At 69.0% G+C, this 57513-nt stretch carries 46 protein-coding genes and 1 tRNA gene (1 of these 47 only partly in view); 32 read left to right on the top strand and 15 right to left on the bottom strand.

Annotation, left to right across the window (positions count from 1 at the left end):
• From murC to lpxC, 6 genes are all read left to right on the top strand, one after another.
• A protein-coding gene (gene murC / locus M503_RS0107625) for a UDP-N-acetylmuramate--L-alanine ligase (RefSeq protein WP_028919972.1) crosses the window boundary here: on the top strand, window positions 1-1068 show its 3' portion. 375 nt of this gene lie to the left of the window's left edge; 1068 of the gene's 1443 nt are visible here — the last part of the coding sequence; the start codon falls outside the window, past its left edge; the stop codon is at window positions 1066-1068.
• A complete protein-coding gene (locus M503_RS0107620) occupies window positions 1065-2021 on the top strand; it encodes a D-alanine--D-alanine ligase (protein ID WP_028919973.1) in 957 nt (318 codons plus the stop codon). The genes murC and M503_RS0107620 overlap by 4 nt, the downstream gene beginning before the upstream one ends.
• 175 nt (window positions 2022-2196) lie before the next feature.
• Complete coding sequence (locus M503_RS15935) at window positions 2197-2976, top strand: cell division protein FtsQ/DivIB (RefSeq protein WP_037060860.1); 780 nt, start codon at window positions 2197-2199, stop codon at window positions 2974-2976.
• Window positions 2973-4208: a cell division protein FtsA gene (gene ftsA / locus M503_RS0107610; RefSeq protein ID WP_024870180.1), complete on the top strand. Its 1236-nt coding sequence runs from the start codon at window positions 2973-2975 to the stop codon at window positions 4206-4208. Before M503_RS15935 ends, ftsA begins: the two co-directional genes overlap by 4 nt.
• Window positions 4209-4479: 271 nt before the next feature.
• On the top strand, window positions 4480-5736 hold the full coding sequence (gene ftsZ / locus M503_RS0107605; RefSeq protein ID WP_028919974.1) for a cell division protein FtsZ: 1257 nt from the start codon (window positions 4480-4482) through the stop codon (window positions 5734-5736).
• A gap of 282 nt (window positions 5737-6018) precedes the next feature.
• On the top strand, window positions 6019-6930 hold the full coding sequence (lpxC, locus tag M503_RS0107600; protein ID WP_028919975.1) for a UDP-3-O-acyl-N-acetylglucosamine deacetylase: 912 nt from the start codon (window positions 6019-6021) through the stop codon (window positions 6928-6930).
• Between the two features lie 315 nt (window positions 6931-7245).
• Here the strand turns inward: lpxC and M503_RS17075 are convergent, their stop codons facing one another.
• The gene (locus M503_RS17075; protein WP_081720978.1) at window positions 7246-7728 is read right to left on the bottom strand and encodes a DUF721 domain-containing protein; all 483 of its coding nucleotides are present in this window, start codon (window positions 7726-7728) and stop codon (window positions 7246-7248) included.
• 10 nt (window positions 7729-7738) lie between these two features.
• On the opposite strand from M503_RS17075, the gene M503_RS0107595 reads away from it, so the two are divergent.
• The 3 genes from M503_RS0107595 (at window position 7739) to M503_RS15930 (ending at window position 12807) form a co-directional block, all read left to right on the top strand.
• A complete protein-coding gene (locus tag M503_RS0107595) occupies window positions 7739-8683 on the top strand; it encodes a M23 family metallopeptidase (RefSeq protein WP_028919976.1) in 945 nt (314 codons plus the stop codon).
• A 213-nt stretch (window positions 8684-8896) separates the two neighbouring features.
• Window positions 8897-11647, top strand: a complete 2751-nt coding sequence (gene secA, locus M503_RS0107590) for a preprotein translocase subunit SecA (RefSeq protein ID WP_028919977.1) — start codon at window positions 8897-8899, stop codon at window positions 11645-11647.
• A gap of 158 nt (window positions 11648-11805) precedes the next feature.
• Window positions 11806-12807 carry a Nudix family hydrolase gene (locus M503_RS15930; RefSeq protein WP_051414378.1) on the top strand — a complete coding sequence of 334 codons (1002 nt, stop codon included), beginning with the start codon at window positions 11806-11808 and terminating at the stop codon, window positions 12805-12807.
• Between the two features lie 284 nt (window positions 12808-13091).
• Here M503_RS15930 and coaE read toward each other — a convergent pair whose 3' ends face one another.
• From coaE to M503_RS0107560, 5 genes are all read right to left on the bottom strand, one after another.
• Window positions 13092-13706: a dephospho-CoA kinase gene (gene coaE / locus M503_RS0107580; RefSeq protein ID WP_028919978.1), complete on the bottom strand. Its 615-nt coding sequence runs from the start codon at window positions 13704-13706 to the stop codon at window positions 13092-13094.
• A 159-nt stretch (window positions 13707-13865) separates the two neighbouring features.
• Complete coding sequence (locus M503_RS0107575; protein ID WP_028919979.1) at window positions 13866-14732, bottom strand: prepilin peptidase; 867 nt, start codon at window positions 14730-14732, stop codon at window positions 13866-13868.
• 12 nt (window positions 14733-14744) lie between these two features.
• The gene (locus M503_RS0107570; protein WP_028919980.1) at window positions 14745-15140 is read right to left on the bottom strand and encodes a type II toxin-antitoxin system VapC family toxin; all 396 of its coding nucleotides are present in this window, start codon (window positions 15138-15140) and stop codon (window positions 14745-14747) included.
• The gene (locus tag M503_RS15925; RefSeq protein ID WP_037062089.1) at window positions 15131-15403 is read right to left on the bottom strand and encodes a type II toxin-antitoxin system Phd/YefM family antitoxin; all 273 of its coding nucleotides are present in this window, start codon (window positions 15401-15403) and stop codon (window positions 15131-15133) included. The genes M503_RS0107570 and M503_RS15925 overlap by 10 nt, the downstream gene beginning before the upstream one ends.
• Before the next feature lie 49 nt (window positions 15404-15452).
• Entirely contained in the window at window positions 15453-16715 is a 1263-nt protein-coding gene (locus M503_RS0107560) for a type II secretion system F family protein (RefSeq protein WP_028919981.1), read from the bottom strand.
• Window positions 16716-17213: 498 nt separating this feature from the next.
• Between M503_RS0107560 and M503_RS0107555 the strand changes: the two genes are divergently transcribed.
• The 3 genes from M503_RS0107555 (at window position 17214) to M503_RS0107545 (ending at window position 21654) form a co-directional block, all read left to right on the top strand.
• Window positions 17214-17642: a pilin gene (locus M503_RS0107555; RefSeq protein WP_028919982.1), complete on the top strand. Its 429-nt coding sequence runs from the start codon at window positions 17214-17216 to the stop codon at window positions 17640-17642.
• A 110-nt stretch (window positions 17643-17752) separates the two neighbouring features.
• Complete coding sequence (locus M503_RS17370) at window positions 17753-19504, top strand: tetratricopeptide repeat protein (RefSeq protein ID WP_155951998.1); 1752 nt, start codon at window positions 17753-17755, stop codon at window positions 19502-19504.
• Between the two features lie 299 nt (window positions 19505-19803).
• Window positions 19804-21654, top strand: coding sequence for an LTA synthase family protein (locus M503_RS0107545; protein ID WP_028919984.1), 1851 nt, complete (start codon window positions 19804-19806; stop codon window positions 21652-21654).
• A 50-nt stretch (window positions 21655-21704) separates the two neighbouring features.
• Here M503_RS0107545 and M503_RS17365 read toward each other — a convergent pair whose 3' ends face one another.
• Window positions 21705-23246, bottom strand: a complete 1542-nt coding sequence (locus M503_RS17365; protein ID WP_155951997.1) for a hypothetical protein — start codon at window positions 23244-23246, stop codon at window positions 21705-21707.
• 141 nt (window positions 23247-23387) lie between these two features.
• On the bottom strand, window positions 23388-24089 hold the full coding sequence (locus tag M503_RS16820) for a hypothetical protein (RefSeq protein ID WP_051414377.1): 702 nt from the start codon (window positions 24087-24089) through the stop codon (window positions 23388-23390).
• A gap of 488 nt (window positions 24090-24577) precedes the next feature.
• On the opposite strand from M503_RS16820, the gene pilB reads away from it, so the two are divergent.
• The 12 genes from pilB (at window position 24578) to M503_RS0107470 (ending at window position 34617) form a co-directional block, all read left to right on the top strand.
• Window positions 24578-26308: a type IV-A pilus assembly ATPase PilB gene (gene pilB / locus M503_RS0107525; protein ID WP_028919987.1), complete on the top strand. Its 1731-nt coding sequence runs from the start codon at window positions 24578-24580 to the stop codon at window positions 26306-26308.
• Window positions 26309-26488: 180 nt separating this feature from the next.
• Window positions 26489-26899 (top strand): tol-pal system-associated acyl-CoA thioesterase, encoded by a 411-nt coding sequence (ybgC, locus tag M503_RS0107520; protein ID WP_051414374.1) that lies wholly within the window; start codon window positions 26489-26491, stop codon window positions 26897-26899.
• Between the two features lie 80 nt (window positions 26900-26979).
• Entirely contained in the window at window positions 26980-27756 is a 777-nt protein-coding gene (tolQ, locus tag M503_RS0107515) for a protein TolQ (RefSeq protein ID WP_028919989.1), read from the top strand.
• A 57-nt stretch (window positions 27757-27813) separates the two neighbouring features.
• On the top strand, window positions 27814-28257 hold the full coding sequence (tolR, locus tag M503_RS0107510; protein ID WP_028919990.1) for a protein TolR: 444 nt from the start codon (window positions 27814-27816) through the stop codon (window positions 28255-28257).
• Window positions 28258-28260: 3 nt separating this feature from the next.
• Window positions 28261-29256 carry a cell envelope integrity protein TolA gene (gene tolA, locus M503_RS0107505; RefSeq protein WP_028919991.1) on the top strand — a complete coding sequence of 332 codons (996 nt, stop codon included), beginning with the start codon at window positions 28261-28263 and terminating at the stop codon, window positions 29254-29256.
• Window positions 29257-29435: 179 nt separating this feature from the next.
• Entirely contained in the window at window positions 29436-30752 is a 1317-nt protein-coding gene (gene tolB / locus M503_RS0107500; RefSeq protein ID WP_028919992.1) for a Tol-Pal system beta propeller repeat protein TolB, read from the top strand.
• 77 nt (window positions 30753-30829) lie between these two features.
• The gene (gene pal, locus M503_RS0107495) at window positions 30830-31342 is read left to right on the top strand and encodes a peptidoglycan-associated lipoprotein Pal (protein ID WP_024870321.1); all 513 of its coding nucleotides are present in this window, start codon (window positions 30830-30832) and stop codon (window positions 31340-31342) included.
• A gap of 3 nt (window positions 31343-31345) precedes the next feature.
• The gene (gene ybgF / locus M503_RS0107490) at window positions 31346-32161 is read left to right on the top strand and encodes a tol-pal system protein YbgF (protein ID WP_231472341.1); all 816 of its coding nucleotides are present in this window, start codon (window positions 31346-31348) and stop codon (window positions 32159-32161) included.
• Window positions 32162-32177: 16 nt separating this feature from the next.
• Complete coding sequence (gene queE, locus M503_RS0107485) at window positions 32178-32837, top strand: 7-carboxy-7-deazaguanine synthase QueE (RefSeq protein ID WP_028919994.1); 660 nt, start codon at window positions 32178-32180, stop codon at window positions 32835-32837.
• A gap of 193 nt (window positions 32838-33030) precedes the next feature.
• Window positions 33031-33699, top strand: a complete 669-nt coding sequence (gene queC / locus M503_RS0107480; protein ID WP_028919995.1) for a 7-cyano-7-deazaguanine synthase QueC — start codon at window positions 33031-33033, stop codon at window positions 33697-33699.
• 221 nt (window positions 33700-33920) lie between these two features.
• Window positions 33921-33996, top strand: a tRNA-Lys gene (locus M503_RS0107475).
• Between the two features lie 114 nt (window positions 33997-34110).
• Complete coding sequence (locus M503_RS0107470) at window positions 34111-34617, top strand: hypothetical protein (RefSeq protein WP_028919996.1); 507 nt, start codon at window positions 34111-34113, stop codon at window positions 34615-34617.
• Window positions 34618-34623: 6 nt separating this feature from the next.
• Here the strand turns inward: M503_RS0107470 and M503_RS17360 are convergent, their stop codons facing one another.
• The gene (locus tag M503_RS17360; RefSeq protein ID WP_155951996.1) at window positions 34624-34836 is read right to left on the bottom strand and encodes a hypothetical protein; all 213 of its coding nucleotides are present in this window, start codon (window positions 34834-34836) and stop codon (window positions 34624-34626) included.
• Between the two features lie 272 nt (window positions 34837-35108).
• Here M503_RS17360 and M503_RS0107460 point away from each other — a divergent pair, with 272 nt between their 5' ends.
• Complete coding sequence (locus M503_RS0107460; protein WP_028919997.1) at window positions 35109-39680, top strand: DEAD/DEAH box helicase; 4572 nt, start codon at window positions 35109-35111, stop codon at window positions 39678-39680.
• A gap of 162 nt (window positions 39681-39842) precedes the next feature.
• On the opposite strand, the gene recQ is transcribed toward M503_RS0107460, so the two are convergent.
• The 4 genes from recQ to M503_RS0107440 all read right to left on the bottom strand — a co-directional run bounded on the left by recQ (window position 39843) and on the right by M503_RS0107440 (window position 47261).
• Window positions 39843-41699 (bottom strand): DNA helicase RecQ, encoded by a 1857-nt coding sequence (gene recQ, locus M503_RS0107455; RefSeq protein ID WP_081720975.1) that lies wholly within the window; start codon window positions 41697-41699, stop codon window positions 39843-39845.
• Window positions 41700-41816: 117 nt separating this feature from the next.
• A complete protein-coding gene (gene ybaL / locus M503_RS0107450) occupies window positions 41817-43520 on the bottom strand; it encodes a YbaL family putative K(+) efflux transporter (protein WP_028919999.1) in 1704 nt (567 codons plus the stop codon).
• A 140-nt stretch (window positions 43521-43660) separates the two neighbouring features.
• Window positions 43661-44710 (bottom strand): NAD(P)H-dependent flavin oxidoreductase, encoded by a 1050-nt coding sequence (locus M503_RS0107445; RefSeq protein WP_028920000.1) that lies wholly within the window; start codon window positions 44708-44710, stop codon window positions 43661-43663.
• A gap of 166 nt (window positions 44711-44876) precedes the next feature.
• Window positions 44877-47261: a TonB-dependent receptor plug domain-containing protein gene (locus M503_RS0107440; protein ID WP_028920001.1), complete on the bottom strand. Its 2385-nt coding sequence runs from the start codon at window positions 47259-47261 to the stop codon at window positions 44877-44879.
• A 364-nt stretch (window positions 47262-47625) separates the two neighbouring features.
• On the opposite strand from M503_RS0107440, the gene M503_RS0107435 reads away from it, so the two are divergent.
• Window positions 47626-49491: an ABC-F family ATP-binding cassette domain-containing protein gene (locus M503_RS0107435; RefSeq protein WP_028920002.1), complete on the top strand. Its 1866-nt coding sequence runs from the start codon at window positions 47626-47628 to the stop codon at window positions 49489-49491.
• A 535-nt stretch (window positions 49492-50026) separates the two neighbouring features.
• Here M503_RS0107435 and M503_RS0107430 read toward each other — a convergent pair.
• Window positions 50027-50920, bottom strand: coding sequence for a LysR family transcriptional regulator (locus tag M503_RS0107430; protein WP_028920003.1), 894 nt, complete (start codon window positions 50918-50920; stop codon window positions 50027-50029).
• Window positions 50921-51085: 165 nt separating this feature from the next.
• On the opposite strand from M503_RS0107430, the gene bla reads away from it, so the two are divergent.
• From bla to M503_RS0107415, 3 genes are all read left to right on the top strand, one after another.
• A complete protein-coding gene (gene bla, locus M503_RS0107425) occupies window positions 51086-52009 on the top strand; it encodes a class A beta-lactamase (RefSeq protein WP_028920004.1) in 924 nt (307 codons plus the stop codon).
• A 79-nt stretch (window positions 52010-52088) separates the two neighbouring features.
• On the top strand, window positions 52089-52388 hold the full coding sequence (locus M503_RS0107420) for an FmdB family zinc ribbon protein (RefSeq protein ID WP_028920005.1): 300 nt from the start codon (window positions 52089-52091) through the stop codon (window positions 52386-52388).
• A 53-nt stretch (window positions 52389-52441) separates the two neighbouring features.
• Window positions 52442-53095: a hypothetical protein gene (locus M503_RS0107415; protein WP_037060853.1), complete on the top strand. Its 654-nt coding sequence runs from the start codon at window positions 52442-52444 to the stop codon at window positions 53093-53095.
• Window positions 53096-53148: 53 nt separating this feature from the next.
• On the opposite strand, the gene M503_RS17940 is transcribed toward M503_RS0107415, so the two are convergent.
• Window positions 53149-53832 (bottom strand): DUF3011 domain-containing protein, encoded by a 684-nt coding sequence (locus M503_RS17940; RefSeq protein WP_428992221.1) that lies wholly within the window; start codon window positions 53830-53832, stop codon window positions 53149-53151.
• A 487-nt stretch (window positions 53833-54319) separates the two neighbouring features.
• Between M503_RS17940 and aspS the strand changes: the two genes are divergently transcribed.
• The 3 genes from aspS (at window position 54320) to M503_RS0107395 (ending at window position 57012) form a co-directional block, all read left to right on the top strand.
• The gene (gene aspS / locus M503_RS0107405) at window positions 54320-56077 is read left to right on the top strand and encodes an aspartate--tRNA ligase (RefSeq protein WP_028920008.1); all 1758 of its coding nucleotides are present in this window, start codon (window positions 54320-54322) and stop codon (window positions 56075-56077) included.
• A gap of 120 nt (window positions 56078-56197) precedes the next feature.
• Window positions 56198-56497: a hypothetical protein gene (locus M503_RS17355; RefSeq protein WP_028920009.1), complete on the top strand. Its 300-nt coding sequence runs from the start codon at window positions 56198-56200 to the stop codon at window positions 56495-56497.
• A 2-nt stretch (window positions 56498-56499) separates the two neighbouring features.
• Entirely contained in the window at window positions 56500-57012 is a 513-nt protein-coding gene (locus M503_RS0107395; protein WP_197017193.1) for a GNAT family N-acetyltransferase, read from the top strand.
• Window positions 57013-57513 lie beyond the last annotated feature (501 nt).

The raw sequence follows: 57513 nt of genomic DNA, 5'->3' as shown, positions 1-57513 counted from the left end.
AAGACCACCACCACCTCGCTGACCGCCGCGGTGCTCAGCGAGGGCGGGCTGGACCCGACCTTCGTGATCGGCGGGCAGCTGCTGGCGGCCGGCGCCAACGCCAAGCTCGGCGGCGGCCAGTGGCTGGTGGCCGAGGCCGACGAGAGCGACGGCAGCTTCCTGCGCCTGAACCCGCTGATCTCGGTGATCACCAACATCGACGCCGACCACCTGGAGAACTACGGTGGCGACTTCGCCCGCCTGCAGGGCGCGTTCGCCGAGTTCCTGCAGCGCCTGCCGTTCTACGGCTTGGCGGTGCTGTGCATCGACGATCCGGAGGTGGCGAAGCTGGCCGCGCAGACGCCGCGCCACGTGATGACCTACGGCAGCGCCGAGAACGCCGACGTGCGCGCCGACGACATCGTCCAGGAAGGCCCGCGCATGCGCTTCACCCTGCGCCTGCCGGAAGGCGCGACGGTGCCGGTGAGCCTGGCCCTGCCGGGCCGGCACAACGTGCTCAATGCGCTGGCCGCCGCCGCGGTGGGCTGGCAGCTGGGCGTGTCGCCGGAGGACATCGCCGCGGCGCTGGAGAAGTTCGCCGGCATCGGCCGCCGCTTCAACGATCTCGGTGAGGTCACCACGGCCACCGGCGCGACCGTGCGCGTGGTCGACGACTACGGCCACCACCCGCGCGAACTGGCGGCGGTGTTCGCCGCCGCCCGCGGCGGCTGGCCGCACAAGCGCCTGGTCGTGGCCTTCCAGCCGCACCGCTACAGCCGCACCCGCGACCAGTTCGACGCCTTCGCCGCGGTGCTGTCCGAAGCCGACGCGCTGGTGCTGAGCGAGGTCTACCCGGCCGGCGAGGCGCCGATCCCCGGTGCCGACGCGCGCGCGCTGGCCCGCGCGATCCGCGCGCGCGGCCGCAGCGAACCGGTGGTGGTGGGGCAGGTCGCCGACCTGCGCCACGTCCTGCCGGACGTGCTCCAGGACGGCGACCTGCTGCTGATGATGGGCGCCGGCGACATCGGCTACATCGCCCACCAGATCGCCGGCGACGGCTTCATCGCCGCCCCGGGAGGCCAGGCATGAGCGTCACCACCGTGCTGCCGCCGCCGCGCTTCACCGACCCGACCGTGTTCGGCCGCGTCGCCGTGCTGATGGGCGGCACCAGTTCCGAGCGCGAGGTCTCGCTGGACTCGGGCCGCAACGTGCTCGATGCGCTCCGCACCCACGGCGTGGACGCGCACGCGGTCGACGGCATCCCGGCGCTGGTCGAGGCGCTGGCGCAGAAGAAGTTCGACCGCGTGTTCAACATCCTGCATGGCGGTGACGGCGAGAACGGCGTGGTCCAGGGCCTGCTGCAGGCGCTGGGCGTGCCGTATACCGGCGCCGGCGTGCTCGGTTCGGCGCTGACCCTGGACAAGATCCGCACCAAGCAGGTGTGGCTCGCGCTGAACCTGCCGACCCCGCGCTACGTGCGCCTGGAACGCGGCGCCGACGCGGTGACCGTGCACGCGGCCGCGCGCAGCCTCGGCCTGCCGGTGATCGTGAAGCCGTCGTGCGAAGGCTCCAGCGTCGGCGTCTCGCGCGTGCTGGACGAGGCCGACCTCGATGCCGCCGTGGCCCTGGCCGCGCGCTATCCGGGCGAGCTGCTGATGGAGCAGATGGTGGTCGGCGACGAACTGACCGTCGGCATCCTCGGCGACGTGGCCCTGCCGTCGATCCGCATCGTCCCCAAGGGCGAGTGGTACGACTACAACGCCAAGTACATCGCCGAGGACACCCAGTACCTGTGCCCGGGCCTGGACGGCGAGGACGAGCTGCGCGTGCGCGAGCTGGCGCTGGCCGCGTTCCGCGCCGCCGGCTGCAGCGGCTGGGGCCGCGTCGACGTGATGCGTTCGCGCGCCACCGGCGCGCCGAGCCTGCTGGAAGTGAACACCGCGCCGGGCATGACCAGCCACTCGCTGGTGCCCAAGGCGGCTGCCCAGGTCGGCATCGGCTTCGAGGAACTGTGCTGGCGGATCCTGGAGCAGACGGTATGAAAGAGCCGGGATTCGTGATGACCGGACATCCGTCCGTGAAAAGCCGGGATTGGAGATTCGTGGAGGCGGCGTCGCGCGGTGCTGGCCGTCTGTCGGCCCGGGTTCGCGTGGCTGTTGCTTTTTCGAATCCCGAATCCCCAATCACGAATGCCGCGGAAGACCGGAGGTCTTCCGCATGAACATGCTGCTGCGCATCCTGGCCTGGCTGCTCGCGGTGGCGCTGGTCGCGCTGCCGGTGGTGGCCGTGCTCAACGGCTGGGTCGGCGCCGAGCGCTGGCCGCTGTCGCGCCTGCGCGCGACCGGCCAGTTCGAGCGGGTCCAGGCCGAGCAGCTGCGCGCCGCGGTGGCGCCGCATGCCGAGCGCGGCTACTTCGCGGTGGACCTGGATGCCGCCCAGCACGCGGTGGAACAGCTGCCGTGGGTCGAGCACGCGCAGGTGCGCAAGCAGTGGCCGGACGCGCTGGTCGTGCACGTCGTCGAGCACGAGCCTTTCGCGTTCTGGGGCGAGGACCAGCTGCTGTCGAAGCGCGGCAAGCTGTTCCCGCTGCCAAAGGACCTGGCCGGCGAGCGCATGCCGCACCTGGACGGCCCGGAGGCGCGCACCGCCGAGGTAGTCGAGATGTACAACCAGGCGCGCGAGCTGTTCGCGCCGCTGGGCTACGGCGTCAGCCGCCTGGGCGTGGACGCGCGCGGCAGCTGGTCGATGACCCTCGACAGCGGCCTGGAGGTCGTGGTCGGCCGCGACGACGCGCGCGCGCGCCTGCAGCGCTTCGTGCGCGTGCTGCCGCAGCTGCTGGCCAAGCAGGCGCGCCCGGCCACACGCGCCGACCTCCGCTACACCAACGGCTTCACCCTGGCCTGGGACACCCCGGCCAGCCGCCACACCCATTCCCCCTCGAGCCCGCAGGCGCAGGTCGCCGCGCGGACGCAACCACGGCAGGCGAGCAGTACATGAACCGCAAAGGCGACAAGTCCCTCATCGTCGGACTCGACATCGGCACCTCCAAGGTGGTGGCGCTGGTCGGCGAATACTCGCCGGGCAACCCGATCGAGGTCATCGGCATCGGTTCGCACGAGTCGCGCGGCCTCAAGCGCGGCGTGGTCGTGGACATCGAATCGACCGTGCAGTCGATCCAGCGCGCGGTCGAGGAGGCCGAGCTGATGGCCGGCTGCGAGATCCGCTCGGTCTATGCCTCGATCTCCGGCAACCACGTCCAGTGCAAGAACTCGCCGGGCATCGTCCCGATCCGCGACGGCGAGGTCACCTGGGCCGACCTGGACCGCGTGCTCGACGCGGCCAAGGCGGTGGCGATCCCGGCCGACCAGCGCATCCTCCACGCGATCCCGCGCGAGTACGTGCTGGACGATTCGCAGGAAGGCATCCGCAACCCGGTCGGCATGACCGGCGTGCGCCTGGAAGTGCACGCGCACCTGGTCACCTGCGCGCAGTCGGCGGCGCAGAACATCACCAAGTGCGTGCAGCGCTGCGGCCTGCAGGTCGACGACCTGATCCTGTCCTCGCTGGCGTCCTCGGTGGCGGTGCTGACCGCCGACGAGCGCGAACTGGGCGTGGTCCTGGTCGACATGGGCGCCGGCACCACCGACATCGCGGTGTTCATCCAGGGCGCGATCTGCCACACCGCCTCGCTGCCGATCGCCGGCGACCACGTCACCAACGACATCGCGCACATGCTGCGCACGCCGACCCCGGAAGCCGAGCAGATCAAGGTGCGCTACGCCTGCGCGCTGGCCCAGCTGGCCACCGCCGAGGAAAGCATCCAGGTCCCGTCGGTCGGCGACCGCCCGCCGCGGCGCATGCCGCGCGCCTCGCTGGCGCAGGCGGTGCAGGGCCGCTACGAGGAGATCTTCGAGATGGTCCAGGCCGAACTGCGCCGCTCCGGCTTCGAGGAGCTGGTGCGCGCGGGCATGGTCCTGACCGGCGGCGCCTCGAAGATGGAAGGCGTCGTGGAGCTGGCCGAGGAGATGCTGCAGATGCCGGTGCGCATCGGCATCCCGCAGCACGTCAGCGGCCTGGGCGAGGTCGTCGGCAACCCGGTCCACGCCACCGGCGTGGGCCTGCTGCTGATGGGCAGCCAGATCGAACACCCGCGCCGGCCGTCGCTCCCCAGCGGACGCGCCGGCAGTTTCCTGAAGAAGCTTTTCAAGTGGTACGGCGGAGAGTTCTGACGGCCGGAATTGGTGATTCGTGATTCGTTGAAGCGCGGGTTGCCGGTTGTGCAGGCGGGTAGGAGGCAGGGCGGAAGAGGTACGGCAGGAAAGAGGAAGGCAAGGCGGAAGGTAGAGGTTCAAGGAAAGCTGGCAACGGGCGGTGGTCTGCAGGACGGCGGACCGATCGCACAGGCACAAACCAAGAAGAGAACGCCGGAGAGGTCGAGGAAGGTTCGTCGAATCACGAATCCCGAATCACCAATCACGGCTCCACCAGAGGACAACGGACATGGCACATTTCGAACTGATCGAGAAGATGGCTCCGAACGCGGTGATCAAGGTCATCGGCGTGGGCGGCGGCGGCGGCAACGCCGTGGCGCACATGGTCAACAGCAGCGTCGACGGCGTTGAATTCATCACCGCCAACACCGATTCGCAGGCGATCAAGAACTGCGGCGCCAAGCTGCAGCTGCAACTGGGCGGCAACGTCACCAAGGGCCTGGGCGCCGGCGCCAACCCGGAAGTCGGCCGCCAGGCCGCGCTGGAGGACCGCGAGCAGATCATCGCCGCGCTGGAAGGCGCCGACATGGTGTTCATCACCGCCGGCATGGGCGGCGGCACCGGCACCGGCGCCGCGCCGGTGGTGGCGCAGCTGGCCAAGGAGATGGGCATCCTGACCGTGGCCGTGGTCACCAAGCCGTTCCCGTTCGAGGGCCGCCGCCGCATGCAGGTGGCGCTCAAGGGCATCGAGGAACTGGGCCAGCACTGCGACTCGCTGATCACCATCCCGAACGAGAAGCTGATCACCGTGCTCGGCCGCAACGCGACCATGGTGCAGGCGTTCCGCGCCGCCAACGACGTGCTGCAGGGCGCGGTGCAGGGCATCGCCGACCTGATCGTGCGCCCCGGCCTGATCAACGTCGACTTCGCCGACGTGCGCACCGTCATGTCCGAGATGGGCCTGGCGATGATGGGCACCGGCAGCGCCCGCGGCGACGACCGCGCCCAGGCCGCCGCCGAGTCGGCGATCCAGAACCCGCTGCTGGACGACGTGAACCTGGCCGGCGCCAACGGCATCCTGGTCAACATCACCGCCGGCCCGGACTTCACCATGGCCGAGTTCGACGAGATCGGCCGTTCGATCGAGGCATTCGCCTCGGAGGACGCGACCGTGGTGGTCGGCACCGTGCTGGATCCGGACATGCAGGACGAGGTGCGCGTGACCGTGGTGGCCACCGGCCTCAACCGCGCCAGCGTGCGCCAGCCGGTCCGTGGTGAGCATCGCGAGTTCGGCCGCGCCGACTTCAGCCAGCGCCAGGACGCGGTGCGCCCGGTGCGCCTGGTCCGCGACGGCACCACCGGCCTGCCAATCGACGACGGCTTCGCCGCCGACCCGGTCGCCGGTGCCGTGGGCGGCCTCGGCCTGCGCCGCGGCAGCGCCGCCGGCACCAGCGCCCCCGCCGCTCCGGCTTCGGCGCCGGCCCCGGCCGACCTGCCCAGCGACTACCTGGACATCCCGGCGTTCCTGCGCCGCCAGGCGGACTGATGCGACGGCCGGCCCCCGGGTCGGCCCCGCAGTGGATGACCGGCGGGACGCGCCATCGTCCTTGCCGGCGGCAGTAACCGGACACATATATGTCCGGAGTCCGTGTCCCTTGCTGCCGGGCCATGGAGGCCCGGCAGGTTTTCCCGGTCGCAGGCGCACCCCTGCCCGGGAGCGCCGCCGCGGGAGCACGGCTGCAGTACGTTAAGATTCAGCTAAATGCGTGATATTCTCACCTGCTTCACGCGACCCCAGATACGGACCATCCGTCGCACGGCGAACCCCATGACCCGGCAGCGCACCCTCAAGAACACGATCCGCGCCACCGGCGTCGGCCTGCACAGCGGCAACAAGGTCTACATGACCCTGCGCCCGGCTCCGGTCGACCATGGCATCGTGTTCCGCCGCACCGACCTGGATCCCGTGGTCGAGATGCCCGCCGCCGCCGACCTGGTCACCGAGACCACGCTGTGCACCGGCCTGTCCTGCGGTCCGGCCAAGGTCCAGACCGTCGAGCACCTGATGTCGGCCGCCGCCGGCCTGGGCATCGACAACATGATCGTCGAGCTGTCCTCGGCCGAGCTGCCGATCATGGACGGTTCGGCCGGCCCCTTCGTGTTCCTGCTGCAGTCCGCCGGCATCGCCGAGCAGGACGCGCCCAAGCACTTCATCCGCATCCTCAAGGACGTGGAAGTGCGCGACGGCGACAAGATCGCCCGCTTCAGCCCGTACGACGGCTTCCGCCTGGATTTCACCATCCAGTTCGACCACCCGATGATCCCGGCCAAGCAGTCGCACCACCGGCTGGAGTTCTCGACGGCCGCGTACATCAAGGAAATCTCCCGCGCGCGCACCTTCGGCTTCATGCGCGACCTGGAGTACATGCGCGACCTCAACCTCGGCCTGGGCGGCTCGATGGACAACGCCATCGTGCTGGACGAGTTCCGCGTCCTCAACGAGGACGGCCTGCGTTACGCCGACGAGTTCGTGCGCCACAAGATCCTCGACGCGATCGGCGACCTGTACCTGGTCGGGGCCCCCGTGCTGGGCGCCTACGAGGGCTACAAGTCCGGCCACGCGCTCAACAACAAGCTCGCCCGCGCGCTGATGGCCGACGCCACCGCGTGGGAAAAGGTGAGCTTCGACGCCGCCGCGGCCCAGGCGCCGCTGGCCTACGGCACCCCCGCGCTGGCCTGAGCCCGGCTGGCGGCTGGGCGCCGGCACTGTCGACCCCATCCGGTCCGGAGCTTCAGCTTCGTGACGCCGCGTGCCCGCGGCTCCCGCCCGTGTTCCGCCGGAAAGGCCCGCCCGGTCCGGCCAAGCCACCCCGCCGGCTCCAAACCTGAACAGGGTATTCAGTCTGGTGGTCGCTGACCAGCTTCAGGCACTTTCATGAAGCGTGAACCCGGTCGGCGATCCGTTCCCATCGTAACGAATGTTTAACCATTCGCTAACGACGTGATGGATGGGTGACGTTAGGATGCCCCGCGGGTTGGCCTCAGGCAGCGGGAATTACGTTGCCCGGCCGGTCCGGCAAGCCGGGGCGGGAGTCCCCGGTTCCAGGGAACCGGAAGGATCGGGTTCCCGCAGGGATGCCAGTGCGTCGTCCACGGCTTTGCGGGCGGTCGCTGAAACCGGGGGAGCCGTTGCACCGGCCGAAGGGTGCGGATGCAGCGGACCGGTAGTCGTTTTGATGATGACTGCGGTGGGGTTCAGCCCGACGGAGCGGGCCGCATCGAGGAGTTCGGCCTCGGCAAGGCGCAGGCGCGCCCGCCAGACCGGCGAATCGGTGACAAAAACGAGTTGTCCGCCGGATACGTTGGCCAACCGGCAATGGGGCACCAGCCCCGGCGGCAACAGGGGACGCAACTGCTGGTCCAGCGCATCGAGCCAGAGGGCTCGGCGCAAGGTGGCGCCAGTTTCATCCGCGAACGCGGCTTCGGCTGCGGGAAGCGGGACGGCCGCCCTGCGGGCGTTGGACTTCGAACCAGGCATACCCGAAAGCATGAGCTATAAATTCATAGTAAGAAACCCGCGTGACGGTCGCGCCAACGGAATCAAGGGGCGGATCGGGGCAATCGCCACGCAGCGGCCAGGCCTCGCCTTCGCGGCGGTGCTGGCCACCGGTGTCCTCTTCGGTACGGGCGCCGGCGTGGCGATCGGAATGGCCAATGCGCAGCACACCGAGGCGCAGCTGGCCCGGCAACAGGAGGAACTGGAGCAGGTCCGGCGCCAGTCCCAGAAGGAAATCAACGCCCTGGCCGCGCGCCTGGGCGAACTGCAGGCCCAGGCCAACCGCCTCAACGCGCTCGGCGAGCGCCTGACCGAGGCCGGCAAGCTCGAGGACGGCGAATTCGACTTCCAGGGCGCGCCCGGCCAGGGTGGCGGTGGCGTGGCCGGCGACATGCCGCTGGAAGACCTGGTCGCGGGCCTGGACGAGGTCCAGGGCCAGTTCGAGGCCTCCGGCCGCCAGCTGTCGGTGATGGAATCGCTGCTGTTCGACCGCCAGCTGGAGACCAACGCGCTGCCGGTGCGTTCGCCGGTGCGCCGCAGCTACATCACCTCCGGCTTCGGCAACCGCGCCGACCCGTTCGGCCGCGGCCGCGCCATGCACAAGGGCATCGACTTCCACGCCAACGTGGGCGATCCGGTGCTGGCGGTGGCAGACGGCGTGGTCAGCTATGCGGGCACCCGCAGCGGCTACGGCAACACCGTCGAGGTCGACCACGGCAACGGCTACGTCACCCGTTATGCACACAACTCGCGGCTGAGCGTGAAGGTCGGCGACCTGGTCCGCGCCGGCGAGCAGGTCGCCAAGGCCGGCTCCACCGGCCGCTCCACCGGCGCCCACGTGCACTTCGAGGTGTGGGAGAACGGCCGGGTGGTCAATCCGCGCAAGTTCCTCGCCGATGGCCGCGCCCCGGTGAACGAACGCCGCGGCCGCGGCTGATCGCAGCGTCTTCCGGCAGACCCGTCCCCGCGAGGGGGCGGGTCTTTCGTTTTGTGGGTCCCGCCATGCGCGTGACCGATGGCAGGGTGCCTTGAGATCGCCGGCCGGCGTCCCAAGCTACAATGCCGTGTTGCCCAGGCAGGGCGCTTCGCGTCCGGCCGTCGTGGCCGCCGCAGGCGGACCCCGGGCGTTCATTCCCAATTGGCCTCATCGATGATCAACAAACTGCTTACCCGTGTCTTCGGCAGCCGCAACGACCGGCTCCTGCGCCAGCTGGACCGCATCGTCGCCCAGATCAATGCGCTCGAGCCGGAGATGCAGAAGCTCTCGGACGAGGCCCTGCAGGCGAAGACCCCGGAGTTCCAGCAGCGCATCGCCGGGGGCGAATCCCTGGACAAGATCCTGCCGGAGGCCTTCGCGGTCTGCCGCGAGGCCAGCCGCCGCGTGATGGGCATGCGCCACTACGACGTGCAGCTGATCGGCGGCATGGTCCTGCACCTGGGCAAGATCGCCGAGATGCGCACCGGCGAGGGCAAGACCCTGGTGGCGACCCTGCCGGTGTACCTCAACGCCCTGGAAGGCAAGGGCGTGCACGTGGTCACCGTGAACGACTACCTGGCCCGCCGCGACGCGGCCTGGATGGGCAAGCTGTACAACTGGCTGGGCCTGTCGGTCGGCGTGGTCTACCCGGGCATGCCGCATTCGGACAAGAAGGAAGCCTACGCCGCCGACATCACCTACGGCACCAACAACGAGTTCGGCTTCGACTACCTGCGCGACAACATGGCGCTGTCGAAGAACGACCGCTTCCAGCGCGGCCTGAACTACGCCATCGTCGACGAGGTCGACTCGATCCTGATCGACGAGGCGCGTACCCCGCTGATCATCTCCGGCCCGGCCGACGAGTCGCCGGAGCTGTACATCCGGGTCAACCGGATCGTGCCGCAGCTGACCCGCCAGGAGACCGAGGACGGCGAGGGCGACTACTGGGTCGACGAGAAGGGCAAGCAGGTGCACCTGTCCGAGGCAGGCATGGAGCACGCCGAGGAGCTGCTGCGCCGCGCCGGCATCCTGGGCGAGGACGAGAGCCTGTACGGGGCCAACAACCTGGCCGTGGTCCACCACCTCAACGCCGCCCTGCGCGCGCACGCGCTGTTCCAGCGCGACGTGGACTACATCGTCCGCGACGGCGAGGTAGTGATCGTCGACGAGTTCACCGGCCGTACCCTGGCCGGTCGCCGCTGGTCCGACGGCCTGCACCAGGCGGTGGAGGCCAAGGAAGGCGTGCCGGTCCAGCGCGAGAACCAGACGCTGGCCTCGATCACCTTCCAGAACCTGTTCCGCATGTACGGCAAGCTGTCGGGCATGACCGGCACGGCCGACACCGAGGCCTACGAGTTCCAGAGCATCTACGGCCTGGAAGTGGTGGTGATCCCGACCCACAAGCCGATCCAGCGCATCGACCATCCCGACCAGGTGTTCCTCAACCGCGAGGGCAAGTTCCGCGCGGTGCTGGCCGACATCCAGGACTGCCACAAGCGCGGCCAGCCGGTGCTGGTCGGCACCACCTCGATCGAGACCTCGGAGATGCTCTCCGAGTACCTGCGCAAGGCCGGCGTGCCGCACGAGGTGCTCAACGCCAAGCAGCACGAGCGCGAGGCGCAGATCGTCGCCAACGCCGGCCGTCCGGGCGCGGTGACCATCGCCACCAACATGGCCGGCCGCGGCACCGACATCGTGCTGGGCGGTTCGCTGGAGGCCGAGCTGGCGGCGCTGGGCGACGAGTCCACCGCGCTGGAGAAGGTCAAGGTCCGCCGCGAGTGGGAGGCCCGCCACGAGCAGGTCAAGGCCGCCGGCGGCCTGCACATCATCGGCACCGAGCGCCACGAGAGCCGCCGCATCGACAACCAGCTGCGTGGCCGTTCCGGTCGCCAGGGCGACCCGGGCTCCTCCCGCTTCTACCTGTCGCTCGAAGACAACCTGATGCGCATCTTCGCCTCCGACTGGGTGCAGAAGGCGATGCGCATGATGGGCATGAAGGAGGACGACGTCATCGAGGACAAGCTGGTCAGCCGGCAGATCGAGAAGGCGCAGCGCAAGGTCGAGGCGCACAACTTCGACATCCGCAAGAACCTGCTGGACTTCGACGACGTCAACAACGACCAGCGCAAGGTGATCTACGCCCAGCGCAACGAGCTGCTGGAGGCGGAGTCGGTCAAGGAGAACATCGACGGCATCGTCGGCGACGTGGTCAACGAGCTGGTGACCCGCTTCGTGCCGGCCGAGTCGGTGGACGAGCAGTGGGACCTGGCCGGCCTGGAGGTCGCCCTGGAAGGCGAGCTGGGCCTGCGCCTGGACCTGCAGGGGCTGTCGAAGTCCAGCGAGGAGCTGGACGCCGAGGGCATCGAGCGCCACGTGCAGGAAGCGGTCGCGGCGATGTTCGCCGAGAAGGAAGCCCAGCTGGGCGAGGAAACCGCGCGCGCGCTCGAGAAGCACATCATGCTCAACGTGCTCGACCAGAGCTGGAAGGAGCACCTGGCGCGCATGGACTACCTGCGCCAGGGCATCCACCTGCGCGGCTACGCGCAGAAGCAGCCGAAGCAGGAGTACAAGAAGGAAGCCTTCGAGCTGTTCTCGGAGATGCTGGAGAACGTCAAGCGCCAGGTGGTGAGCCTGCTGGCGCGCGTGCGCATCCGCAGCGAGGAGGAAGTGGCGGCCCTGGAAGCGCAGGAGCGCGCCCAGGCCGAGGCCAAGCTGCGCCAGGCGCAGTTCCAGCACGCCATGGCCGAAGGCTACGACACCGAGGACGAGGTCGCCGCGATCGAGCGCGAGCGCATGGCCTCGGTGATGGGCGCCGCCGCCCCCGGCACCGTGGTACGCGATGCGGCCAAGGTCGGCCGCAACGATCCGTGCCCCTGCGGCAGCGGCAAGAAGTACAAGCACTGCCACGGCCAGCTCTCGTAGAGCGGGGCTTGCCCCGCTGCCGCCACGCATAGAGGTGGGTTCCTTGGAGGGAAAGAGCAGCCGGGCAAGCCCGGCTCTACGTAGAGCCGGGCTTGCCCGGCTGCTCTTGCGCCCCCAACCGTTCCGGCCCCCCCACGCCCCCGGTTAAGCTCCCAGGCATGGAAGCCCCCCTCCGATCCATCCACGTCGTCGCCGGCGTCATCACCGATGTCCGCGGCAGGGTGCTGCTGACGCGCCGCGGCGAGAACAGCGACCTTCCCGGCCTGTGGGAATTCCCCGGCGGCAAGCGCGAGCCCGGCGAGACCTCGGAGCAGGCGCTGGCGCGCGAGCTGCAGGAAGAGCTGGGTATCGACGCGGAAGTCGGCGACCTGCTGATCGAGGTGCCTCAGCAGTACCCGAGCAAGCGCCTGCGCCTGGAGGTGCGGAAGATCACCGCCTGGAAGGGCAATCCGCGCGGGCGCGAAGGGCAGGCGTTGACCTGGGTCGCGCCGGAGCGGCTGGCGCGCTATTCGATGCCGCCGGCGGACGTGCCGGTGGTGGGCGTGCTGCGCCAGCCCGAGCGTTACCTGGTCACGCCCGAACCGGGCGCCGACCTGGCCGGCTGGCATCGCGCCCTGGCCCGCGCGCTGGATTCCGGTATCGAACGCATCCAGCTGCGCGCGCGCAGCCTGGCGCCCGAGGGCTACGCGGCGCTGGCGCGCGAGGTGGCGGCGGCGTGCCGTTCCGCCGGCGCCGAGCTGCTGCTCAACCGCGACATCGCCCTCGCTGCGGAGCTGGGCGTGGGCGTGCAGCTGGGCAGCGAACAGCTCGCCTCGCTTGGTGCACGCCCGCTGCCGGCAGTGCAGGCGGTGGGTGCCTCCTGCCACACGCTTGAAGACCTGCGCCAGGCGCAGGCGCTGGGCTGCGATTTCGCCGTGCTTGGGCCGCTGCAGGAGACCGCGACGCACCCGGGCGCGACGCCGCTGGGCTGGGATGGATTCGTGACCCTGCGCGAGCAGGTCGCGCTGCCGATCTACGCGATCGGTGGCCTTACCGATGCCCACCTCGCAACCGCGCGCGGACACGGTGCACAGGGCATCGCCGCCATCCGCGCGCTGTGGCCCGCCGTCGCCAAGGCCCCTGCTGCGCTTCAAGGCACCCCGCAACACCCTCGCGAGTAGCCCGGATAAGACCGAAGGCCGCATCCGCGGATATGGGCCGACCTCCGGATCGGGAGGCTGGCGCCGCCGCGTTTGCCCCGGATGCGCTTCGCTTGTCCGGGCTACGCTTGTTCCCTCTGGCCCGCCCCCGGGCATCCGGCCACCCCGTAGAGTCGGGCTTGCCCGACTCTACCGCCGAGGTCCCAACGCACTCACAGCGCCGAGCGGGGCAAGCCCCGCTCTACAAGGCACGTATCGCCCTCCAACAGGCGGGCGGAACTCCCGATACCAGCCCGTGGCCAATCCTACTGCCGCCCCGCCATCTCCCGGTACCGCGCATCCAGCGCCGCCACGGCGCTGTCCAGATGCTCCGGGTGGCCATCGTTGACCACCACGTCGTCCGCGAGCGCCAGGCGCGCCTCGCGGCTGGCCTGCGCCTCGATCATGCGGGAGGCCAGGGTCTCGTCCACGCCGTCGCGGCGCATCAGCCGCGCGTGCTGCAGCTCGGGAGGGGCGTCGACCACCACGATGCGGTCCAGCCACGGGTAGGTGGCGCGCCCGCCGGCTTCTGCCAGCAGCGGGATCGCGGCGATGGCGTAAGGGCTGGTCGCGGCGCGGCATTCGGCCTCGAGCAGCCCGCGGATGGCGGGATGGGTGATCGCCTCGAGCGCGCGGCGCGCCTCGGCGTCGGCAAAGATGCGCTCGCGCAGCCGCCGCCGGTCCAGACTGCCGTCGGGCTGCAGCATCTCCGCACCGAAGTGCCCGACGATCGCGGCGAGCGCCGGTTGCCCCGGTTCGACCACCGCCCGCGCGGCCAGGTCGGCATCGGCGACGTGGATGCCCAGCGCCTCGAACCGGCGCGTGACCTCGCTCTTGCCGGCGGCCACGCCCCCGGTCAGGCCGATGATGAAATCGCTCATGTCCGCACGGGCAGGGTAGGAACGCGCATTGTAGAAGCACGGGCCCGGCAGGCGTCACGCGTGCGGGAATGGTGCGTGCCGCGCCATGGTGCGTGTAGCGGCCCTGCCAGCAGTCGCCTGCCGTACGTCGGACGCGTGCGGCCGACGACGCGATAGTGGTCAGCCCGACAGCCCCGCGAAGCGCAGGTAGCTGTCGATCATCCGCTCGCCCCAGAAGAACACGATCCAGCCGGCAATCGCCAGGTAGGGGCCGAACGGGATCGGGGTGGCGCGGTCGCGGCCCTGCGAGGCCAGCCAGATCGAGCCCAGCACCGCACCGACGATCGACGACAGCAGGATCACCGGCAGGATGCCCTTCAGGCCGACCCAGGCACCGATGGCCGCCAGCAGCTTGAAGTCACCGTGGCCCATGCCTTCCTTGCCGGTGAGCTGCTTGAACAGCCACCACACGCTCCACAGCGACACGTAGCCGGCCACCGCGCCCAGCAGGGCAGGCTTGGCCGGCATGAACAGGTTGTCCAGGCTGGCGACCAGCCCCAGCCACATCAGCGGCAGGGTCAGCTGGTCGGGCAGCAGGCGGGTGCGCAGGTCGATGCCGGAGGCGGCGACCAGGAACCAGGTGAACAGCATCGCGCCGAAGCCCTGCCAGCCGAAGCCGAAGCGCCAGGCGCAGATCACGGTGAGCAGGCCGGTCAGCAGCTCCACCAGCGGGTACTGGATGGAGATGCGCTGGCCGCTGTAGCGCGAGCGGCCGCGCAGCATCAGCCAGCTGAGCACCGGGATGTTCTCCCACCACTTCAGCCGGTCGCCGGTGACCGGGTCGTGCGAAGGCTCGACAACCACCCCGGGCGGGGGCGGGTCGTAGATCTCCGGCAGCTCCAGCACTTCCCGCGCGTCCCGCTTCCACTCCCACTCCAGCCGCCGCGGCAGGCGCAGGATGACCACGTTGAGGAAGCTGCCGACGGCCAGGCCGACGGCGGCAGCGAGCGGGTAGCCCAGGAGGGGCTGGGTGTCGAGGAAGGCCATGCGTATGTGTTCCTATTCCAGGACGTTGATGGCCAGCCCATGGCTGGCCTTCGCCAATCGCCCGTCGTTCGTCCACAGGGCCTGGCAGCCATGGTGCTGCGCGCAGGAAAGGTGCAGCGCGTCCGGCGTCTTCAGGCCGAAATGCGCGCGCAACTCGGCGGCCTGCAGGTACACCTCTTCCGGCATGTCGAGAAGCAGGAGCCTGGCCAGGGCGGCTTCGTAGCTGCGCTGCAGGACAAGGTTGCCGCTGCGCATCGGCCCGACCAGGCATTCGAGCTTCACCAGCGGCGAAACCGCGAAACGGTGGCCGGCCTGGGCGTCCATCCGTTCCAGGATGCGCTGCGCACGGTCCGGGCTGCCCTCATGGGCATAGATCAGTACGCATGCATCGAGAAAGATCAATCCCAAGCGTCGCGCTCCACCGCGATGTCGGCATCGATCTGGGCCATGCTGCGCCTTGCATGCGCGGGGATGGGGTTGGCGCGCAGCCAGGCAACGACCTCTCCCGCCTCGCCCGGCTGACGCGGATTGTCGGTACCGCGATGGCGCACCGGCACCAGCCGCGCCACCGGCTCGCCGCGATTGGCGATCACCACCTCCTCGCCGGCCTGGGCGGCCTTGACGAGTTCGGACAGGCGAGTCTTGGCTTCGAGCATGTTGACCTGGGTCATGGCCATACCTTAGCCAAGTTGGCCAAGTTGGTCAACTTGGCCGTTCCGATCAGATCGTCGCGGCGAGCTTGAAGATGGGCAGGTACATGCCGATCACCATCGCGCCGACGACGCCGCCGATGAAGATCATGATCATCGGCTCGAGCAGGCTGCTCAGCGCGTCGACCGCGTTGTTGACTTCCTGCTCATAGTACTCCGCCACCTTGAACAGCATGGTGTCCAGCGCGCCGGCTTCCTCGCCGATGGCCGCCATCTGGATGACCATGTGCGGGAACAGGTTGGTCTGGCGCATGGCCATGTTGACCGGGTAGCCCACGGCGACGTCGTCGCGGATCCGGTAGACGGCCTTTTCGTACACGGAGTTGCCGGTTGCGCCGGCTACGGAATCCAGTGCCTCGACCAGCGGAACGCCCGCCTTGAAGGTCACCGCGGTGGTCCGGGCGAAGCGGGCGACCGCGCTGTTGTGCATGATCTGGCCGACGACCGGCACCTTCAGGATGATCTTGTCGACGGTGTGCTGCAACGCCGGGGAGCGCCTGTAAGTGAACATGATGGCTACGGCGCTGCCCACCAGGATCAGGAGGATGGCCCACCACCAGGAAACCATGAATCTTGATGCCCCCACGATCATCTGGGTGAACGCAGGCAGGTCGGCGCCGAAGCTCTGGAAGGTGGCCTCGAACTGCGGCACCACGAAGATCAGCAGGATCGCACTGACCAGGATGGCGACCAGGATCACGACGATCGGGTAGAACAGCGCCTTCTTGATCTTGCCCTTCAGGGCCTCGATGTTTTCCTTGTAGCTGGCGATGGTGTCCAGCACCGTCTCCAGCACGCCCGCGCTTTCGCCGGCGCGGACCAGATTGCGATAGAGCTCGTCGAACTGTACCGGGTGCTTGCTGATGGCCTCATGCAGGGACAATCCGCCTTCGATGTCAGCGCGGACCTGGTCGATCATGGCCTTCATGCGGGGGTTCTTGTGGCCTCCGCCGATGATCTCCAAGGACGACACAATCGGTACGCCCGACTTCATCATGGTGGCCATCTGCCGGCTGAAGAAGGCGATGTCCTTGGGGGTGATCGCCTTGCCGGCCGAGCCGAATAGCGGCTTGGGCTTGGGCTTGACGACGGTCGGCATGATTCCTTGGCGACGTAGCTCCGCCCTCAGCAGGTTGGCGTTCTTGGCCGCCTGTTCGCCTTTCATCTTGGTGCCGCGTTTGTCGGTACCCTCCCAGACGAAGGGCACGAGCTGGCTGGTAGCCCGATCGACAGGTGCGGACGGCTTCCTCACGGCACTGCGGGACGCGGACATGCTCGTTCTCCCCGCCGGCATCCCCTCGCCGGCATGATGCCGCATGGTAGCCGTTAAAACCGCCGCTGACAGCCACCCCGATCACGCTTCGGCCAGCCTGCCCCGTGGCGGGCCGCGACTGGCTTTCCTGGGACAAGCGGGCCTCAACGGGATGAGGCGGTTCGTCGCCCCCGGAGCACCTTATGAGCGCGCTTTTGGTGGCCGACACGTACTTATTCAGCAGGCGGCCACTAATGGTGACATTTAGCGTCACTTTGTGACAAAAAATGGCATTCGGGCTCTTGCGCACTGGATCACAGCCCAAATGTGTCCGTTCACCGGGCGTTCCCCGGTGGGGGCTGATAGGATGAATGCGCGGGCCGGGTCGGCCGAAGTTGGCACATAATCTGCGTGCCTTTCGGCACGTGGCGATCCCGCCGCGCGATGCCCGCGTTCCGGAGAGGACACGGGTCTAGTTACGGCAAGTGTCCTAACCAACTACCGCTCTAGGGGAAATCTATGAAGAAGAACATGCAGGGCTTCACCCTGATCGAACTGATGATCGTCATCGCGATCATCGCCATCCTGGTCGCCATTGCGCTGCCGGCCTATCAGGATTACACCATCCGCACCAAGGTGACCGAGGGCCTCAACCTGGCATCTGCGGCGAAGACGGCGGTGGTGGAGACGGTCGCTTCGGGCGACGGCACTCTTGCGGCGGCGGCAGATAACAACGCCGTGGGTTACTCCTCGCCGGCGACCAAGTACGTGTCGAGCATCACGGTTAGCAATGGCGTTATTACTGTCGCTACCCAGAGCACCGGTGCGAGTGCTGATCCGAACCTCACCCTGACTCCGACTCTGGGTACCACTCCGGACCAGCCGATCACCTGGGCTTGCTCCAGCGACGCGGTCAAGAAGTCTTGGGTTCCGGCCAGCTGCCGCTAACCCATAGATTTCGCTCCAAGGGGCCCCGGTGTTTGATGCCGGGGCCTTTTTTTGTCTGTCCCCGGGGGATCCATATGTCTAAGTCCTTGTGCCTATCCTGGCTTGTGCTCTTGGGCGTCTCGCTGGTTGCCTATTCTGGTGTGATGGCGAATGGCTACGTATGGGACGATCTATTCTTCCTTTCGGGAAATGTAACCCTTGAAGGCCTGTCCCAGGTTTGGGGCATCGTCAAGGAGCCACTTTTCGGGCAGCGGGCATATTTTCGGCCGCTACCCCTCTTCATGATCTATTTTGAAGCGCTTGTTTCCAGTAAAGATCCAGCCCTTTCTCATGCAGTTAACCTGGCAGTTCACCTGATCAATTGCTCCTTGTTGCTGCTGCTTCTGCGGCGCGCAATGGTAGACGTTGGTGCGGAGAAGGCGCGTGCCTGGGTAATTCCCTTGTTGCTGGCGCTCGTTTACGCAGTACATCCGGCGCAATCCGAGGCGGTCATCTGGATCTCGTCGCGTTTTGATCTGATGGCCACCTTTTTCATGCTCTTGGCCCTGTGGCTGTGGGGGATGGATCGGTTGTCGACTCCTGCGAGGGCGGTACTCGTCTCGGTCGCCTTTCTAGCGGGTGCGCTCTGTAAAGAAAGTTTGGTAGGGTTGCCCGTGGTGTTGGTTGCTTATCAGCTGGTGCGCGACTCGATTCGTGCTGGATCCAACCGTTTTGACCTCTCCGGCTTGGCTTCGCCAAGACATGTTTCCGCTTTCCTGGGAATATGTGCCGCTGGTGCGGTGTACTTGATCTTGCGTGATAGGGCGCTTGCGGGCGCCGATATTCTTCCGGTTCGCGAGTTCCCTTGGCAGTTGCGTTTGTTTCTGCCGCTGTTGGCTGCGGGGCAGTATATAAAGTTGACGTTGGTTCCATTCTTTGGCGTCTCGCCTCATCATAGTTTCTATTGGGACGATCCTGCGGCACTTGTGCCTTACCTTCCCTGGGCTCTAATCGCGGCCGTGACAATCGCACTCGCTATCGCAGGACTGTATCGCCGCAGGCTTTATGCTCTTGGGATCGTCGCTTGGTTTAGTGCACTGTTTCCTGTTCTGCACGTATTGCCTCTGTCGGTAGGTGATAACCTCGTGCATGAGCGATTCATGTACTTTCCATTGGCCGTTCTGTTGTTAATGGGGGGGTATCTCGTAGCTCGGTGGCGCGTGGCGAGGTCGATAGCACGTCCCCTGGCTGCCGGTCTTGTAGTATTCGTGTGCGCTTCGGCGATTCTCGTGCGATCGATCGTGCCGGTTTGGCACGACAATGTGGCGCTTTGGGAGTGGACCACGCGCGCTGATCCTCATTCGAGAGAGGCCAAATTCAATCTCCTATGGGCATATATCGACCATCAGAGATACGACGAGGCGGTGGAGAGGTATGGCGAATTGGAGCGGAGTGGCGTTCCGATTGGTGCCACCGTATATATAAATATGGGCGCCGCGTTCTACAACATGGGGCGATTCACTGACGCTTCTAGAATGTACGAGAAGGCGATCTTGGCGCGATCAACGCTTCCGCCATCGTATCGGGCAAACTTGTACGCGAGTATGGCCGTCGTGCAGGCAATATTGGGGCACGACGTGGAGGCCCGTGGCTTTATAGGTCTGGCGCTCGCGGAGAAGGTCGTGACGGTGAATGCGGTTGGAAACTATCTTGCCTTCTGCAAGGGCAAGATTGCTGAGCCTGGCAAGTTCAGTGACGCCCAGTATCGAAGCGCGGAGGGCGTGATGCGTTACGTCACATCACGCCTGAGTGAGAATCAGCCCGATAAGTACGAAAAGGGATATTTCTGCCCGGACGTGATGGGAATTCCAGTGCCGAAATAATCTGGAGTTAGGTTGCTAGGATGGTTTTCATGAGATTCTCAACGCTTTATAACTAGCGCTGAATAACATGAGCCCGGGGGCGTCCGGCTACATTCTGAACGTGGCATAGAGCCGGTGCGACGAAGATCTCGTGAGGGCGAAGCGCCATGCCGGAGGCCTGCAGAGAAATCTGATCCAACCTCGCGGGTGAAGAGGTCACGGATTTCTGCACGTAGCCACGGAAGTGGGGAGGCTCCTTAAGCCTGTTGAAACCGCGAGTGAGCATGAGAGGGGCAGAGGTGAAGGTTGTCGGTCGGATAATGGAAAGCGACGATCGCACCGCGGCGAGCATTCGCCGACTGGAGCGAGAAGCCCTGAGCCAGGTGGCCCTGCTTGTGGCGACGTACCTCGTCATCGTACTGATGGTGCGTACGAGTGGCGACGGTTGGCTGGCGCGCATGGAGTTGCTCGCCCATCGAGCCGTGGTCGACGTCGTTCTGGTACTCGGATGCGCCACGTTGGCGTATGGCGCGTTGGGGCTCGTGCCGTCGGTGCGCATCCGATCCTTGGGTTTCACGGTGTTCGTGCTGTGCTGCTATGTAGTCTTCGCGGCGCAGCTGGTGTTCTTCCGCGAAACTGGCACGTTCTTCTCCGGCACGGTGGCGTTGTATGCGCTGCGCAACCTGACTGAACTGGGGCACCTCCTTTTCGCATCGGTTTCCAACTTCGCCAGCGCCGGCATAGTCATGGGTATGCTGGGCGTTTTCTTTGTCTCCGTGGCGGCCCTTCAGCGGCACAAGTGGCAACTTTGGAGCCTGTTACTGCTACTGCCTGCCGTGCTGGTGCTGGCGATGCAGGCGGGAGCCGTGAGCCGGGCGGGCATGGGGCGCGCCCTTACTTCGGAATCGCTGCTGGTGGCCCTTGTGCAGCCGGCTTATCCGCGCACGGCAGTTAGCGAGATCCCGGCGTACACCGCGCCCGCGGCTGCATTGGCACCCGCGCCGGGAGCCCTGCCCGATATCGTTGTGGTGGTATTAGAGTCCACACGCGCGATTTCGGTGCCGCCGTATGAAAGCGGGAGTGGGCCTCGCGCCTTGATGCCGAACCTGGCAGCCCTGGCACGCGAGGCGCGGGTGTTCAAGCGCGCCTACACCACCACCTCGCACACATCAAAGGCTCTCGTCGGCATCTTCTGCGGCGTGCATCCGTACCCGGAAATGGCCGTCATCGAAAGTCGGGAGCGGGGGCTGCCCGCTGACTGTCTCCCGGCGGTTCTGGGGCGCGCGGGATACCGCAGCCTGTTCATGCAGAGCGCCACCGAACACTTCGAGAATCGACGTGGACTTGTTGCCAACATGGGTTTCCAGTCCATGTTGTTCAAGGAGCAGATCAGGGAGGGATACGTCAACTCCGGTTACTTCGGCCTGGACGAGGCCGCGCTTGCGCCGCGATTCGCCGAGTGGTGGGCGACCCACGGTGATGCACCGCGATTTGCCGCCATCCTCACCTCGATGACCCACCATCCGTACCAGGAGATCGGCAAGCCTGCGCCATCTGGCGCGGAAGACCAGCGGCAGGCCTACCTCAACGTACTGGCGTACACGGACGGTGTGCTCGGGGAAATCATTGGGACGATCAAGGCTTCGGGTCGTGCCGGAAACACCATTCTGATCGTCACCGGCGATCATGGAGAGAGTTTCGGAGAGCATGGGCCACGGCAGCACGACTCGGTGCCTTTTGAGGAGGTCACGCGGGTGCCAATGCTCCTCTGGGATGGCGGCGGCAGGCTAGAAGTAGGCGAAGACGCGTCTCTGCGCCAACATACTGACCTCTATCCGACGCTGATTCGTCTTGCTGGTGGGACGGTGACTGGTGGTCCGGGCATAGAGCTGTTTGATGGCAGCGGACATGCCGAAATTACTACCAGCTGCTGGTACGCGAACGCTTGCATGACCAAGCTTACGGACCAGAAAAAATGGGTCTACTTCCCGTCTACGGGGCAAGTGCACGCTTTCGATTTGGAACGCGACCCGGACGAGCTGCACAATATTGCTGGCCACTATCCGGCGGGAGCGCTCCAGGACGCCGCCATGTTCCTGTTGCGGCACGAAGCCTCTGTGAAGAGGTATTACGAACAGAATGGATCTAGCCTCGCCGATACCATGCGTTGAGTCAGTTGGCACTGACGGGAATAGTCCTTGCTGCGACCATGGCAGTGGCGCTACTGGGCCTGCGCGTGGTGTTCCCTTCTCAGGTAGACCCAGTAGTGGAAGTCGTCCCGTTTCGCGCCAAACGTGGCTACGTGCTCATACTCTAGATTGAGCTGTTCGCGCCTGTATATTTCCGGATAGATGCCGTACTCGGGTCGTGGTGTCAGGGGCGTTCGAAGAGAACTGTGCATCACGATGGCAGCGGGCTTCTCCCGAAAAACGAGATCGGCAACCTGCCGGGGCTGGAACCCCGCGGGGGCCGAGCTTATCTCGAGGCTGTTCAGACAGAACAGGTCGAGGACTTTTGCGTGGGTAATGAACGGAACAATCCCGCAGTCACCGATAGCAACCCAGTCCGAGGGGCCTAGATGCGCGTTCAGCCATTTCCCAAGCGACTCCCGCGCGTTCATTCTCTCATTGTAGTGCGCCGCCTCGCGATGAAGGCGCGGGATGTGGTCGCGAACGTTGTGAAAACTCCACAGCATGCCGAGCGAACACAGGAGAATGCAGGACCGGTTCCGAGTGCTTGGCGCGAGGCGGGGCAGGACGACGCGATCCACCATTCTGAGGACCGCCACGCTGCCGCCTATTACGAGAAACGCCCAAGGCGTCAGAGCGTGACGGTTTAGGTGGCCAATGATCGGATCGACTCCGATCAGAAGAATGCCGTAGGCTAAAGGGTACCCGAGCAGCACAACATGACGACGGTCGAAAAGCCTTGGGTTGACGAAGTTGGCAATAATCCAGAAGAACGCTATCGACCAATAGTCCCGTACAAGCGTAAGTGGGTCCCCTGTGTACAGTGCTTTGCACTTGGCGGAATGCGGGATCAAGCTGCCGAAGTGGAACTGTTTCCACAGTAGATACGCCCCGAAGGCCGCACCAAGGGCCAGTAATGGCGGAAGATGCGCAAGCGTTGTCTTCTTGAGACTGCCTTCCCACGCTGCGATGGCGTAGAAGATTGCGAGAAGAAGGCCCTCTGGTCGCGTAAACGCGCAAATGGCCGCTATGGCGTATGCGACATTGCGCAGAATATCTCTGCTTATCCCCGAAGGCTTCGGCGGGTACGTGCTCCAGCACCAGAATGCGAAGGAGGCCAACGTCAGCCCCAAATACAAGCCGGTTTCAAGGCCGCTTGGAGCCCAGTAGAGAATTCCTATATAGGAAACGATGAAGAGTCCGGGAATGCACGCCAGGACGGTGCTGACAAAGGTGCGTGCGACGAACCAGGTCGATATGTAGCCCACTAGTAGTCCAGCTACGCCAGCCCATTTGAGGGTTGATACCGGGTCAATTCCGAGATGGAGTGCCAACGCGCCAAGAAGGACGTAGGTGAAGTTTGAGTATCCTTCTACGGCTGGATCCTCTCCAGCATTCCAGGTGATGCCGGCCCCGTCATAGAGGTTCCTGGCATACCTGAGCGTTATATAAGCGTCATCAGTGGTGAACTCCCAGCCTGACAGTGCGCCCCTCAGCAGGAGGGCTGCTCCCACGAGAAAGGCACTTGCGGCCATCAAATTCGCGGGCTCAAAGTGTCGATTTTCGTTGGTCATGCTGGCCCGCGTCTGAAGGGGTCTCGCCAGTGTTTGATGGCCGAGCTTAGAGGCTGGAAATCCACATCTGTCCGCGCGTAGCTGCCGCGGATGCCATGCGGGCGCGTGAAAGCATGATCATTTATTGTTCGCTGGAATCAATCAATATGCGACCACCCGCCTGGGTGCACCCGTGGCCTGGTCAACGGTGATCCAGCTTTCCTCATCCCGTGAGCGGATAGGCAGGCCCTTCTCCCCCGGCACCTTCGGCGCGTCGCCCTTCCCGTCTAGCGGCAGGGCGCCGGCCAAGACGAGGGAGGCCACTTCCTCGTAAGGGCGGTAGTGGCTGGGCTGCTGCTCCTGGTCGCGGCCGGTCTTGAGGAAGGTGTCCAGCAGGGCCGCGCGTTCCACCGGGTCCGACGGCGGAATGACGCCGACCAGGTAGGGGCCGGTCCAGGGGAGCTTTCGCCATTCCGATCGTGCTGCCTTGGCCAGGTCCTCAGGGTCAAGCTCCTTGGCCGAGATCAGAGTGAAGCGCACGTCGGTGCCGACAAGAAATACAGGGCGTGCCTGCCACAACGTATGCAATCCATAGGCCAGGAAGGCGGCCTGGACCAAGGCGATCACCTTCAGGTCGAAACCCAACCCCCATTTGCCGGGTCGGTAGATGCACAGGGTCAGGAACGGTCCGGCAGTTACGTCGATGACGAGCATTACTGCCATCAGGCGGTCCAATCCGGATATCCGCCATAGGCCATGTGGATACCAGATCAGGAGTGCTGCAAGGGCGATGCCGGAGATGAGGGTGAGGCTGAGCAGCAGGTGCAGGCCGAAGGCTTTCCAGCGCGTCATGTTGGAGGGCATGGCAACGGTCGGGGCTGTCTGGACTCCTGGATCGGGCGCGAATATTCCCAACACGGCCTGGTGGTTGCAAGAATGAAGGGCGCGGGGTGTCCGGTTCGATCCACTGCTCGGCACTGATTGGGATAGGTGTGCCTGAGTATGAACCCATAACTGCGCCTCGCGCAGTCGCTAGCGCTGACCAAGATGCGTCAGGGGAGGGGCGAGGGGGCGAGAATGGTGCAAAGGTAGCCAAAGCGCTCGTTACCGTCGCTCAGTCTGCGGCGATGCTTGCCCCTAAGAGCCGGGCGATGGGTACTCCGTCCACGGCAGGCGGGTCCATGGGCCACTCAGGCGTCGATGTCCCAGATGCGACGGGGACGGGGCTGAGGGGCGGATACCACCGGCAAAGTCCTGTTCCATACGGGGTCAGGGGGTGGCCGAATGGAGCGGGCGACCCCAGCCCTGCCGCTTTGAGTTATCTTTTTCGGCAGTATCTGGGGAACCTCTCGATGAACGTCGCCGCCACTGCCAACCTAGTCGGTATCACCGGCATTGCCCGTCGTTTGGTGATGGACGGGGCCATGGATGAGGCCACCGCCCGCTCAGTCATGGCCCAGGCCAGCGAGGCCAAGGTCCCGTTGGCGCAATGGATCGCCGAGAAGAAGCTGGTCGGAGCCGCGCAGCTGGCGGCCGCCAACGCCATCGAGTTCGGCATGCCGCTGCTCGATGCCTCGGCCTTCGACCCCACCCAGAACGCGATGAAGCTGGTCAGCGAGGAGCTGGTCCAGAAGCACAGCGTGCTGCCGCTGTTCAAGCGCGGCAACAAGCTCTTCGTTGGCACCAGCAATCCCACCCAGACCGGCGCCCTGGCCGAGATCCAGTTCCATACCAACCTGGTGGTGGAGCCTATCCTGGTCGACGAGGACCAGATCCGGCGCACGCTGGAACAGTGGCAGAACGTGGGTGGCCAGCTCGATGGCGCTCTCGGCGGAGACGAGGAAGGGCTCGAGGATCTCGAGGTCAGCGGCGGCGACGAGGAGGGTGGCTCCGATTCGGGCGTCGACGCCAAGGGGGATGACACCCCGGTCGTCAAGTTCGTCAACAAGGTCCTGCTGGACGCGATCCGCCGCGGCGCCTCGGACATCCACTTCGAGCCCTACGAGACCGACTACCGGGTGCGCCTGCGCATCGACGGCCTGCTCAAGACCGTGGCCAAGGCCCCGGTCAAGCTCAACCAGCGCATCGCCGCGCGCCTGAAGGTGATGGCGCAGCTGGACATCGCCGAGAAGCGCGTCCCGCAGGACGGCCGCATCAAGCTCAACCTGTCCAAGACCAGGCAGGTCGACTTCCGTGTCAGCACCCTGCCGACCCTGTTCGGCGAGAAGGTGGTGTTGCGTATCCTCGACGGCAGCGCGGCCAAGCTGGGCATCGAGAAGCTCGGCTACGAGCCGGACCAGCAGAAGCTGTTCATGGACGCGATCCACAAGCCCTACGGCATGGTCCTGGTCACCGGCCCGACCGGCTCGGGCAAGACCGTGTCTCTGTACACCGCGCTGGGCATCCTCAACGACGAGACCCGCAACATCTCCACCGCCGAGGACCCGGTCGAAATCCGCCTGCCGGGCGTCAACCAGGTCCAGCAGAACAACAAGCGCGGCATGACCTTCGCCGCGGCCCTGCGCAGCTTCCTGCGCCAGGACCCGGACGTGATCATGGTCGGCGAAATCCGCGACCTGGAGACGGCCGAGATCGCGATCAAGGCCGCGCAGACCGGCCACATGGTGCTGTCGACCCTGCACACCAACGACGCCCCGCAGACCATCGCCCGACTGATGAACATGGGCATCGCGCCCTACAACATCACCTCGTCGGTGACCCTGGTGATCGCCCAGCGCCTGGCGCGTCGCCTGTGCCTGAAGTGCAGGCGCCCCGTAGACCTTCCCGAGCACGCACTGCTGGCCGAGGGCTTCACCCAGGAAGAGATCGACGAGGGCTTCACCGTCTACGAGCCGGTGGGCTGCGACGAGTGCACCGAGGGCTACAAGGGCCGTACCGGCATCTACCAGGTCATGCCGATGAGCGAGGAGATCCAGGCCATCGTCCTGGCCGGTGGCAACGCCATGCAGATTGCCGAGGTCGCGCAGCAGGCGGGGATCAAGGACCTGCGCCAGTCGGCGTTGAAGAAGGTCCGCGACGGCATCACCAGCCTGGCCGAGATCAACCGCGTCACCAAGGATTGAGGGTCGCGGCGGTGGCCTGACCGGCCACCGCCGTGCCGGTCATTCTCCCGGCGGCGCCCCTGTACCCTCCGCCCGCCAAACCGTGACCGCCAGCCGATCCTGCAGCCCCGGGCCAACCGGGGCTGGCCGGCGCACGCCCCGACGGGCATCCTTGTGCGCTCCCTGGCTACCGGTTCCCCGATGTTCAGCATTCCGATACGCGTCTACTGGGAAGATACCGACGCTGGCGGCGTGGTCTACCACGCGCGCTACGTGGCTTTCCTGGAACGCGCGCGCAGCGATGCCTTGCGCGCGATGGGCCGGGGCCAGCAGGCCCTGCAGCAGGCCGGGCTGGTGTTCGCGGTGCATTCGATGCGGCTGGACTTCCTGCGCCCTGCGCGGCTGGACGACCTGCTCGAGGTCACCGCGGAGATCAGCCGGGTCGGCCGGGCCAGTGTGGTCTTCGCCCAGCGCATCCTGCGCGGGGACGAGGTCCTGCTGGCGGCGGAGGTGAAGGTCGCGTCGTTGCGCGCTGCGGACTTCCGCCCGTGCCCCATCGAGGAAACGCTTTACCAGGAACTCCAACGACTCCAGGCCGGTCCGACCCCCTGACACGGTCCCGTCCGTTGTTGACGGCGGACGGACCGGCCGGGCCGGACACTGGGGCATACGAACAACGCAGAGGAATAAGGATGACCGGATCGATCCTGGCCCTGGTGGCCACCGTGGTGGAAGCACTGCCGGAGGACGCGGCAGCCGCCGCGAGCCAGGCGGCCTCCAGCGTGGCCCATGGCGGCATCAACTACCTGGACCTGATGCTGCGGGCCAGCCTGCCGGTGAAGCTGATCGTGCTGCTGCTGCTGGCCGGCTCGCTGATCAGCTGGGTGATCATTTTCCGCAAGCTGCGCACCTTCAAGGCCGCCGACCAAGAGGCCGACGACTTCGAGAACCGGTTCTGGTCCGGTGCCGAGCTGGGCAAGCTGTACGCCGCGGCCACCGACCGCAACCGCGTGGTCGGCGGGCTGGAGGCGATCTTCGAGGCCGGGTTCCGCGAGTTCACCCGCCTGCGCGACAAGCGCCGGCACGATCCCCGCGCGCAGCTGGAAGGCGCGCAGCGGGCGATGCGCGTGGCCTATACCCGCGAGGTCGGCGCGCTGGAGCGCAACCTCGAGCTGCTGGCCAACATCGGCTCCACCGCCCCCTACGTGGGCCTGGTCGGCACCGTGTTCGGCATCATGGTGACCATGCACGACATGGTCAGCCAGGGCCAGCAGGTGGGCATCGCCTCGGTCGCCCCGGGCATTTCCGAGGCGCTGTTCGCCACCGCCATCGGCCTGTTCGTGGCGATCCCGGCGGTATGGGCCTACAACCGCTACACCAGCCGCGTCGACCGCCTCTCGCAGCGCTACGAGAGCTTCGCCGACGAGTTCAGCTCGATCCTGCAGCGCCAGACCGGCGCGGACGAGTAACGCGAGTCCCTCGCAAGAGCCCGCACATCCCTGTGCGGGGATCCAACAGGAAAGCCCATGACTGCCGGCATGATGACCCGCCACAAGCGCCGCAAGCTCAAGTCCGAGATCAACGTCGTCCCTTACATCGACGTGATGCTGGTGCTGCTGATCATCTTCATGGTCACCGCGCCGCTGCTGAGCCTGAGCGTCGACGTGGACCTGCCGCAGTCCAAGGCCCGCGCGGTGGAAAGCAAGAAGGACCCGGTGATCGTCACCGTCGATGCCGAGGGCCGCTACTTCCTGAGCCTGCAGGGCGGCAAGGCCGAGGCCATCGACGCCACCGAGCTCAGCACCCGCCTGTCCGCCTTCGTCGCCCAGAACAAGGACGTACCGGTGTTCGTGGCCGCCCCGGGCGTGGCCGAGTACCAGAAGGTGATGGACACGATGGTGCTGGTCCAGGCCGCCGGCGTGCCGCGGGTGAGCCTGATGAGCCAGCCCGGCGGCCAGTCGTCGCGGTGATCGATGCACGCTGACGCCTTCTACCGCAACCCCGACGACCGCGAAGGCGGGCTGGCCGGCCCGTTCGCGCTGGCCGTGGCGCTGCATGTACTGGTGGCGCTGCTGTTCTGGGTGGCGTGGTGGTGGTCGCCGCAGCGGCACGTGGAGCCGGCCGCCGGTTCGCCGGTGATCGAGGCCTCGCTGGTGACTTCGCCGTCCGACCTCGCTGCTGCCCAGCGTCGCGCCGAGGAAGCGCCCAAGCCGGAGCCCGAGCCGCTGCCGCCGACGCTGCAGGAAGTGGCGCCGGAGGAAACCGTGCCGCCGCCGCAGCCGCTGCCCACCCCGCGCCCGCAGGACGCCCAGGTCGCCCCGCAGCAGAAGGCGCAGGACTTCATCCCGGTCCCCGACACGGTCGACCAGGACGCGGCCCGTCGCGACGCGATCGCCCGGGAGAAGGCCGAGCGCGAGCAGGAAGAGCGCCGCCGCCAGGAGCAGATCGACCTGACCGAGGAGCGCGAGAAGCAGAAGGCCGCCGAGAACCAGCGCCGCCTCGCCGCCCAGGCCGAGGAGGAGCGCCAGAAGAAGCTGGCCGAGATCCGCAAGCAGCGCGAGCAGGCCGCCCGCCAGGCCGAACTGGCCGAGCAGCGCCTGCGCCAGCTGGAACAGGCGCAGAAGCGCCAGGCCCAGACCCCCGCGCCGCCCGCCCAGGGCACGCCGGGGCAGGGCGGTACCAGCGAGGACCTGACGGCCAAGTACGCGGCCGCGATCCAGCAGGCGGTGACCAACCAGTGGATCCGACCGGACACCGTGCCGCTGGGCCAGCGCTGCCGCGTCTCGATCCGCCAGTTGCCCGGCGGCGAGGTCATCGACGTCAAGGTCGAGCCGGGCTGTCCCTACGACGAAGCCGGGCGCCGCTCCCTGGAGGCGGCGGTGCTGCGCGCCCAGCCGCTGCCCTACCGGGGCTTCGAGCAGGTGTTCCAGCGCAACCTGATCCTCAACTTCGAGGCCCGCGATCGCTGACGACCAGACCCGTGCAGCCGCTCCCGGGTGGCGCCCTTGCCGGTCACTCCGCATGGTGGGCCGGTAATCGGCTCCCCCGCTGCGTTCACGCCGTTTTCGTTCATGATTGCGAAAATGTTCACGCTTACGCTGTTATCCCTTCCCATCCCCCGCTGGACCGGATCCCCGACGACCTGCCCATGAAGACCCCGCTGCGCTGGTTCGCAATCCTCCTGTCCCTCCTGCTGCCCTTCGCCGCTTCGGCGCAGCAGGGACTCGAGATCGACATCGTCGGTGGCAACGCCTCGGCCCTGCCGATCACCATCGTGCCGATGCCGTACCAGGGCAGCGGCGCCCCGCCGCAGACCGACGTCTCCAAGGTGGTCCGCGACGACCTGGCGCGCTCGGGCGTGTTCCGGCCGCTGCCGGACGAGCAGATCGTCGAGCGGCCGACCCGCGGCGGCGAGATCAACTACCCGACCTGGAAGCAGCTGCGCCAGGACTACATCGTCGTCGGCCGCATCCTCGACGCCGGCGACGGCGGCTACCGCATCGAGTACGAGCTGTTCGACGTGGCCAAGGCCGAGCGCCTGCTGGGCCTGGCGATCACCGCCCGCCCGAACGCCACCCGCGACGCCGCCCACCAGATCGCCGACGCGATCTACGAGAAGATCACCGGCGTGCGCGGCGCGTTCTGGACCCGCATCGCCTACGTCACCGCCAGCGGCACCGGCAAGGACACCCGCTACGCGCTCAACGTGGCCGACGCCGACGGCTGGAACCCGCAGGTGGTGGTGCGCTCGGCCGAGCCGCTGCTGTCGCCGGCGTGGAGCCCGGACGGCCGCAAGCTGGCCTACGTCAGCTTCGAGCGCGGCAACTCGGCCATCTACGTGCAGGACATCGCCACCGGCGCGCGCGAGCTGGTCAGCAGCTTCCGCGGCATCAACGGCGCCCCGGCGTTCTCGCCGGACGGCCGCAAGCTGGCGATGTCGCTGTCGCGCAGCGGCAACCCCGAGATCTACATCATGGACCTGGGCAGCAAGCAGCTGACCCAGCTGACCAACCATTTCGGCATCGACACCGAGCCGACCTGGAGCGCGGACGGCAGCAAGATCTACTTCACCTCCGACCGTGGCGGCCGCCCGCAGATCTACCAGGTGCCGGCCAGCGGCGGCACCCCGGCGCGGGTGACCTTCCAGGGCAACTACAACGCCACCGCCTCGGTCTCGTACGACGACAAGAAGATCGCGGTGGCGCAGGGCGCCGGCAACACCTACCGGATCGCGATCATGGACACCAGCCTGGGGTCGCCGCGCTGGAGTACAGTATCCACCGGGTCCCTGGACGAATCCCCCAGCTTCGCCCCCAACGCCAGCATGCTGCTGTACGCGGCGCGCGAGGGTGGGCGCGGGGTGCTGTATGCCGTCTCCGCCGACGGCCGGGTGCGCCAGCGCCTGGTCCTGGCCGACGGCGACGTGCGCGAGCCGGCATGGTCGCCGTACCGCGTCGCACGTTAAGATTTCGTTGTACCATGGTGGGGCTGCGTCACTCCCCCCCAATCTTTCATTCGCCGTAATACCCTCAAGGACAGATCATGAACACCTCCACCCGAGTGCTTCTGGTTTCCCTGCTTTCCGTGGCTGCCCTGGCCGGCTGCTCCAAGAAGGTCAAGGAAGCTCCGGTTGCCGACACCACCCCGACCACCCCGACCGCTCCGGCCCAGACCGGCACCGGCGCCTACGGTCCGGAAGACCTGGATACCGACGCCTGCCTGCGCCAGCGTGTGATCCACTTCGACTTCGACCAGTACACGATCAAGCCGGAGTACCAGGCCATCATCGCCTGCCACGCCAAGTACCTGCGTGACCGCCCGTCCGCCCGCCAGACCCTGGAAGGCCACACCGACGAGCGCGGCAGCCGCGAGTACAACATGGGCCTGGGCGAGCGCCGCGCCAATGCCGTGGCTTCGGCCCTGCAGGCCGCCGGTGCCTCCGCCAGCCAGCTGACCGTGGTCAGCTACGGCGAAGAGCGTCCGCTGTGCACCGAGTCGAACGAGTCCTGCTGGGCGCAGAACCGTCGCGTCGAAATCGTGTACACCGCGCGCTGATCCATGGCGTCCAGGCGTCCGACGCTGATGCTGGTCGTGGCGGCCCTCGTGGCCGCCACGCCGGCGTACGCGCAGAAGCTGAGCCTGGCCGACCGGGTCGCCCGGCTCGAGGTCCAGGCCAACAACACCCAGGCCAACCAGGACCTGCTCAACCAGCTCGACCAGCTGCGCACCGAGGTGCAGGCGCTGCGCGAGGCGGTGGAGCAGCTGCAGTACGAGAACCAGCAGCTGCAGCAGCGCAACCGCGACCAGTACCTGGACCTGGACGGCCGCCTCAACCGGCTGGAGGGTGGCGCCCTGCCGGCCCCGCCTGCCGACGGCACCGCCGCCGCCGCGTCCGCGCCTGCCGCTCCCGCGGCCCCGGCTGCGCCCGCGCCGGTCGACAGCGCGCCGCGCGTCTATGGCGATCCGGGGTCGCTGGCCCGGTTCGGTGACGAGCGCGCCGCCTACAACACCGCATTCGAAGCCCTGAAGGCCGCGCGCTACGACGAGTCCGCGCAGCTGTTCCAGGGCTTCCTCGAAGCCTTCCCGGCCGGCATCTATGCCGCCAATGCGCTGTACTGGCTGGGCGAGAGCTACTACGCCACCGGCAACTACCGGCTGGCCGAAGAACAGTTCCAGGCCCTGGTGGGCCGCTATCCGACCCACGACAAGGCCGCCGGCGCACTGCTGAAGGCCGGCCTGTCGCAGTTCGGTGACCGCCGCGTGGCCGAGGCCGAGTCCACGCTGCAGCAGGTCATCAGCCGGTATCCGGGCACCGACGCCGCGCGCATCGCCGGCGACCGACTGCACTCGATCCAGATCGGCCAGCTGCGCTGAGGCGCGGGGCCACGTGATGGATACGCACGCCCCGCAGAACCGGCTGCGGCTGACCGAAATCTTCCTCTCGCTGCAGGGCGAGGCCAACACCGCCGGCTGGCCGACGGTGTTCGTGCGCCTGACCGGCTGTCCGCTGCGCTGCCAGTACTGCGACACCGCCTACGCCTTCCATGGCGGGCAGTGGTGGGACATCGACGCCATCCTCGCCGAGGTGGCCCGCCACGGCGTGCGCCACGTCTGCGTGACCGGCGGCGAGCCGCTGGCGCAGAAACGCTGCCTGGACCTGCTGCGGCGCCTGTGCGACGCCGGCTACGACGTCTCGCTGGAAACGTCCGGCGCGCTGGACATCGCCGGCGTCGACCCGCGCGTGTCGCGGGTGGTCGACCTCAAGACCCCCGGTTCGGCCGAGATGGCGCGCAACCGCCTGGAGAACATCCCGCTGCTCACCGCGCGCGACCAGGTGAAGTTCGTCCTCTGCGGCCGCGCCGACTACGAGTGGGCGCGCGACATGGTCGCCCAGTACCGCCTGGCCGAGCGCTGCGACGTGCTGTTCTCGCCGAGCAAGAGCGAGCTGGATCCGCGCGACCTGGCCGACTGGATCGTCGCCGACCGCCTGCCGGTGCGCTTCCAGCTGCAGCTGCACAAGATCCTCTGGAACGACGAGCCGGGGCGCTGAGGCGCGGCGGCGCGTCGTGCCTCGTGGCAGGACGGCGGCCTGGTTCCTGATCCGATCGCACCAGCCCGATTGGCTTGCGGAGCGCCTGGCAGGCGCTCCCACACGTCCACGCGCTTCGGCCGCGGCGGCGCGGCATGCCCCGCCCGGCACCCGCCTTACAATGGGCGCCCCCACACCCCACAGCATTCCCCGCATGAAGAACGCCGTCGTCCTCGTTTCCGGAGGCATGGATTCGGCCGTGGTCCTGGCCATCGCCCGCGAACATGGGTTCGCCGTGCACGCGCTGAGCGTGCGTTACGGCCAGCGCCACACCTCCGAGCTGGACGCGGCCGACCGCGTCGCCCGCGCGCTGGGCGCGGTGGCGCACAAGACCGTCGAGGTCGACCTGCGCAGCATCGGCGGCTCCGCGCTGACCGACGACATCGAGGTTCCGGAGGCGGGCGGCGAGGGCATCCCGGTCACCTACGTGCCGGCGCGCAACACCATCATGCTGTCGGTCGCGCTGGGCTGGGCCGAGGTGCTGGGCGCCAGCGACATCTTCTGCGGCGTCAACGCGGTCGACTATTCCGGCTATCCGGACTGCCGCCCCGAGTTCATCGAGGCCTTCGAGCGCCTCGCCAACCTGGCCACCAAGGCCGGCGTGGAAGGCGCGGGCATCCGCATCCACGCGCCGCTGATGCGCATGGGCAAGGACGACATCGTCCGCGAGGGCCTGCGCCTGGGCGTGGATTTCTCGCAGACCGTGTCCTGCTACCGCGCCGATGCCGAAGGCCGCGCCTGTGGCCACTGCGACGCCTGCCGCCTGCGCGCGGCCGGCTTCGAGGCCGCCGGCGTCGCCGATCCGACGCGCTACGCGGGCTGAGCCGGCTGCTCCAGCCCCAGGTCTCGCCGCCCCCCGTAGAGCGGGGCTTGCCCCGCTGCTCTTCGACGGGCTCCTCCCCGGTCCGCGACGTTCCATCGCAAACGCAGCGGCGCAGGCCCCGCCCTCCAGAAAAGCCATACATCCGGCTGCCCGGGCACCCATCCAACGCGCGCGCGGCCTGTTCGGGTAAAATGCCCGCCCGGCCGCGCGCCGGCACACGTGGGCCGTTAGCTCAGTCGGTAGAGCATCGGACTTTTAATCCGCTGGTCGTTGGTTCGATTCCAACACGGCCCACCATCATCCCGGCCCGGATCCGCGAGGAACCCGGGCCTGCACGGAACCCCGTCGCGCACGGGGTTTTTTGTCGCCGCACGCCGGCGGCACGCAACATCGCAGGATCGCAAGGACGCCATGAGCGCAGAAGACGCGCAGCTCAGCCCCGAACAGGTTTCCCGCAGGAACGGGATCCACGCCTTCGCCATGGTCGTCGGCGTGCTGGTGGCGCTGGCGGTGGGCGCGGTGCTCTGGTTCTCGCTGGCCGGAAACTACCCGGTGATGCGCTACGTGTTCATCGTCGCGGCGCTGCCGACGGCGTATCTCGTGGGGCAATGGCCCACCGCGGTCTGGCTGACGGCGTCCGCGCGCTGCGGCGCCTGCAGCGCCGAGTACGGGGTGTCGCAGACCGGCAAGGAGGAAACCTTCCTCTCGGCCACGCCGCGCCGGCGCGAGTCGGTGGTCGGGCGCTCGATCTCCGGCCCCAACGAGGGCAAGACCCTGGTGCGCAAGGAAAGCTGGACCGAGGAGCGCTACCAGGTGGTGGTGACCTGGACCTGCAGCGTCTGCGGCGACATGCGCCAGAAGCATTCGGTCCGCACCAGCCACACCAACAAGGTCAGCGACGACGTCTACCGGCGCTGAGCCGGTTCAGCGCCGCGTGCTGCGGTAGATCCGCGAGCAGCCCCAGCCGTCCCAGGCGGTAAACAGGCCGGTGTCGCCGGTCAGGGCGAAGCGGGTGGCCACGATCGTCGCCGGCACCCAGCTGCAGCGCCATTGCCTGGCCTTGCGGTAGGCCCTCATGAAATCGCGGAAACAGCGGACGCCGCGGGTGTCCCGCGGGCGGGTATCGGTTCTGTCCATGGCTCGGTCCCCTGGTACGTGCGCGCTGCCGCGCGCGCTCCAATCCAGCGCCGGCGGTGGTGGGGTGTCCATCAGGCGAATCTGAAATCGCGGCGCGGGCAGTCGCCGCGGCGGACCTGAACGGGCAAGGTCGGGCTCCGGCGCTCCGGTTGATCGCCCCCGGGCGCGGACGCATATTCGAAGTTCCTTCCGCCTGCCGGTACGCCCTGCGCCCGTCTCACCCAGTGAGACGCCCCCGCGCCAGGCTGCGATCTCCCGGCCCCCGCCTGCCCATGCCCCTCCAGGCTTTCCATCCCGCCGTCGCCCGCTGGTTCGAGGGCGCCTTCCCTGGGCCGACGCCGGCCCAGGTCGCGGCGTGGCCGGCGATCATGGCCGGGCGCAACACCCTGGTTGCCGCACCCACCGGTTCGGGCAAGACCCTGACTGCATTCCTCGCCGCGATCGATGCCCTGGTCCGCGAGGGCCTGGACAACGGCGGCGAGCTGGCCGACCGCACCCACGTCGTCTACGTCTCGCCGCTGAAGGCGCTGTCCAACGACATCCGCCTGAACCTGGAGGCGCCGCTGGCCGGCATCCGCGAAAAGCTGGCCGAACTGGGCCTGGCCGACGTGGAGATCCGCACCGCGGTGCGCACCGGCGATACGCCGCAGGCCGAGCGTGCGCAGGTACGCAAGAAGCCGCCGCACATCCTCGTCACCACGCCCGAGTCGCTGTACGTGCTGCTCGGCTCGGCCTCGGGCCGGGCCATGCTCGGCAGCGTGCGCAGCGTGATCGTCGACGAAATCCACGCGCTGGCCGACGACAAGCGTGGCAGCCACCTGGCGCTGTCGCTGGAGCGGCTGGAGGCGCTGTGCGGTCGTCCGCTGGTGCGCATCGGCCTGTCGGCCACGCAGAAGCCGGTCGAGGAGGTGGCGCGCTTCCTGGTCGGCGCCGCCAACGTCTATCCGACCCGTGCCGGACTGCCCGGCTGGCACGGCCCCGATCCGCTGGCCGGCAGCGACGCCATGCTCGGCGGCACCGCCACCACCGACGTGCCCGACTGCGCCATCGTCGACATCGGCTACGCCAAGCAGCGCGACCTCGCCCTGGAAGTGCCGCCGACGCCGCTGTCGGCGGTGATGTCCAACGAGCAGTGGGAACAGGTCTACGAGCGCCTGGTCGAGCTGGTGCGCGCGCACCGCACCACGCTGGTGTTCGTGAACACCCGGCGCATGGCCGAGCGCGCTGCCTTCAACCTGGGCGAACGCCTGGGCCGCGACCAGGTCGCCACCCACCACGGCAGCCTCTCGAAGGAACTGCGCCTGGAAGCGGAGCAGAAGCTCAAGCGCGGCGATCTGCAGGTGCTGGTCGCCACCGCCTCGCTGGAACTGGGCCTGGACATCGGCGACGTCGACCTGGTCTGCCAGCTCGGCTCGCCGCGCTCGATCGCCGCGTTCCTGCAGCGCGCCGGCCGCGCCGGCCACCACGTCGGCGGCGTGCCGAAGGCGCGGCTGTTCCCGCAGACCCGCGACGAGCTGGTCGAATGCGCGGCGCTGCTGGACTGCGTGCGCCGCGGCGAACTGGACGCGCTGCGCATCCCGCCGGCGCCGCTGGACGTGCTCGCCCAGCAGATCGTCGCCGAGGTCGCCGCCACCGAGTGGGACGAGGACGCGCTCTACGACTGGATGCGCCGCGCCTGGCCGTACGCGCGGCTGGAACGGGCGAAGTTCGACGAGCTGGTGAAGATGCTCGCCGACGGCTTCAGCGACCGCCGCGGCCCGCGTGCCGGCTGGCTGCACCGCGACGCGGTGAACCGGCGTTTGCGCGGCCGCCAGGGCGCGCGCATGGTCGCGACCATGTCCGGTGGCACCATCCCCGACACCGGCGACTACTCGGTGGTGCTGGAGCCGGCCTCCACGTTCGTCGGTACGGTGAACGAAGACTTCGCCATCGAAAGCATGGCCGGTGACATTTTCCAGCTGGGCAACGCCAGCTACCGCATCCTGCGCGTGGAGCCGGGGCGGGTGCGGGTCGAGGACGCGCAGGGCATGCCGCCGAGCATCCCGTTCTGGCTGGGCGAGGCGCCCGGGCGCACCGACGAGCTGTCCTCGGGCGTGTCGCGCCTGCGCGAGGAACTGGCCGCACGCATGCGCGACGTGCAGGTCGTCGAGGTGCGGTCGCCGCAGAGCGAGGGCGAAGGCGATGAGCCCGCGGCGCCATCCTTCCAGCTCACCGGCACCGAAGAGGCGATGGCCTGGCTGTGCGACGAGGTCGGGCTCGACGAGCCGGCCGCGCGCCAGCTGGTCGACTACCTCGGCTCGGCGGCGATCGCCCTGGGCGCGATGCCGACGCAGAAGCGGATCGTGCTGGAGCGTTTCTTCGACGAGACCGGCTCGACCCACCTGGTGATCCACAGCCCCTACGGCAGCCGCCTCAACCGCGCCTGGGGCCTGGCCCTGCGCAAGCGCTTCTGCCGCCAGTTCAACTTCGAGCTGCAGGCGGCGGCGACCGAGGATTCGATCGTGCTGTCGCTGTCGACCAGCCACAGCTTCCCGCTGATCGAGGTGTCCAGATACCTGCATTCGTCCTCGGCGCAGGACGTGCTGGTGCAGGCGCTGCTGGATGCGCCGCTGTTCCCGGTGCGCTGGCGCTGGAACGCGACCACCGCGCTGGCGCTGCCGCGTTTCATCGGCGGCAAGAAGGTGCCGCCGCAGCTACAGCGGATGAAGTCCGAGGACCTGCTGGCCACCGTGTTCCCCGACCAGGTCGCCTGCCTGGAGAACATCGTCGGCGAGCGCGAGGTGCCGGACCATCCGCTGGTCGCGCAGACCCTGCACGACTGCCTGCACGAGGCGATGGACACCGAAGGCTGGCTGCAGGTGCTGCGTGGCATGGAGGCCGGCGACATCGAGGTGCTGGCCTGCGACGTGACCGCGCCTTCGCCGCTGGCGGCCGAGGCGCTCAATGCGCGCCCCTACGCCTTCCTCGACGACGCGCCGCTGGAGGAGCGCCGCACCCAGGCCGTGCAGACGCGCCGGTTCGCCGATCCGCAGTCGGCCACCGACCTGGGCCGGCTCGATGGTGCGGCGGTCGAGCAGGTGCGTGCCGAGGCGTGGCCGCGCGCGCGCAATGCCGACGAGATGCACGAGGCGCTGACCGGGCTCGGCTTCCTCGCGGCGTTCGAAGTGGAGCCGGGGTGGGAAGCGCTGTTGCGCACGCTGGTCCGCGATGGCCGCGCCACCTGCGTCACGGCCGCCGGCCGCCAGTGGTGGGTCGCCGCCGAGCGCCTGCCGCAGCTGCTGGCGCTGCACCCGTCGGCGCTGCAGCAGCCGGGCATCACCGTGCCGCCGGAGTACGCCGCGGTCGAATGGGCCGCCGAAGACGCGGCCGTGGCGCTGCTGCGTTCGCGCCTCACCGGCCTGGGCCCAGTCACCGCCGCGGCGCTGGCCGGCAGCCTGGCGCTGCCGCCGCTGGCCACCGACATGGCCCTGCTGAAACTGCAGTCGCAGGGCTATGCCATGCAGGGCCGCTTCACCCCAGGCGTGGCCGGCGAGGAATGGTGCGAACGCCACCTGCTGGCGCGGATCCACCGCTACACGCTCAAGCGCCTGCGCCGCGAGATCGAGCCGGTGGCGCCGCGCGACTTCATGCGCTTCCTGTTCGACTGGCAGCGTGTGTCGAAGGAGGCACAGGTCAGCGGTCCGGAGGCGCTGGCCGGCGTGCTGGCGCAGCTGGAGGGTTTCGAGGCCCCGGCTGCGGCCTGGGAAGGCGAGCTGCTGCCGGCGCGCGTGCGCGACTATTCGATCGCCTGGCTGGACGACCTGTGCACCGCCGGGCGGATGCTGTGGACGCGACTGCGTCCGTCGGCCGAGCCCGACTCCGGCACGCCGTCGCGCGGCACTGGTTCGCTGCGCGGCACCCCGGTGCTGCTGCTGCCGCGGCGCAGCGTGCCGCACTGGACCGGACTGGCGCCGGCGCCGCAGGAGGAAGCCGGGCTGTCCTCGCGCGCGCAGAAGGTGGCCGACTTCCTCGCCATGCACGGCGCCTCGTTCTTCGACGAGATGCTGGCCGGCACGCGCCTGCTGCAGACCGAACTGGAGGACGCGCTGGCCGAACTGGTCGCGCGCGGCCGCGCGCACTGCGACAGCTTCGCCGGCCTGCGCGCGCTGCTGGTGCCAGCCTCGAAGCGGCCGGCGACGGGGCAGGGCCGGCGCCGGGCGATGACCCTGGGCATCGAGGATGCCGGGCGCTGGACCCTGGTGCGGCGCGTGCTGCCGGTCGATGGCGCCGAAGCCGACGATCGCAGGACCACGGCGGGCACCGCATCCGCGCGTCCCGCACGTCCGGATCCGGACGCGCTGGAACACGTCGCCCGCGTACTGCTGCGCCGCTACGGCGTGGTCTGCTGGCGCGTGCTGGAACGCGAGGCGGCCTGGCTGCCGCCGTGGCGCGAGCTGCTGCGCGTCTACCACCGCCTGGAAGCGCGCGGCGAGGTGCGCGGTGGTCGCTTCATCACCGGCCTGTCCGGCGAGCAGTTCGCCCTGCCGGAAGCCATCGGCCTGCTGCGCAAGGCGCGGCAGAAGCGCGAAGACGGCAGCCTGGTCTGCGTCAGCGCGCTGGATCCGCTGAACCTGTCCGGCACCGTGGTCGTCGGCGACAAGGTGCCGCGCATCGCCGGCGCACGGCTGGCGTATCGGGACGGCATCCCGGTGGCCGCGCTGGTCGCCGGCGAAGTGCGGCCGATGGCGCCGATGGAGGGGCTGGATCCGGAAGGGCAGGCGGCGGTGCGCAAGGCGCTGCTGCGCGAACCGGCCTCGGGCCTGGAAGCCTTCCTCGCCCAGCTGCAGGTCGCCACCTCCACGTAGAGCGGGGCTCTGCCCCGCTGCTTGCGCCGTCCCCTCTCCCCCGGGAGAGGGGGTAGGGGAGAGGGTCGGTATGGCAACGTGGCCGGGTTCCCGGCCCTCACCCCCGCCCCCCCTCCCGGAGGGAGAGGGGGCGTATCGGCCCGGAGGGGGGCCGCCCGCGGCTCAGCCTTCCTCGCGGATGATCTCCAGCACCGCCTCGCCGTAGCGGCCGAGCTTGCCGCCGCCGATGCCGCCGACCCGCGCCAGCTCCGAGATCGAGGCCGGGCGCAGCTGGGCGATGTCGCGCAGGGTGCGGTCGTGGAAGATCACGTAGGCCGGCACGTTCTGCTCGCGCGCGGTCTGCGCGCGCCAGGCGCGCAGGGCGTCGAACAGTGCGCGGTCGCCGGCGTCCACGTGCAGCGTGCTGCCGCTGCGCGAGGTGGCCGTATCGCCGCGCCCGCGCTTGCGCGCCGGTTCCTCGCGCAGGTGCACGGGCTGCTCGCCGCGCAGCACCGGTCGCGCCGCCGCGCCCAGGCGCAGGCTGCCGTGGCCCTCGGCGTCGACCTCCAGCAGCCCGTTCACTACCAGCTGGCGGAACACGCTGCGCCAGGTGCCGGCGTCCAGGTCCGCGCCGATGCCGTAGGTGGACTGTTCGTGGTGGCGGAACTGGCGCACCTTCCCGGTGTCGGCGCCGCGCAGCACGTCGATCAGGTGCACGGCGCCGAAGCGCTGCCCGGTGCGGTACACGCAGCTGAGCGCCTTGCGCGCGGCCTCGGTGGCGTCCCAGGTGCGGACCGGCTGCAGGCAGTTGTCGCAGTTGCCGCAGGGCTGCGGATAGGTCTCGCCGAACGCGGCCAGCAGCGCCTGGCGCCGGCACATCGCCGATTCGCAGTAACCCAGCAGCTGGTCCAGCTTGCGCCGCTCCTGCGCCTTGCGTTCCTCGCTGGCCTCGCCCTGCTCGATCATCTGCCGCAGCAGCACCACGTCGCCCAGGCCGTAGCCCATCCAGGCCTCGGCCGGCTCGCCGTCGCGGCCGGCGCGGCCGGTCTCCTGGTAGTAGCCCTCGATCGACTTGGGCAGGTCCAGGTGGGCGACGAAGCGCACGTCCGGCTTGTCGATGCCCATGCCGAAGGCGATCGTCGCGCACACCACCACGCCGTCCTCGCGCAGGAAGCGGCGCTGGTTCTGCGCGCGCACCTCGGCCGGCAGGCCGGCGTGGTAGGGCACCGCGGTGATGCCGTGGCCGGCGAGGAACTCCGCGGTCTCCTCGACCTTGCGCCGCGACAGGCAGTAGACGATGCCGGATTCGCCGGCGTGGCCCGCCAGGAAGTCGAGCAGCTGCCGCCGCGGGTTGTCCTTGTGCGCGACCGAGTAGCGGATGTTGGGCCGGTCGAACGAGCTCACGAAGCGGCGCGCGTCCTGCAGCCCAAGCCTGTCGGCGATCTCGCGCTGGGTCGGCGGGTCGGCGGTGGCGGTGAGCGCGATCCGCGGCACCTCCGGCCAGCGCTCGTGGAGGATGGTCAGTTCGCGGTACTCGGGGCGGAAGTCGTGGCCCCACTGCGAGACGCAGTGCGCCTCGTCGATCGCGAACAGGGCGATCCGGCTGCGTTCCAGCAGCGACAGGAAGCGCTGGGTCAGCAGCCGCTCCGGTGCCACGTAGAGCAGGTCCAGGCTGCCGTCGAGCAGGTCCTGCTCGACCTGGCGCGCCTGCGCGGCGTCCAGGGTCGAGTTGAGGTAGGCCGCGCGCACCCCGAGCTGGTGCAGCGCCTCGACCTGGTCCTGCATCAGCGCGATCAGCGGCGAAACCACCAGCGCCGTGCCCGGGCGCAACAGCGCCGGCACCTGGTAGCACAGCGACTTGCCGCCGCCGGTGGGCATCAGCACCAGGGCGTCGTTGCCGGCGGCGACGTGCTCGATGATCTCCCGCTGCCGGCCGCGGAAGGCGTCGTAGCCGAATACCTGGCGCAGCACGTCCAGCGCGTCGCCGGAGGAGGGGATGTCGGCGATACGCGGCGCGGCGGTCTGGAACAGGGACGTCATGCGCTCAGGATACCGGGCGCGTCAAACGGAGACGCTGAACCGGCGCGCGTGGAGCGGTGGGATTCCCCGGCGATCTGCGGCAGGAAACAGCCGCGTCGCGTGCGACCGGCCGCCGGCTCAGACCGGCGGCACCGCCGAGGCCTGGCCGGCGTAGCGGAATGGCGGGGTGGACATGACCATTTCCGCCAGCGAGTAGGCCAGTTCGCGCTCGGCCATGACCGCACCGTCGGCGCCGTGCGACAGCAGGTGCCGCACTTCGGCGTCGCTGTGCGCGCGGGCCAGCACCGGCAGGCCCGGGTTGAGCACGCGCAGCTTGGCGATCGCCTCGCCGGCCTCGAGCGGTTGCGGGATGGCGAGGATGGCGATGGCCGCCGATTCCGGATGGGCCTCGGCCAGCACCCGGTCGGAGGCGGCATGGCCGCGGATGCCGGGGATGCCGGCGGCGTGCGCGCGCTCCACGTGCAGCGGGTTGTCGTCGATCACCACCAGCGGCACGCCGCGCTCGCGCAGCACCTGCGCCAGCTCGCTGCCGACGCGGCCGTAGCCGATCACGATGGCGTGGTTGCCGGCCTGCAGCGGCGGGCCCGGCGCCGGTTCCGGCACCGGCTGCACCGGCGCGGCCTCGCGGTGCGCGGCCTCCCAGCGGTCCAGCAGCATGAAGATCAGCGGGTTGAGCATGATCGAGACCAGCGCGCCGGCCAGCACCAGCGCCTGCCCGGTCGGCGGCAGGATCTGCAGGGCCACGCCGAGGCCGGCGATGATGAAGGCGAATTCGCCGATCTGCGCCAGCGAGGCGGAAATGGTCAGCGCGGTCATCTTCGGATGGCCGAAGGCGCGCACGATCAGGAAGGCCGCCGCCGACTTGCCGAGCATGATGATCGCCACCGTACCCAGCACCTGCCACGGGTGCTCGAGCAGGATCGCCGGGTTGAACAGCATGCCCACCGAGACGAAGAACAGCACCGCGAATGCGTCGCGCAGCGGCAGCGAATCGTTGGCCGCCTTGTGGCTGAGCTCGGACTCGTTGAGCATCATGCCGGCGAAGAACGCGCCCAGGGCGAAGGACACGCCGAACAGCGCCGCCGCGCCGAAGGCCACGCCCAGGGCGATGGCCAGTACCGACAGGGTGAACAGCTCGCGCGAACCGGTGCCGGCGATCTTCTCCAGCACCCACGGGATCACCCGGCGCCCGACCAGCAGCATCACCGCCACGAACAGGCCCAGCTGGACGAAGGTCCAGGCGATGCTGCTGAGGACCTGGCCGGGCGTGTGCGGCTCGCCCGAGGCTTCCGGGCCGAACAGGCCGGCGATCACCGGCATCATGACCAGCGCCAGGACGCAGGCCATGTCCTCGACGATCAGCCAGCCCACCGCGATCTTGCCGCGCATGGTCTCCAGCAGGCGGCGTTCCTCCATCGCCCGCAGCAGCACCACGGTCGAGGCGGTGGCCAGGGAGAAGCCGAACACCACGCCGTGCAGGTGCGACCAGCCCATCAGCCAGGCCACGCCCCAGCCGAGCAGGGTCGCCGCCGCGATCTGCGCCAGCGCGCCGGGCAGGGCGATCCACTTCACCTCCAGCAGGTCGTCCAGCGAGAAGTGCAGGCCGACGCCGAACATCAGCAGCATCACGCCGATCTCGGACAGCTGGTTGGCGATTTCCTGGTCGGCGACGAAGCCGGGGGTGAACGGGCCGACGGCGACGCCGGCCAGCAGGTAGCCGACCAGCGGCGAGAGCCGCAGCTTGTTGGCGATGGCGCCCAGCACGAAGGCCAGGCCGAGGCCGACCGCGACGATGTCGATCAGGCTGGTGTCGTGGTGCATCGGGGAGAGGGGTACCTGGGTGGGGACGGCGGTGCGCCGCCTTCCCGAGTTTCGCTGATGGCGGCGTGCCGCGTAAATAAACGCGGATCGCGACCTGGCCGCAGGCAGCGGGAAAGCTGCGCCCACAGGCGCTCCGCGGCTCAGGCCTCCGCGCGCAGCTCGCGGGCGAGCAGGTCGACCAGCTCCGCCGCCGGCAGTGCGCGGGCCAGTGGCGCACCTTGCCCCGCCCATTGGGCCGCGAACTCCGGATGGCCCTGCCGAGCCGCGATCGCGGCCAGTTGCCGGGCAAGGTCGTAGGCGACCGGATAGTCCGGAGGGCGCGGACTGCCGGGCGCCTCGCCATGCTCGACGTAGCGGTTGGGGAAGCCCCGGGCCAGGCGGCCCGACAGCACGGCGACAAGCCGGGTGCTGCCACCGCGTTCGCCCAGCAGCGCCGCGCGGTGCGCCGGACTGGCTGCCGATTCCGGACACGGCACGAAGGCCGTGCCCAGCTGCGCCGCGACCGCGCCCAGGTCGAGCGCGGCGCGGATGCCGTGCCCGTCCATGATGCCGCCGGCGGCGATCACCGGCAGCCGGGTCCTCGCGCGCAGAAGCCGCACCAGCACGGACATCGGCAGCTTTTCGTCGTGCCGCTCCGGATCGAACAGGCCGCGGTGGCCGCCCGCCTCGATGCCCTGTGCGACGATCCCGTCGACGCCGGCCGCTTCGATCGCCAGGGCTTCGTCGACATGGGTCGCGGTCGCCAGCGTGGCGATCCCGGCCTCGCGCAGCGCGGCGATCCACTCGCGCGGCGGCAGGCCGAAATGGAAGCTCACCACCGCCGGGCGGGTGTCGAGCAGCAGCCGGAACATCGCCTCTTCGGCGACGAAGCTGGGGTAGATCTCGCGCAGCTCCGCGGGCGGACTCGCCCCGAATTCCGCGAACAGCGGCGCCATGTGCCGGATCCAGGCCGCCTCGACCGCCGGATCACGGCGTGCCGGCGCATGGCAGAAGACGTTGACCTGGAATGGTCGCGCGGTCAGCGCGCGCGTCGCTTTGATCGCTTCACGGGCCTGGGCCAGCGTGCTGGCCCCGATCGCGATGGAGCCCAGGCCCCCGGCGTTGGAAACGGCGGCGGCCAGCGCAGCCGTCGAGACGCCTGCCATCGGGGCCTGGATGATCGGAAGCGGGATGCCGAGTCTGTCGAGCACGGACGGGGGACATGCGCGGAGGCTGGCGCAGTGTAGTCCGCCTCCGTATGCCGGGGCGCAACGGGCCCCGGCAATCCTTCAAGGGGACCGCCGGTGCGCCATGCAAGGCACCGGCGTCCGGCGACGCCTGCCCGGCATTGCGCCGGGCAGGATCCAGCGACGGCGCTTACCAGTTGTAGGCGACGCGGCCGTACACGTAGCGGCCGTTGAAGCCGAACGGCGAGTACAGGCTGTACGGCAGCAGGCCGGAGGTCGAGTTCACGAAGATGGTCTCCTCCGGGTACTCGTCCAGCACGTTGTCCGCGCCGACGGTGAGGGTCCAGCCCTGCGCCGGGCGGAAGCTGACCGCCGTGTCGAGGGTCCACTTCGCCGAGTAGGTCTGGTCCTGCGCCGGGTTGCTGGCGTGGCGGCTGGTGAACTCGCCATAGCGGGTGGCGTTGGCCAGCAGCTCCCAGCTGCCGATCCGCCACTGCCCGCCCAGCGCGAACTTGTCGCGCGGGGTGCCTTCCTCGATGCGCCCGCGCTCGTCGCGGCCGACGCGTTCGAGGTTGGCGCCCAGCGCGTCCAGCGCCGCCGGGTTCGGCGCGATCCGGGTGACCTCGGTCTTGTTGTAGTTGTAGGAGGCGGTCAGGTCGAGGCTGGAGGCATCCAGCGGGATCGACCAGGTGCCGACCACGTCCACGCCGCGGGTGCGGGTGTCGATGGCGTTGTTGAAGTAGCGCGCCGCGGTCACCCCGTTGATGCCCAGGCTGGCCAGCAGGGCCTGCGCGGCCGCGTTGTTGGTCAGGTTGAGGTTGGACGACAGCACGATGCGGTCGTCGATCTCGATCTGGTAGGCGTCGATGGTGAGGTACAGGCGTTCCGCCGGCTGCAGCACCAGGCCCAGGCTGTAGGACAGCGAGGTCTCGGCCTTCAGAGGTTCGGCGCCCAGCGCCTGCGCCGCCGCGCCGGTGGCCGGGAAGGTGCCGGTCTCGGTGACCACGCTGTTGTTGATGTTGGTGGTCACCGCCTGGTAGTTCTGCTGCGCCAGCGCCGGGGCGCGGAAGCCGCTGGACACGGTGCCGCGCAGCGCCACCGCGTCGTTGAAGGCGTAGCGCGCCGACAGCTTGCCCGAGGTCTCGCTGCCGAAGTCCGAGTAGTCCTCGTAGCGGCCGGCGATGCCGGCGGAGAAGCGCTCGGTCACGTCGGCTTCCAGGCCGGCGTAGACCGCGTAGCTGTGGCGGTCGTAGCTGCCGGAGTTGCGCGGGGTGAAGCCGGCGAAGCCCTGCGCGCCGCTGCCGAAGTACGAGTTCGGCTCGCCGGCCGACTGCTGCCATTCCTCGTTGCGGTACTCGGCGCCGAAGGAGAAGGTGGCCGGATAGGCGAAACCGAGCTCCAGCGCCCTGGAGAAGTCGGCGTTGACCACGTCCTGGCGGTAGCGGAGGTTGCCGGTGTAGAAGCGGTGCGGGCTGCCGACGCCCAGCGCGTAGTTGATGGTGTTCTGGGTGTAGAAGTCCAGGTCGTTCTCGCCGGCGTTGTAGCTGACGTCCCAGTTCCAGCCCGAGGCGGTGTTGCCCTTGGCACCGAGCACCACGCTGCGGTCGTTCGAGACCTGGTTGATCTCCGGCACGTAGCCGTCCGGATAGACCTGGGCGAGCAGGGCGCCCTGGTTGCTGTGGTTGCGCGAGCGGTAGAAGGCGAAGGAGACGATGTCGCGCTTGCTGGCGATGGCGGTGGCGTACAGCTCGCTGTTCTCGCCGATGTTGAACGAGGCGTTGGCCGAGACCGCGTACTGCTCGACGTCCGGGTCGCCCATCCTGAAGGCGCGCTCGCCGACGCCGGGGAAGTTGCCGGTGTGCGGCGCGGTGCCCTGGTAGGTGCCGGAACGGTTGGTCGGGTCCTGCTGGCCCACCTGCGCGGCCAGGTGCACGGTGCCGCCATCGTGGGCCAGGCTCAGGCCGGCATCGCCGGCCAGCTGCCACTGGGTGCCGTCGCCTTCGGAATACTCGCCGCCGGTGAGGCTGAGGCTGCCGCCTTCGCCGGCGCCCTTGAGCACGATGTTGACCACGCCGGCGATGGCGTCGGAACCGTACTGGGCCGAGGCGCCGTCGCGCAGCACTTCCACGCGTTCGATCGCCGCCACCGGGATCGCGTTGAGGTCCACCGCCGAGGAACCGCGGCCGATGGTGCCGTTGACGTTGACCAGGGCCGAGACATGGCGGCGCTTGCCGTTGACCAGGATCAGCACCTGGTCCGGCGACAGGCCGCGCAGTTGCGCCGGGCGCACGCCGCTGGTGCCGTCGGCCATGGCCGGGCGCGGGAAGTTCAGCGAGGGCAGGGCGCGGGCCAGGGCGGTGGCCAGCTCGGTGGTGCCGGTGGCCTGCAGGGCCTCGGGGGTGATGATGTCGATCGGCGACTGCGACTCCGCGACGGTGCGGTCGGCCACGCGGGTGCCGGTGACGATCACGGTATCGAGGGTGCTCGCCTGTACCGGCGCGTCCTGGCCCCAGGCAGGGGCGGACAGGGTGGCGGCGATGGCGAGGGCAAGCGGTGAGATGGCGCGGAAGGACATGCTGACGTGCTCCGGTTTGCGATTGCAGGAAACGCCGGCGGGGGAGGGGAGCTCCGGCGATGACGATCATATCTGCCAGGACGCCTGGCATCTGGATCGATGACCGCTTCCTGTCGGGTCCAATTCTCATCGACCCGCGGCCTGGTTATAAGAACCGTTGGTTATAAGGAAATGAACGGTTCCGCGGGCGACGGCACTTCCCGGAACGACTCTGGCGGGGCATGGCGCGATGGTTGTCCTGGGCCTGGAAGGGCGGGAGGGACCGCCGGCATCGCCGGTCCCCGGCCCGCCGGGCCTTGCGGGACGGGCGCCACGGCCATGCATGGCCTCCGGGCGGGTGGGCCGCTTCCGGTAGAATCCGCGGATGATCTCCTTCCGTAATTTCGCCCTCCGCCGGGGCGAACGCCTCCTTTTGTCCGAAGTCGACCTGGCCCTGCATGCGGGCTACCGGGTGGGCGTGGTCGGCCGCAATGGCACCGGCAAGTCCAGCCTGTTCGCCGCCATCAAGGGCGAGCTGGAGGCCGACCGCGGCGACGTCGACCTGCCCGGCAAGGTGCGGATCGCCTCGGTGGCCCAGGAAACCCCCTCCCTGCCGGACCCGGCGCTGGACTTCGTGCTCGGCGGCGACGAGGTGATCGCGACGGTGCTGCGCGAGGAGGCCGAGGCCAACGCCCGCGAGGACTGGGAAGCGGTCGCCGCCGCCCACCAGAAGCTGGCCGAGCTCAACGGCTACGACGCCGAGGCCCGCGCCGGCCGCCTGCTGCACGGCCTGGGCTTCCCGGCCGAGACCCACCGCCGCCCGGTGTCCTCGTTCTCCGGCGGCTGGCGCGTGCGCCTTAACCTGGCGCGCGCGCTGATGATGCCGTCGGACCTGCTGCTGCTGGACGAGCCGACCAACCACCTGGACCTGGACGCGGTCTACTGGCTGGAGCAGTGGCTGCTGAAGTACCCGGGCACCTTGCTGCTGATCTCGCACGACCGCGAGTTCCTCGACAACGTCGCCACCCACACCCTGCACCTGCACGGCGGTGGCGCGAAGCTGTACGTCGGCGGCTACACCGACTTCGAGCGCCAGCGCGCCGAGCAGCTGCGCCAGCAGCAGATCGCCTTCGAGAAGGAACAGGCCGAGCGCGCCCACCTGCAGAGCTTCATCGACCGCTTCAAGGCCAAGGCCTCCAAGGCCCGCCAGGCGCAGTCGCGGATGAAGCGCCTGGCCAAGCTCAGCGGCACCGAGGCGGTGCGCGCCGAACGCGAGTTCCGCATCGAGTTCGCGCCGCCGGCGAAGCTGCCGCATTCGCTGATCCGCCTGAACCACGTCGAGGCCGGCTACGGCGGCGATGCGGTGATTCTCCACGAGGTCGGCTTCGGCCTGGAGGCGGGCGACCGCATCGGCCTGCTCGGACCCAACGGCGCCGGCAAGACCACCCTGGTGCGCACCCTGGTCGGCGACCTGCCGGTCGTGGCCGGCGAGCGCGCCGTGCATCCGGACCTGCGCATCGGCTACTTCGCCCAGCACACGGTCGAGTCGCTGCACGAGGGGCAGTCGCCGATCGACCATTTCCGCGAGCTCTCGCCGGATTCGCCGACCCAGGCCTTCCGCGACTTCCTCGGCAAGTGGAACTTCCCCGGCGACCGCGCCTTCGAGACCGTCGACGGTTTCTCCGGCGGCGAGCGCGCGCGCCTGGCGCTGGCGCTGATCGCCTGGCAGCAGCCGAACGTGCTGCTGCTGGACGAACCGACCAACCACCTGGACCTGGAAATGCGCGAGGCGCTGGCCGAAGCGCTGGCCGACTTCGACGGCGCGATCGTGATGGTCTCGCACGACCGCCACCTGATCGGCCTGGTCTGCGACACCTTCTGGCGCGTGGCCGACGGCGTGGTCGAACCGTTCGCCGGCGACCTGGACGAATACGCGGCCTGGCTGCGCACGCGTCCGCAGGCGCAGGGCACGAAGGCGCGCATGGCCGAAACCGCTGCGCCGGCGCCGGTGAAGACGCAGCCGGTGGCGCAGGTGGTGCAGAAGAGGCCGCCGAACCCGCACAAGCTCGCCGCCGCCGAAGCCAAGGTAGGCGAACTGGAAGCGGCGCTGGCGGAACTGGACCGGCAGCTGGCCGATCCGGCCAACCACGCCGATGCGGCGCGCATGGCCACGCTGGGCCGCGACCGCGAAGCGCTGGCCGCACGCCTCGAGCAGGCCGAAGCCGCCTGGTTGGAGCTGATGGAAGGTTGAGCCGGCCGGCGAGGCTGCCGCCCACGTCGAAGTCGAAGACGGCCGCGCCCTCGACCTGCCGCCAGCTGGCCGCGCCTGTCCGGGTGCCCGGTGCCCAGGCTGCTCCGCGAAGTCGCTTGCGTCTTCAAGCCCCTCTCCCACCGGGAGAGGGGTTGGGGAGAGGGTCGGTGTTCCGACGCCGCTGGGCGCCCGACCCTCACCCCTGTTCTCCGCTACGCGCCCCGGCCCGCATCCACTGGACGCGGACGTTCGACGGCATGCGCGTCAGTGGCGCGATTGCCCTCTCACCGGAGGGAGAGGGGGCGAAGAACGAAGCCGCGACCCGAACGTGCCGAAAGACGCGGTAGTGCGGGGGTATGGCGCAAGCAGGCCATGGATGGCCTGCGCTCGCGCGTTGGAGCCATGGACGGCGGAACCGCGCGATGCGCCATACCCCCGCACTACCGCGGCTCCGTCCGGAGCCGGCGCTTTCATCGGCACCGGGGCCCCGAGACAAGCGGGAACCCCGACCCTCTCCCTTGGCCCGACCGCCGCGCTACCCGTCGCTGCGCGCCGCGCTCTCCGCCTCGCCCCGCGCCTGCAGCCAGCGGCGGAAGCGCCGCGCCGGCTCGCGTTCGGCACGCGAGCGCAGCCGCGTCAGCCAATAGCGGCCCAGCGACACGGTGACCGGGAACGGCTGCAGCAGCCGGCCTCCGGCCAGCTCCTGCTCGAACATCGGCAACGGCAGCAGCGCCACGCCGGCGCCGGCCGCCGCAGCGGCGGCCAGGGTCAGCGACGAATCGCACACCGGCCCGCGCGCTTCCACGCCGGCCACGCCGGCGGCCTCCAGCCAGCGCGGCCATTCGTCGACGCGGTAGGAACGCAGCAGCGTCACCCGCGCCAGGTCGCGCGGTTCCTGCAGGCGCCGGGCCAGTGCCGGCGCGCACAGCGGCGCGAACGGCGCCTCCAGGACCGGCGTGCAGTCCTGGCCCTGCCAGTCGCCGTCGCCGAAGCGGATCGCCAGGTCCAGGCCTTCGCCGGCCAGGTCGATGCGGTTGTTGTGGGTCTGCAGGCGCAACTCGATGTCCGGGTGCGCGGCCTCGAAGTCCGGCAGCCGCGGCAGCAGCCAGCCGGCGGCGAAGGTGCCCACCACGCCCACGGTGAGCACCTCGCGGCCCGCGCCGCCGATGAAGCGCGCCATGCCCAGCGCGATCCGGTCGAAGGCCTCGTTGAGCACCGGGTACAGCGCCGCGCCTTCCTCGGTCAGCGCCACCCCGCGCGGCAGGCGGTGGAACAGGCGCACGCCCAGCCGCTCCTCGAGGCTGCGGATCTGGTGGCTCAGCGCGGCCTGGCTGACATACAGCTCCAGCGCCGCGCGGGTGAAGTTCTGGTGCCGCGCGGCGGCCTCGAAGGCGCGCAGCGCATTGAGCGGCAGGGGCGGGCGGGACATGGCCAGGCGTGAGCGGGACTGATGACCGAATGCTAACCGCTGGCCGGAATCGTTGCCGCAACGCCCCGAGCCACTCATCCGGCTTATGGCTCTTCCTGAAAACTTGCGCTGGTGGGCCGGCGCCGGCGTTCGAATACTCGGGGCTCCCATCCACGAGGACCGCCCATGCTCGCCCGCCGCCGCTTCCTGCAACTCGGTGCCACCTCGGCCGCTTCCGCGCTGGCCCTGCCACTGCTGGCCCACGCGACTTCGGCCGCCGCGGCCCCTACCGCAGGCCGCGCCGATGCCATCGCCAACGCCCGCGACTTCGCCGCGCTGGAAGCGGCCAGTGGCGGGCGACTCGGGGTGAGCCTGCTCGATACCGCGAGCGGACAGGCCCGCGGCCATCGCCAGGACGAGCGCTTCCCGATGTGCAGCACCTTCAAGGCGCTGCTGTCGGCGGCGGTGCTGGCCGGCGCCGACCGCGGCCGGTGGTCGCTGGACCGCCGCCTGGCGGTGGGCGAGGGCGACCTGGTCCCGCATTCCCCGGTGGCCCGCCGCCATGTCGGCAAGGACCTCACCGTGCGCGACCTGTGCCGCGCCACCATGACCACCAGCGACAACGCCGCGGCCAACCTGCTGTTCGGGCTCATCGGCGGCCCGTCCGCGCTGACCGCGTTCCTGCGCGCGAACGGCGACACGGTGACCCGCAACGACCGCCTGGAGCCGGTGATGAACGCCTTCGCCCCGGGCGACCCGCGCGACACCACCAGCCCGCGGGCGATGGCCGCCAGCATGGCCCGCTTCGCCGTGGGCGACGCGCTGGCCGCGCAATCGCGCAGGCAGCTGGCCGACTGGCTGATCGACAACGGCACCGGCGACGCCTGCCTGCGCGCCGGCCTGGGTCCGGGCTGGCGGGTCGGCGACAAGACCGGCAGCAACGGCGTGGACACCCGCAACGACGTGGCGGTGCTGTGGCCGCGCGACGGCGGCACGCCCTGGGTGCTGGCCGCCTACCTGCAGGGCGCGACGGTGGACAGCGATGCCCGCGACGCGGTGCTGGCACGGGTCGCGCGCCTGGCCGAGGCGATGATCGGCCGGGGGCCTTGAAATCGGCCGCGGCGCCCCCAGTACGGCGGGTACCGGCGTCCGCAGCCGGCCTCAAGATTTCCCGGATTCCTGTCCCGCCATGCCGATCTATGCCTTCCAGTGCGCCGAGTGCGGCCACAGTTTCGACCGTCTGCAGAAGCTCTCCGACGCCGATCCCGAGACCTGCCCGTCCTGCGGTGCCAAGGGCGGTGTCCGGCGCCAGGTGACCGCGCCTTCGTTCCGCCTGGCCGGCGGCGGCTGGTACGAGACCGACTTCAAGGGCGCCGGCGACAGGAAGCGCAACCTGGCCGACGGCGGCAACAGCAGCTCTTCGGGCTCCGATTCGGGCGGCGCCAAGTCCGAGGCCAAGCCGGCCGCGGCGGCCGCTTCCGGCGACTGATCCGCCCGCGCCGGGGTTTGCCCGGCCTGTCCCGCACCGGCTAGGGTGCGGGCATGAACCTCGAACGACTTCCCCTTTTGTTGCTGCTCGCCGCCTGCGCGGCGGGCGGCGTTCCGGCGTGCGCCGCCGCCGCGCCGCCTTCGGGCGCCGTGGTCGATGCCCCGGCGGCGCCGGCCGACGCTTTCCTCGCCGCGATCGCCGCACACTGCGGCCAGGCCTTTGCCGGCCGGGTGGTGGCCAACCTGCCGGCGTCTTCCACGCCTGATTCCTTCGAGAACCAGGCGCTGGTCATGCATGTGCGTGGCTGCGAGGCGCCGCAGCGCGAGCTGCGCATCCCGTTCCACGTCGGCGAGGACCGCTCGCGGACCTGGGTGCTGACCCGCACCGCGACCGGCCTGCGGCTGAAACACGACCACCGCCACGCCGATGGCAGTCCCGATGCGGTGACGATGTACGGCGGCGATACCGTCGACGCCGGCACGGCTTCGCGCCAGGAGTTCCCGGTGGATGCGGAATCGGTGGCGATGTTCGAGCGCGAAGGCCTGGCGGCCTCGCTGCGCAATACGTGGGCGATGGAAATCGAGCCGGGCCGGAAGTTCGTCTACGAACTGGCGCGGCCGGACGGGCGGCTGTTCCAGGTCGAGTTCGACCTCACCGCACCGGTGGATGCGCCGCCTCCGCCGTGGGGCGACGGGCCGGAGAGCTGAGCCGGCGGCGACCTCCGCGAGGGAGGTCGCCGGTTCCAGCATGCGCGGGCAGCTCAGCGCGCGCCGAAGCGGGCGCGGCAGCCGCGGTCGACCCAGATCTGGTTGCCGTCCCAGCCCCAGTTGGCGTTTTCCTGGCAGCGGGTCTTGGAGATGTTCTCGATCACCACCGGGCGGCCCTGGCGACGGTCCCAGGCGCAGGTGCGGCGCCGGTTGTTCTCGCTGCTGCAGGTGACCGAGTAGCTGGAGTTCGCGCCGCCGCCCCAGCCACCGCCGGCCTCGGCGAACTCGCCGCGGCAGCCGCCGCTGACCCAGATGTTGGAGCCGCGCTGGCCCCAGTTGCGGTTTTCGACGCAGCGGGTGTCGGACAGCCGCCGGACCAGCACCGCGCGGCCGCGGAAACCGGTGCCGCAGGTGGTCTCGCGGTTGTTCCTGCTCTCGCAGCGGATGGTCTGGCCGGTGCCGGGCTTGCCGACCTGCCAGCCGCCGCGGCCTTCGGCGAAACGCCCGCGGCAGCCCTTGTCGACCCACATGATGCCGCCACCGCCGCCGAAGTTGACGCCTTCGACGCAGCGGGTGCCGGAGATGTTCTCGACCAGCACCGGGCGGCCGTTGAACGGGGTGCGGCATTCGCGGCGGCGGCGGTCGTTGCTGGAACAGGTCAGGGTCTGGCCGGTCCAGCTGGAGCCGTTCCAGCCGCCCCAGCCGGCGCCCGGGCGGCCACCGTGGTTGCCGCGCAGGGAGGTGGCGATGTCCTGCTTGACCCGGCTGAAGCCCCAGCCGGCATTGATCTGGTCCAGGTAGAACTCGAGCTGGTCGTCGGGGATCTGGCGGCCGCGGGACTGGTCGGAGTACTCGCGCTCGATCACCCGGACCCGCTCCACCACGGAGAGCTGCCGCAGGTTCTCCGGCGCGTAGGCGCGGGCCTGCGCGCCCTGGGCGGCGGCGGGGACCGGCAGGGTGGCGGCCGCTCCGGCCAGGCCCAGGACCAGCAAGGCGGTGGACAGGGAACGCAGCATGACCTTCTCCTTTCTCCTTGGACGGTCCGCCGCGTGACGGCGGATGAATACGGATGTAGCCCGGACCGGCTTAATGCCGGCCGACCGCCGCCAGGGCCGGGGCCGTCGGGGCGGCCGGCGGCCCGCCCGGTTTGCCGGGACCGCCTGCGGGCCCCAAAATATCGCGCTCCCCGGCGCCACGGCGCCCGGCATCCCCTGCGGAGTTCCCATGCGTACCCATTTCTGCGGCCTGGTCGACGAGACCCTGATCGGCCAGACCCTCACCCTCGCCGGCTGGACCGACGTGGCCCGCAACCTCGGCGGCGTCTGCTTCATCGACCTGCGCGACCACGAAGGCATCGTCCAGGTCACGGTCGAGCCGTCCAACGCCGAAGTGTTCGCGGTGGCCGCCTCGCTCGGCTACGAGGACGTGATCCAGGTCGAGGGCGTGGTCCGCGCGCGCGAGGCGGTCAACAGCAAGATCCGCTCGGGCAAGGTCGAGGTGATCGCGACGAAGATCACCGTGCTCAACAAGGCCGCGCCGCTGCCGTTCCACGCGCACGAGAACCCGTCCGAGGAAACGCGCCTGCGCTACCGCTACCTGGACCTGCGGCGTCCGGAGATGCAGCGCATGCAGCGCACCCGCATCAGGCTGGTGCAGGCGCTGCGCCGCTACCTGGACGAGGCCGGCTTCCAGGACATCGAGACCCCGATCCTGACCAAGGCCACCCCGGAAGGCGCGCGCGACTTCCTGGTCCCGGCGCGCATGCACCCGGGCGAGTTCTACGCGCTGCCGCAGAGCCCGCAGCTGTTCAAGCAGATCCTGATGATCGCCGGCTTCGACCGCTACTACCAGATCGCGCGCTGCTTCCGCGACGAGGCCCTGCGCGCCGACCGCCAGCTGGAGTTCACCCAGCTGGACATGGAGTTCGCCTTCGTCCGCGAGCGCGACGTGCAGGACTTCGTCGAGGGCATGATCCGCGCCGTGTTCAAGGAAGTGCGCGGCGTCGAGCTGGCCGAGCCGTTCCCGCGCATGACCTGGGCCGAGGCCATGCGCCGCTACGGCTCGGACAAGCCCGACCTGCGCATCGACCTGGAGCTGGTCGACGTGGCCGAACTGGTCAAGGACAGCCAGTTCGCGGTGTTCACCGGCGCCGCCGACGATCCGGACGGCCGCGTCGCCGCGCTGCGCATCCCCGGCGGCGCGACCCTGTCGCGCAAGCAGATCGACGAGTACGCCGCCCATGCCGCCAAGTTCGGCGCCAAGGGCCTGGCCTACATCAAGATCGACGAGGCCGGCGCGATCTCCTCGCCGATCCAGAAGTTCTTCAGCGAGGACGCGTTTGCCGCGCTGCTGAAGCACGTGGGCGCCGGCAACGGCGACATCGTGTTCTTCGGCGCCGGCGCCTACAACAGGGTCTCGGACTTCATGGGCGCGCTGCGCCTGAAGGCCGGCAAGGACTTCGGCCTGGTCGCCGAAGGCTGGCGCCCGCTGTGGGTCACCGACTTCCCGATGTTCGAGTGGGACGAGGAGGAGCAGCGCTACGTGGCCCTGCACCATCCCTTCACCGCGCCGGCGGTGGACGACATCGCCGAGCTGCGCGCGAATGCGAAGACCGCGGTGTCGCGCGGTTACGACATGGTCCTCAACGGCAACGAGATCGGTGGCGGCTCGATCCGCATCCACCGTCCGGAGATGCAGAGCGCGGTGTTCGAGCTGCTCGGCATCGGCGCCGAGGAGGCCGAGGCCAAGTTCGGCTTCCTGCTGGACGCGCTGAAGTACGGCGCCCCGCCGCACGGCGGCATCGCCTTCGGCATCGACCGCATCGCCGCGCTGATGGCCGGCACCGAGTCGATCCGCGACGTGATCCCGTTCCCGAAGACCACCACCGCGCAGTGCCTGATGACCGGCGCGCCGTCGCCGATCCCGGACGAGCAGCTGGCGGAGGTGCATGTGAAGGTGCGCGAAGAGTCGCTGTCGAAGTAATGCGCTTCCCCGGCACCTCGCTTGCGGGAGGCCGGGCGCTTCTTCTTCCATATTCCCCGCGGCGACGGCCGCGCCCGCCTTGAGCCAAGGCGGGTTTCAATCGATGTGATGGAGTGGGCGATGACCGAGTTTGCTTTCTCTTTGGAGTGGGAGCGCCTGGGCAACGAGGGTTCCGATCCGGCGCTGGTGACCGAGCGCGCCCGCGTGTTCGGCGGCTGGCTGGTCCGCGTCGGCACTTCGCCCGCGTCGATGGCCCTCACCTTCGTTCCCGACGACCAGGGCCGCTGGGACGGCGAGGACTTCGGCGAGGACGACTACGAGTACGACGAAGACGAAGAAGACGGGGAAGAGGAAGACGACGAGGACGACGACGAAGAAGAAGACGACCTCGACGGGGAAGACGAAGAGGACGAGGACTGAGGATGCGCATCCGGCGGGCCACCGTCGATGACGCCGCGACGCTGTCGTCGCTGGCGGCGCGCACCTTCACCGAGACCTTCGGCCACCTCTACCCGCCGGAGGATCTCGACTTCTTCCTGCGCGACGCCTACGCGGTGGAGAAGCAGGCGACGATCCTTGCCCATCCGGACTACGCGTTGTGGCTGCTCGAGGACGACGGCGTCGCCGTCGGCCACGCTGCCGCCGGCCCCTGCGGCCTCCCGCACCCGGACGTCGCGCCGGGTGACGGCGAACTGAAGCGGCTCTACGTGCTGGCCTCGCACCAGGGTGGTGGCTGGGGTGGCCACCTGTTCGACGAGGCCGAACGCTGGCTGCTGCGCGACGGTCCGCGCACGCTGTGGATCGGCGTGTGGTCGGAAAACTTCGGCGCCCAGCGCTTCTACGCCCGCCGCGGCTTCGAACGCGTCGGCACCTACGAATTCCCCGTCGGCCGCGTCCGCGACCTCGAGTTCATCCTGCGCCGCCCGGCGGGCTGAGGTGCCTGCGTAGACGCTGGCTTCTTCCGGTAGCGATGGCGACGTAGATCGGGCGCGTAAATGCTCGGGCTTCTCGGCGGCGATACAGAAGCCCCTCTCCCTCCGGGAGAAGGGTTGGGGAGAGGGTAGGTGGGTGCCAGCGTGGCGAGGGACCCCGACCCTCACCCCTNCCCCTCTCCCGGTGGGAGAGGGGAGAAAGAACGAAGCCACGACCTCAACGCGCCGAAAGACGCGGTAGCGCGGGGGTATGGCGCAAGCGGCACATGGATGTGCCGCGCTCGCGCGTTGGAGCAGGACGCGGAACCGCGCGATGCGCCATACCCCCGCGCTGCCGCGGCTCCGTCCGAAGCCCGCACACGCTGACGCAGTTGCAGTTGCCGTTGCGGTTGCACTTGTCTCTGACATTGCTCTCGCGCCACCGCACCAGGCCGTCGTGATTGCACAAGTCGGACTCCGCCCGTTACCGAGGTCCGGGCAGACGCGTTGCCTCGCCGCACACAC

This window comes from Pseudoxanthomonas suwonensis J47, assembly GCF_000513955.1.
GTDB lineage: Bacteria > Pseudomonadota > Gammaproteobacteria > Xanthomonadales > Xanthomonadaceae > Pseudoxanthomonas > Pseudoxanthomonas suwonensis_C.
Note: the sequence above shows the minus strand (reverse complement) of the source record. Positions and strands in the feature narration are given on the sequence as shown.

Excerpts from the sequence above, each read along its gene's own strand:
- M503_RS0107620 (WP_028919973.1), top strand. The coding sequence starts at position 1,065 with ATGAGCGTCACCACCGTGCTGCCGCCGCCGCGCTTCACCGACCCGACC.
- M503_RS15935 (WP_037060860.1), top strand. The coding sequence starts at position 2,197 with ATGAACATGCTGCTGCGCATCCTGGCCTGGCTGCTCGCGGTGGCGCTG.
- ftsA (WP_024870180.1), top strand. The coding sequence starts at position 2,973 with ATGAACCGCAAAGGCGACAAGTCCCTCATCGTCGGACTCGACATCGGC.
- ftsZ (WP_028919974.1), top strand. The coding sequence starts at position 4,480 with ATGGCACATTTCGAACTGATCGAGAAGATGGCTCCGAACGCGGTGATC.
- lpxC (WP_028919975.1), top strand. The coding sequence starts at position 6,019 with ATGACCCGGCAGCGCACCCTCAAGAACACGATCCGCGCCACCGGCGTC.
- M503_RS17075 (WP_081720978.1), bottom strand. The coding sequence starts at position 7,728 with ATGCCTGGTTCGAAGTCCAACGCCCGCAGGGCGGCCGTCCCGCTTCCC.
- M503_RS0107595 (WP_028919976.1), top strand. The coding sequence starts at position 7,739 with ATGAGCTATAAATTCATAGTAAGAAACCCGCGTGACGGTCGCGCCAAC.
- secA (WP_028919977.1), top strand. The coding sequence starts at position 8,897 with ATGATCAACAAACTGCTTACCCGTGTCTTCGGCAGCCGCAACGACCGG.
- M503_RS15930 (WP_051414378.1), top strand. The coding sequence starts at position 11,806 with ATGGAAGCCCCCCTCCGATCCATCCACGTCGTCGCCGGCGTCATCACC.
- coaE (WP_028919978.1), bottom strand. The coding sequence starts at position 13,706 with ATGAGCGATTTCATCATCGGCCTGACCGGGGGCGTGGCCGCCGGCAAG.
- M503_RS0107575 (WP_028919979.1), bottom strand. The coding sequence starts at position 14,732 with ATGGCCTTCCTCGACACCCAGCCCCTCCTGGGCTACCCGCTCGCTGCC.
- M503_RS15925 (WP_037062089.1), bottom strand. The coding sequence starts at position 15,403 with ATGACCCAGGTCAACATGCTCGAAGCCAAGACTCGCCTGTCCGAACTC.
- M503_RS0107560 (WP_028919981.1), bottom strand. The coding sequence starts at position 16,715 with ATGTCCGCGTCCCGCAGTGCCGTGAGGAAGCCGTCCGCACCTGTCGAT.
- M503_RS0107555 (WP_028919982.1), top strand. The coding sequence starts at position 17,214 with ATGAAGAAGAACATGCAGGGCTTCACCCTGATCGAACTGATGATCGTC.
- M503_RS0107545 (WP_028919984.1), top strand. The coding sequence starts at position 19,804 with ATGGAAAGCGACGATCGCACCGCGGCGAGCATTCGCCGACTGGAGCGA.
- M503_RS17365 (WP_155951997.1), bottom strand. The coding sequence starts at position 23,246 with ATGACCAACGAAAATCGACACTTTGAGCCCGCGAATTTGATGGCCGCA.
- M503_RS16820 (WP_051414377.1), bottom strand. The coding sequence starts at position 24,089 with ATGCCCTCCAACATGACGCGCTGGAAAGCCTTCGGCCTGCACCTGCTG.
- pilB (WP_028919987.1), top strand. The coding sequence starts at position 24,578 with ATGAACGTCGCCGCCACTGCCAACCTAGTCGGTATCACCGGCATTGCC.
- ybgC (WP_051414374.1), top strand. The coding sequence starts at position 26,489 with ATGTTCAGCATTCCGATACGCGTCTACTGGGAAGATACCGACGCTGGC.
- tolQ (WP_028919989.1), top strand. The coding sequence starts at position 26,980 with ATGACCGGATCGATCCTGGCCCTGGTGGCCACCGTGGTGGAAGCACTG.
- tolR (WP_028919990.1), top strand. The coding sequence starts at position 27,814 with ATGACTGCCGGCATGATGACCCGCCACAAGCGCCGCAAGCTCAAGTCC.
- tolA (WP_028919991.1), top strand. The coding sequence starts at position 28,261 with ATGCACGCTGACGCCTTCTACCGCAACCCCGACGACCGCGAAGGCGGG.
- tolB (WP_028919992.1), top strand. The coding sequence starts at position 29,436 with ATGAAGACCCCGCTGCGCTGGTTCGCAATCCTCCTGTCCCTCCTGCTG.
- pal (WP_024870321.1), top strand. The coding sequence starts at position 30,830 with ATGAACACCTCCACCCGAGTGCTTCTGGTTTCCCTGCTTTCCGTGGCT.
- ybgF (WP_231472341.1), top strand. The coding sequence starts at position 31,346 with ATGGCGTCCAGGCGTCCGACGCTGATGCTGGTCGTGGCGGCCCTCGTG.
- queE (WP_028919994.1), top strand. The coding sequence starts at position 32,178 with ATGGATACGCACGCCCCGCAGAACCGGCTGCGGCTGACCGAAATCTTC.
- queC (WP_028919995.1), top strand. The coding sequence starts at position 33,031 with ATGAAGAACGCCGTCGTCCTCGTTTCCGGAGGCATGGATTCGGCCGTG.
- M503_RS0107470 (WP_028919996.1), top strand. The coding sequence starts at position 34,111 with ATGAGCGCAGAAGACGCGCAGCTCAGCCCCGAACAGGTTTCCCGCAGG.
- M503_RS17360 (WP_155951996.1), bottom strand. The coding sequence starts at position 34,836 with ATGGACAGAACCGATACCCGCCCGCGGGACACCCGCGGCGTCCGCTGT.
- M503_RS0107460 (WP_028919997.1), top strand. The coding sequence starts at position 35,109 with ATGCCCCTCCAGGCTTTCCATCCCGCCGTCGCCCGCTGGTTCGAGGGC.
- recQ (WP_081720975.1), bottom strand. The coding sequence starts at position 41,699 with ATGACGTCCCTGTTCCAGACCGCCGCGCCGCGTATCGCCGACATCCCC.
- ybaL (WP_028919999.1), bottom strand. The coding sequence starts at position 43,520 with ATGCACCACGACACCAGCCTGATCGACATCGTCGCGGTCGGCCTCGGC.
- M503_RS0107440 (WP_028920001.1), bottom strand. The coding sequence starts at position 47,261 with ATGTCCTTCCGCGCCATCTCACCGCTTGCCCTCGCCATCGCCGCCACC.
- M503_RS0107435 (WP_028920002.1), top strand. The coding sequence starts at position 47,626 with ATGATCTCCTTCCGTAATTTCGCCCTCCGCCGGGGCGAACGCCTCCTT.
- M503_RS0107430 (WP_028920003.1), bottom strand. The coding sequence starts at position 50,920 with ATGTCCCGCCCGCCCCTGCCGCTCAATGCGCTGCGCGCCTTCGAGGCC.
- bla (WP_028920004.1), top strand. The coding sequence starts at position 51,086 with ATGCTCGCCCGCCGCCGCTTCCTGCAACTCGGTGCCACCTCGGCCGCT.
- M503_RS0107420 (WP_028920005.1), top strand. The coding sequence starts at position 52,089 with ATGCCGATCTATGCCTTCCAGTGCGCCGAGTGCGGCCACAGTTTCGAC.
- M503_RS0107415 (WP_037060853.1), top strand. The coding sequence starts at position 52,442 with ATGAACCTCGAACGACTTCCCCTTTTGTTGCTGCTCGCCGCCTGCGCG.
- aspS (WP_028920008.1), top strand. The coding sequence starts at position 54,320 with ATGCGTACCCATTTCTGCGGCCTGGTCGACGAGACCCTGATCGGCCAG.
- M503_RS17355 (WP_028920009.1), top strand. The coding sequence starts at position 56,198 with ATGACCGAGTTTGCTTTCTCTTTGGAGTGGGAGCGCCTGGGCAACGAG.
- M503_RS0107395 (WP_197017193.1), top strand. The coding sequence starts at position 56,500 with ATGCGCATCCGGCGGGCCACCGTCGATGACGCCGCGACGCTGTCGTCG.